Genomic DNA, 57,671 nt, shown 5'->3' with positions numbered 1-57,671 from the left:
TTCGGCTGCTAGCAGTGCAGTAAATTGAGCGTAAGTAGACAAAAAGGTTTGTCCCCAGCGAGGATGAGAAAGTGCACTCACCTGTTCGGCTTTCTTGAAGCGATCGGGCAATTCGACTTTCGGCATTACCATTTTTGCACTAGCATTGCTGTCGAGCATTACCTCAACTGCTTTAGCATCAGCACCTGCAGCGGCGATGGCTGCTGCTTTGACTTCTTCTCGATCGACTCCGGCATCTTCAACGATATCCGCCAGAGATTTACTTCCATCAACGCCCATATCAGCTAGGCGTTTTTTAGTGATAAATTCCTGAAATTCAGCCAACTGTTTATTCAGGTGATATCCCGATAGCGTCAATTCCTCACTGCCAAAAAATTCGGTAAAATCTTCATGGTACTTTTCTACTGACTGCCAAGCTTGCTCTAACAATTCCGGGGCATCGCTGTATAGGTTATTTTTGTGATTTTGCTTGAAATTACCGATCGCCACCGCCAACTTCGGCTTACCCAATTTCCCCTTCGGGATGGGAGAGCTCGAAAGTATCCACCAGTCATCGGTAAGGGGAGAAATCCGAGCCAGCAAGATTTCTCCTAACTTAAAGCGAGACATTTCTGCAAGAAAATTAGGACTGTTGGGCTTGACAACGTAGTGCTTAGCCGTCAGCCAGTTCATCAGTTCAAACCTGTCGGGGGAAAGTTGAGTGATTTCAAATAAGCCAGTGAAGCTTCTGTGCTCCCAACTTTCGAGCAAGCTACGATCGCTCTCGGTTAAATCCGGCTGACTTTCGACAAATAAGTCGATCGGCGTTTTCTCTCCGACTTTACCTTCGATAGTAAAACTGTCAATCACTTGATTTTGCTGAGCAATATCGTAGCGCTCGCCGGTCGATCGAGCTGCTGCATAAGCTTCCAAAGCTACCGCCAACTCTCCCTCAGCATCCAGCACAAAGTCAATTAAATTTTGCTTGAGTGTCCAAGCTCTTTCCAACATTTCATCCACAAGTAATACCAATTTTGAATGAGAGGATTTAGGTTAACAATTATCGGAATTGAAGCCACCGACGCTTTACGATCCGGCTGCGATTGAAGAAAGCGCATCGCGAACAATGACAGAAATATGCAATCGATGCCTCAGTCCTGAATAAGTTTAATTTTAAGGCTAATAGTCAAAAAAAAATGTTAATCTCAAACGGAAGCATCCCGATTTTGTAAAAAGCATTTTTTAGGAGTGCTAAACTCACGCACAGCAAAGGCTCTACGTCTATAGCGAGTTCTCACAGCGAACAGCCCTGTGAAAGAAAAATCGTCCTGAAAAATGCAATTTTAAGGGAGCATAAAAATACCCTCTCCGATGTAGAGAGGGGCTGAAAATCCCCAAAAACTTCGCTAAACTCGCGTTAAAAACTGTGTTACCTATCAACAACAGTCCAAAACGCAGCCGGGTTTTTTTATCAAACACTTCCCTCGATTCCGGTACCCGGCTAAAAATCACCGGAATGCTTGAGTTTGTGTGTCTCCAAGACTGAGAAATACTTGGCGTAAGCCCTTAGCGGCCGTCTTTGTCAATATCGCCAGGAACAGCCCGTTCCACCCGATCCCAAGCGTCGCGCGTGGCGTGCTTAGCTTTTTCCCAAGTCACATTAGACTTACCGCGATTTGTTTCGTAGTCGCGCTGCAAATCCGGTTCGATCTCGTCGTATTTCTTACCAGTAGCGCCATAGCGGGTGTATCCCTCATAACCCGTGCGGTATGCAGGCTGATAGTCTTCGTAAGTCGCGCTCGTGTCCACGTAAGGACGGGAACTGTAGTTGCTTTGCCAGTAAGCATCTTCTACCGTGGGGTCGATCGCCTCGCCCACACCTTTGCCCGCCAAACCGCCGCCAAAGGCACCCACAACAGCGCCGACAACTGCTCCTACAGGCCCGCCGATGGCACCGCCGATCGCAGCACCCGCAGCACCGGCACTCGCCGCACCAATACCCGTTGCGACTGGATGAGCCCCGGTTTCCCCCGAAAGCGGATCTAGGTTAGCATCAGGTTCATGTACCGTTTTTTTGTCATCGCTCATGATATTTTTTCCTTTTATCTAACTGTAACTATGATTAAATTTACCTTTTAAATTCATATCTATTCATCTGCCTTAAGGATGAAGCTGCTAGCTTCAAAAGGAAGGAAACGATCAAATACTTCTCGACTCAAAAACGAGTTTTACACGCTACTCTCAAGGGATAAGGTGCGCCTCGGCGCACCCTAGATCGTGATGTTCAAGTGAGTTCTAAACTCGGCTCCCTTGTTTATTCACTGAAGCTGTTTATTTACCAGCAACTTGAGTTAGATATAAATCTCTTGATTTATTAGTTGCCAGTTACCTTTTCGATCAACTCTTCAGCTTTTTGAACTATGCCTTCTTGCGGGTGTTCTCCCTTGTACTCCTTTAAGCTTTCGTCGTAAGCTTTCTCGACCGTTGCAGGATTTTGAGAGGTTTTGACTATTTCTTCGTAAGCTGCTTGGGGATTGAGATCCTCGAAACTTTCTGCGGGGTCAGTAATTTTAGCTTCTGGCTGCGCCTGAGTTCTGTCTTGACCTGCGTAAGCAGCCTGACTGGGTACGATCGCTAGACTTAGCAGACCAATGAACGCCAGGGTACATACCAGCAAAATGCTTTGGCTCAATGTTTGTCCTAGAGCTTTTAAAACCCGCTTCATATCAACTTCTCCTCGTATTTTTCCGCAAAAATTATGGTGTTTGTCGCCCCTTCACTGCGATCGCACATTGACAACCTTGGTTCAATCGCAATCTGTGTCGCAGCTACCGCATCTAGAGCGAGCCAAAAGGGATGTTTCCCGTGACATCCCATATCTTAAGCGCCTGCTTGTTATTATTACTTCTACCAAAAGATAGATTAGTTATACAAGCGGAACTCATCTCCTATCAGGGGCGATCGCAATTCCTGCGAGGAACCCTATCTAGGGGTTTTCCCATCAATTAAGAAGCCCCTGACTCTTCTTTTTAGGCGCGTCTTTCGCGTCTTCGCAGTTCTGGCAAAAATCCTATTTTCCAAGATTTTAAATTGCTATAAATAACCTAACTAACTACAAAACAACCTGCTCTATGTCTAGTTTTCTGTTCTGCATAGCTCGTTCAAATAGCTCAGTAGAAAGAGCTTGTTCGACCGACCAAACGCCCGGTTTTTCCAGTTTTCCTTCTAACATTAATTGAGCTATGCTGCCAGTACCGAGGCCCGTAGCGACTGCTGCACTAGGGTGTATCGCTGTCGAGCAAACTTTAGCGGGTTGACCGTTTTTGAGACCGGTCACTTGCGATCGCACGGCCACACCAACCCCACTAAAACTATTACTAACACTGGTCATCCCATAACTGACGTAGGAGAGAAATTCAATCACAGAGTTATTTTTGAGCCAGCTAGCGGGCCAATACTTGGCAACAAACCAGGTAAGGTGATTGTAAAGGTCGGGAGACGTACCGAATTTAGTCACAACTGATTTGACGGGGAAAGTTTCGGGCAAAGTGATTGCTTCCGGCATATCGAACCAGTAAACGCCTGTGTTGCCGTAGGGTGCGGGAAATTCAATTGTTTCGCGATCGCTGTAGGGTTTTACTTGCTGCCACTTGCGATCGGCCCAAACGTCAAAAGGAGTTTGCAAACCTAAAAAAGTGGTTCTCATGACGGTAACGCCAGCACCGCCAGAACCTCCGACAACATAACTCAAATGGATGTTTTCTGCTTCATCTAATTGCTCCACATCTCGCCGCACCATGCTATTAGACACACCGGGAAAAATCCCCGTGTTAATAATAGCAGTAATTCCAGCATTTTTAGCTGTTTCGCGCAAGTCTAAAGCTCTGCGAGTAAAACTGCGGCTGTCGCTGACATCAGTATAATTAACACCTGCTTCTATGCAAGTTTTCAGTACACTAGCGTCTCGGTAGTGAAAAGGCCCCGCACAGTGAACCACAAGATTAGACTCTGAAACAGCTTTTTGCAGGGCTGCACTGTCCGCTAAATCAAAAGTTTGGTACTGCACCCGATCCGGCGGCAATCCCGGCCCAATAGAGGCTTCAGAGTTGCGTCCGGTAACGGTAATTTCTGCGTCGGTATGGGTAACAAGGTCTTGGGCAACACTGCTGCCAATTCGTCCTCGGCCGCCGACAATCAAAACTCGGTTTGCCATCGCTAAAAAAAGGGTAACGCCACTTCTCAGTCTCTCAACTTGGGGCCGGCGTTTTCATCCGCATAAAGTATGAATTGAGGAGAATGCGAGATGGTGGGGATCGGTGGCTATCGCCCTGATATGCCGATGGGGAGCGACTTCTACCAGGGACTTGCCTGTTCTGCTTTCATTAGAGGTTTGGCTGCGACACTAAGTTTAAAAATGCCTTCCGCGTTAACTTGTTCTTCTAATATTGAGAATTGAGAATTTTATCAATGGAATATGCTCTCGGATGCAAAAATATTTTAACAGATTAGAGGGAACGTGAACCACCGCCAGCGCTCGCGAAAGATGCACCAGATTTAAAAAGGGTAGTCCTGGACGCAGGGGTGGTCAGAAACCGGGTTTTTGCGAAAATACTGTATCCAGACCTTTAAAACTGGTAAAAACCCGGTTTCTTTGGTATTTATGCGTCCAGGACTAAATGGTATTAATAGCGCTCGCAAATCGTTTTCCCTTCACAGGGAATCAACCAGAAAAAATTATCGCACTTGCCAACAGATAAATCAATACAAACAAACAAACGCAGATGTGATTCATCTGCGTCTATCTGCCCTCATCTGCGGTTGCTAAAAATCTTACTTCTCATTACTCCGAAATACCGACTTCCCCTTCGCTTTCAGAGTATTAGCCGCATCTGCTAAAGTCTGCGCGAAAGGCTGCTGCGAGTGCATGAAAACGCGAGCGGTATTGCGTCCCGGCATCCCCGAAATTGAGCCACCCGGATGCGTTCCCGCCCCCGTGAGGAACAAACCGTCGATCGGCGTTTTGTAATTCGCCAACTCCGGCAAAGGACGGAAAAATATCATCTGATCTAGCGTCATATCAACGTGATAATAATTCCCTTTCAAAGCCCCCAAACGCTCTCCCAATTCTGCCGGACTTTCCACGTGGCGCCCTATAATTGAATTTTTGATATTTGGCGCGTATTCTGCTAATTTATCGATGCAGCGATCGGCAACTTTGTTTTTGAGCTCATCCGTCCAACCCGTACCGTGCTGGCCGGTTCCTTCAGCATTTTCGATCTGGTAAGGAGCAAAAAATTCAATCCAAGCCGTATGATGTCCGGGGGGAGCCATTGACGGGTCTAGTACCGTCGGAAACACTACATACATCGATGGATCAGAGTCGGGAATTCTGCCGATTGAAGGCTCGCTGTGAGCAATTTCAACGTGTTTTACCGAGTCTGCAATTAAAACCGAACCAATTAAATATTCGTCCCGATGATTCCAGCGATCGAACTTGGGCATTTCATTGAGAGCTAAGTCTATTTTGAGAATAGTCTCGTTGTTGTTAACAATTTTGCGCTCCAATCTTTCCCGCAAATCCGGGTCGGCACTGTCAACATCGCTGGAGTCCATTAAGTGCAGAAACAAGCGCTTAGCATCAATATTAGAAATGACACCTTTTGTCGCACGGTATTCCGTGCCGTTGGCAACTCGAACTCCCACAGCGCGACCATCATCAACTAATATTTTCTCGACGTGCTGGTCGGTAAGTACCACACCGGAATAACTTTTCACTAAATTGAGCAGCGCTTGCACTAATGCACCCGTCCCACCGCGCGGTCTTGCCATGCCGGGATTGTGTCTCATTGCCAGCATAATTGCGCCTACAGCAAGGGTTTTTTGCGAAGGAGGCGCGCCTAGTTCTGCGGCGAATCTTGCTAGGGGTGCTTTGATAAATTCCTCGTCAAACCACTCGTTGAGAAGGTCTTCAGCGCTGGTGAGCATCGTGCGAACAAAGTCCAGCGTTTTGTCGGGTGAACCGATGACTGACAATAAATCTTTGATTTTTGAAATATCGTAGTTTCCCAGAATATCTACGATCGATTTTGGTGGCGCATTAAACATCGGAACCATTGCCCCTAAAGCCCGCTGCCAAAAGTCTGTATATTCGGCATATTTTTTAGCGTCGCGCTCGTTGTAGCGGGCAATTTCAGCACAAGTTTTTTCAACGGATTTGTGCGCTAAGAAATATTTACCGTCGGGATGCGGACAAAAAGCCACTGGATCGCAGAAAAGATATTCTAAACCGTATTTTTCCAGTTCTAATTCTTCTACAACTGGCCCTAAATGGATAAACTCGTGGTCGATCGCGCACATATTGAATTTAAAATCCGGTAATTCGGGAATGGCCGCTTCAGTAGTTGCTGCGCCCCCGGGAACCGAACGTTTTTCTAACAACAGGACGGTATATCCAGCTTTCAGCAGATAAGATGCACAGACGAGTCCGTTGTGACCTGCGCCTATGATAATGACATCATACGTTTGCATAGATGAAGTTCTAGGGAGAGGATATTTTGCTTATTTTACAAATGTTAACAAGTTGGCTGTCTCTACCAATAGAAATAGATTCATTGTCAGTAAGCCCTTTTAGCATATTACAAAAGAGGGAGCTTTGACAAAATCCTGTTGTGCGATCGCCCTGATTTCTGCTTAAACTTACCGAGCACTCACCCTTCTCCAATTGCGCCAATATTGTACTATATTTAGGCAAATTTATCTGCGTTAAATTAAACAATTTACGCAAAGGAAGTAAGAAGGAAGAAGGAAGAGGAAAGGGGGCATTGGGAATAGGGAAGAGAAACAGTTTTGAGATTGCTTTTTTCCTTGCAAGACGGGGAGTGGAAGGAGTTAAGCCCTAGGAAAAATACTTACTCCACACTCAAAACTGCTAGCCAATTACCTATTAGTACATTGAGACATATTACTTTAGTTGCTGGAGCGCAGCCTCAGCTTTTTGTACACCATCATTGTTGCCTTGCTGGCGGTAAGTGTCGAGGGCTTGTTTAAAAGCTTCAATTGCTTCGGATTTGCGAGCGCGCGCTTTGAGTGCCGTACCCATATTGTAATAAGCTTCTGCCCGGTTTGGATCGAGTCCAATCACTCGCCTAAAAGTGGTAATTGCTCCTAAAAAATCTTGTTTTTTCAGTTGAATTTCCCCGATTCCTGCGTGTGCTTCCACTAAATTCGGTCGTACCGCAATAGCCCGCTGATAAGCTATAAGCGCTCCGTCGAAGTCGTTTTGATCCTGGAGAAGTTCGCCAATTTCTAGCTGCACTTCTGGATTCCGGGGCTCCAATTTTGCAGCTTCTTCAAAAGCTGCTAGCCCTTCGGAAGTATAGCCTGCCCGCAGCAAAGCAGTGCCTAATTTTAACTGGACACCTGCTTGTTTGGGAGCGAGTTCGGCTGCTTGTTGGAGCACGGTGACAGCACTGGCAAAACTTCCCTGCTGGATCAATACTAAACCCATTGAAGAATAAGCTTGCCAACTTTTTGGATCGAGGGCGATCGCCTCTTGGTATGCTTTAAAAGAACCGCTGTAATCTTTTTGCTGAAAGAGTACCACTCCCAGACCGATGCGGGCATTGACATTTTTGCGATCGAGCGCAGCGGCGCGGCGATAAGCTGTGGCGGCTGCGGGGTAGTTTTGTAAATTCGCCATAGCATATCCTAATGCGTATTGGAAGTCCGCATTGTTCGGTTCCAGACCGATCGCTTGTTGGTAAAATTCTACTGAGGCTTCATAGTTGCCTTGACGCGCTTCTAAATAGCCAATACCAGAAAAAATGCGCGGGTTTTCCGTATCTAAACGCGCAGCTTCCTGATAAATGGCGATCGCGCTACTGTAGTCTCCTACATCTACAAACTCGCGCCCTTGTCGCAGCAGAGCATCTAAATTTGAATCATTTTGAGGGTTGACTTGAACGACTGTTTCTGCTGAGAGCGCTATTTGCGGCGCTGTGACAGCGAATCCTGCTATTAGCAACGTAGTGAATACCAAGAGACTTTGTTTGTGCACGGCCATGTGTTTCAAAGAGTATGTGGAATGGAAGAGCGAGTTGCTGTCAGCTTGACAAGCTGACAACTGATGATTTACCAGGAATGTTTGAGTGGCGAGATGTAGTAAATCTACAGAACAAGACCCACTCAAAATTTTCGCGATTGAGGCCAACTGATGATTGTAACAACAACTGATATCATCCAAGGAGCAGAAATTCAATCTTACCTGGGAATTGTAACTGCTGAGGTTGTCTACGGCACCAATGCCCTGCGAGACTTCTTCGCGGGCATTCGCGACATCATCGGCGGGCGCACCGGCAGTTACGAGGAAGTGTTTCTCAAAGGACAGCGAGATGCCCTCGCGGAACTGGAAAAACGGGCCCAGCGCCTCGGCGCCAATGCCGTAATCGGGGTGGAAGTTGACACCGGCACGATTAATGTAGACTCCAGCGGGGCTTTGCTGCTGATTACTGCCGTTGGAACGGCTGTAAGATTGCGTTAAGCTGTATTTTCTGTATACGTCCGCATTTCCTGTATACATCCGGGAACTTTTCCAACGGGATAAAATAGTTATCACTCATGAGTCATCAGTCATCAGTCATTCGCTAATAGCGGGTGGCTGGGGGCGGATGACTTTTTCGTTTCTTTCTTCAGACATAGATACTGGTTATTTCCCCAGGCAGATATAGTTTTTATCAATCTCAGCCACAATCAATGCTTAAGTGAAAGATTGTTAAAAATTAAAGCAACTCTAAGAGGAAAGAAAAACCTATGTCATACGTAAATAGACCTGTAGATAACGTTGGTACCGAACCCGTGGTGGTAAATTCAGTGATGGAATACCACGATCGAGTACGTTGGGGCCCGATTTTTTCGGGTTTGGTAATTGCGATCGCCACACAACTGGTGTTAAGTGCATTGGGCGCTGCGATCGGCTTGAGCAGCATTGCTGGTTCAGGAGCTCCGCGCACTATTTCAGGAGACGTGGGTACCGGCGTCGGAATTTGGTCAATTATCAGTTTGTTAATTAGCTTGGCCGTTGGCGGTTGGGTAACTGCTCGTGCTTGCGGCCCGATGAACCGCAACACAGCGCTTTTGAACGGAGCAATTTTGTGGGCAACCACCTTAACAATCGGCTCTTGGCTGTTAGCAAATGGCGTGGCCGGCACTTTTGGCGTCATAGCTGCGAATGCGGGAGAAGCAATTAATCAAGCGCAGCAAAGCGGCGTCGATTTGCCGAACCAAGCGCCTAACGTAACTGCTCAGGATACTCGCAATATCGCTGGTAATGCTGCGAAAGCTGGTTGGTCATTTTTGTTCGGCTCGCTATTGGGTTTAGTTGCTTCGATGGTAGGAGCATCTGCAGGTGCACGCACTCCCCGGAATTACTCGTAAATGTTTCGTCAGACACGGAAAGTTCATATTCAGGAAAGCACTTTTTTTAAGGTGCTTTTTTGTTATTTTAATTTGGTTTCTCGTTCCCAGGTTGTACCGGGGAACGAGTATAAAAACGAGGAAAACGAGAGAAAGGTGCTGCTAGCGCACCCTATAAATTAAGCGCTGAAGTATTTGGCTGCTGGGTGATAGGTGATAATTGCGGTTGTTGATTGTTCGGGATAAAGTTGTTCGCTTTCATCCATGTACAGGTTGATACGATCGCACTTTAACAATTCCAGTTGCTTATACTGATCCGCCATATTCGGACAAGCAGGATAGCCGAAACTGTACCGCGAACCGCGATATCTTTGCGCCAGCATATCGCGAATGTTGTCCGGTTCCTCGCTACCAAATCCCAATTCCCGCCGAATTCGCGCGTGAGTCCATTCTGCTATTGCTTCCGCTGTCTGTACCGCTAATCCGTGAAAGTAGAGATAGTCGGTATATTGATTGTTAGCAAATAGCTTTTGCGCGTACTCTGTAGCAATTTCTCCCACTGTCGCTACTTGCATCGGAAATACATCGATTTTACCCGATTCTTTGGGCGCAAAGAAGTCGGCAATGCACAGCCGGCGCGCCGATTTTTGGCGGGGAAATGTGAATGTTGCAGCCACAGGCAAGATGCCTGTGCCACTCTCTGTTGCAGCCACAGGCATCTTGCCTGTGCCACTTTCTGTTGCAGCCACAGGCAAGATGCCTGTGCCACTTTCTTTTGTGGGGTGGGCATCTTGCCCGCCACTGATTATTGTTTGCCCGCCACTGATTATTGTTTGCCCGCCACTGATTATTGTTTGCCCGCCACTGATTATTGTTTGCCCGCCATTCATAATTTCCGGATCGTACAAATGCAAAGAATTACCTTCAGCTTGACAGGGAAAATACCCGTAAATTGCTTGCGGCTGCAGTAACTTTTCGGTGATAATTTTGTGTTTCCACTCTTCCAAGATGGGATAAACTTTCTCAGCTAAGAAAGCGTCGTATTCTTCCCGCGATTGGTCTTTGGGCTTGCGGAACTGCCACTGACCCGCAACTAAAGCTTGCAAATCTAAGTGCCAGAAAATCTCCTCAAATGGGATGTCTTCTCCCTGCAACAGTTTCGTTCCCCAGAAAGGAGGAGTCGGGCAATCGATATCTGCAGCAACTGCTTCGGATCGCCTAGTATCTATCACCACAGGAGTGTCTGCTTTCTTAGCCTCTTCTACAGAAATTTCTGGCGCCGCTTTAGCTTCTTTAACCGCCCCATTATCCTGCCCGATCTCATCTAAAAATCCTTGCAAATCTTCCCATTTTCCAGCAGATTTTGCTGGCATGAGTTTGTCCATAAAGTGCAAGTCAGAAAACGCATCTTTGCCATAAATTACTTTACCTTTATAAGTATTTTGGCAGTCTTCATGTACAAACTTGGGAGTCAAAGCCGCGCCGCCCAAAATTACCGGAACCGTGATTCCTTTCTGGTTGAACACTTCCAGATTTTCTTTCATAAATGCGGTGGATTTTACCAGCAAGCCACTCATGGCTATACAGTCGGCTTTGTGCTTTTCGTAGGCTTCGATGATATTATCAACCGACTGTTTAATTCCCAAGTTGATCACTCGGTAGCCGTTGTTTGATAGGATAATATCAACCAAGTTTTTGCCGATATCGTGAACGTCGCCTTTGACAGTAGCGATGATGAATGTGCCTTTGGCGTTGTCCCCGGATTCGGACTTTTCCATGTGCGGTTCTAGATAGGCAACTGCCGCTTTCATTGTTTCTGCTGACTGCAATACAAATGGCAGTTGCATTTGTCCCGAACCGAACAATTCTCCGACTACTTTCATCCCGTCTAGCAAGAAGGTATTGATAATGTGGAGGGGCGGATAGGTTTCTAATGCTTTGGCGAGTTGGATGTCGAGCCCAATGCGTTCGCCGTCGATGATGTGCTGCTTGAGGCGTTCTTCTACCGGGAGGCTTGCGTCTTCTGTACGATCGCGCTTGGTAGTTTTGCCCGCAAACACCGTTGTCAGGTCGCCCAAGGGGTCATAAACGCAAATTTCGCCGTCAAACTCCCGTTCGTCGTAAATCAGTTTACGGCAGATTTCTTGGTGTTTGGGGTCGATTTTCGCCAGGGGCAAAATCTTATTGGCGCTGACAATTGCCGAGTCCATCCCCGCTTGCATTGCTTCGTGCAAAAACATGGAATTCAAAACTTGCCGCGCCGCCGGATTCAAGCCGAAGGAGATGTTAGAAACTCCTAAAATTACGTGACAGCCTGGTAATTCTTGGCGAATGCGGCGGATGGATTCGATGGTGGCTTTGCCGTTTTTTCTGTCTTCTTCAATCCCGGTGGAAATGGGCAATGCTAGGGTGTCAAAAAAGATTTCTTGGGGGGGAATTCCGTAGGCGACGGCGGCGTTATAGGCGCGTTGGGCAATCGCAAATTTTTTGTCTGCGGTTCTCGCCATTCCGTCTTCATCAATCGTCCCGATAACTATGCCCGCGCCGTATTTTTTCGCCAACTCCAAAACTTGATAAAAACGCGGTTCTCCGTCTTCATAGTTAGTGGAATTCAGCAAACATTTGCCGCCCGCAACTTTTAAGCCTGCTTCCATCTTTTCCCATTCTGTGGAATCCAGCATTAAAGGGAGAGTTGCATTTGTCACAACGCGGGAGACTAATTCTTTCATGTCTCGCACGCCGTCGCGGCCGACATAATCCACGTTGACATCGAGAATGTGCGCGCCTTCTCGCACTTGTTCCCTAGCCATTGCTACTAAACCATCCCAGTCTTCGGCGTTTAGCAAATCGCGGCATTTTTTGGAACCGCTGGCGTTGAGTCTTTCGCCGACAATTAAGAAGGAATTCTCTTGTTCGTAGGGTTGGGCGGTGTAAATTGAAGCGGCGGAAGGTTCCCAAGTAATTTCGCGAATTTTGGGTTTAAGAGTTTTGCCAATTTCTGATAGTTCGCGAATGTGATCGTAGCGAGTGCCGCAGCAGCCACCGATGACTTGCACGCCTAAGTCTTCGACAAAGCGCATCAAGGCCATTTTTAATTCTATGGGCGTGAGTTTGTAGTGCGCGTGGCCGCCGATGTTTTCGGGTAAACCGGCGTTGGGAACGCAGGAAACGACGAAGGGTGAATGTTCGGAAAGGTATTTGACGTGTTCGGCCATGCGATCGGGCCCGGTGGCACAATTTAATCCTAAGATATCTATGGGGTACGGCTGCAAAATGGCTAGGGCGGCGCTGATGTCGGAACCGACTAACATTGTGCCGGTGGCTTCCATTGTGACTGATACCATTAACGGAATTCGCGCACCTTTTTTCTTAAATACTTCTTCAATGGCATTTAATGCTGATTTAATTTGCAGCACATCTTGACAAGTTTCGACAATAAATAAGTCAACGCCACCGTCATAAAGTCCTTCTGCTTGTTCGGCAAAAGCGGCGGTGAGTGTGTCGAAATCAATGTGTCCTAATGTTGGCAATTTGGTGCCTGGCCCGATCGATCCTGCGACAAATCTCGGTTTTTCTGCTGTGGAAAATTCGGCGGCGATACCCTTGGCGAGTTCGGCGGCAGTTTTGTTGAGATAATATGCTTTGTCTGCTAAATCATATTCGGCGAGAACGATGGAAGCCCCGCCAAAGGTGTCTGTTTCGATGACATCGGCCCCTGCTTCGAGGAATCCCCGGTGCACGTTGGCGACGGCTTCGGGTTTGGTGTGGACGAGATATTCGTTGCAGCCTTCGTATTCTTTGCCGCCAAAGTCTTCTGCGGTGAGGTTTTGGACTTGCAGGTTGGTTCCCATCGCGCCGTCGAAGACGATGACGGGGCGTGAGGGGTGGTGGAGTCGATCGAGGAATCTGCTATTCATAAGCGGTAAAAAAACGCAGGTGCTATATATTTACAATTTTATCTATTGTGCAATATTGTCAACATTTATGTGACTGTTGGCAAATGGTTAATTAGTGAAGGATTTAATGCGGCTGACAATAGTTCGTAGGCCGGGGCCGGGGCGTAGCCATCGTACCTGTTATTTTACCGATCGCCCTGGATTATTGTCAAAATGCTGTTGTGGGTGAGGCTGCGGCGGGAAAATCGGCGAGTTGCAAGGGATTTTTTCGCTTAACTGCTGACGATTTTTGCGAAAATGCGATCGCCACAATTCAATGAGTTATATAGCAATCCTAAATGCCTCGTAAATTCTTACCCACCCCAACCCTCTCCGAACCCGCTGGGACTCCGTAATAAATTGACAAATGATGCGAGAATTGCTATATAACTAAAGCATTAAGATTTCTTTCTCATCCTTTTGTGAGACGCTATTTTAGGCAGTCGCTTAATTTCACTTTCGCCTCCTGGAACTTCTAGTTGTTTGATATTTTCTTCTACTTCTTCTATAATTTCTAAATCAACAGTCTCAACCTTGCCCCTGCTGATTTCTTTCTCTTCCTCAATCTCCTCCGCATTCAGTTGATTTGGGATTAACTGCACGTCTAGCCCAGAAGCTTGAACCGACAATTCTTCTATTTTTTCATTAATTTCAACTTCTCCAATCTCTTGCTCAATTTTCGCCGCCACTAAATCTTCCTCGCAAGCAGGAAAATCATCAATTTTTTGACTAATTTCAGTTTCTCTGATTTCCTTATCTACTAGCTGCATGGATAACTGCTGCTTTTCCCTTGACAATTCATCAACCTTAGTTCCAAGCATTCTAATCTGTTCGTTAAGAACGCGAATTTCTCGGTTTTGCTGCTGAATCATTTCTTCGGCATCAGCAATAGTTCGATTTCTCTCTAATATAACCTCATTTTTAGTTTCTAATTCCAAAGCGCTCATAGCCGCTTTAATTACATTATAAAAATGTGGCTTAGATACATCAACTTGTTTAGCATTATGACGACTTTTTCCCAAAAGTCCAATCTTTTGTCCTTGCTTAACAGCCAAAACAAAACCTTGATGATTTTTTATTTTTAATTCTTTGACAAAATCCACTTGAACTAAACTGCAAATATATTTGTGACAGTCAAAATAAAATTCTGCTTTCATCAAAAAGCACCCCTTTCTGCTACAGTCCCGCAGAATTATAGCATGAACAGAGTTTTTGCGGGAAATAAAAAGAAATAAATAATCGATCGCCCATTTGGGTCAAAACTAAATTTCATCATCAACAACATCTTCCGGCAACTCTACCACACCCGCAATCAACTTCCAACAAGGGTCATCTCCCTCCCAATCATCGGGCCGCCAAGGCATACTCAAACTCACTGTTACCAAACAAGCTTTTTGCGGTACATACCCCAATTCTAACTTTCTAATAAACACCGGATCTGTAATTGTTGCAGTCAATCTTTGACCATGCTGCGTGACAATAGATCCTTCCCATTTATTACCACCTTCAAATCTTTGACTTAGCTTTTTTACCGTAAATCTTACTGCTTTGACTAATTGCAAAGTTAGGCGATCGCACCTTGGCAAAGACTGCATATATGCCACCGTAACATATCGCAAATCGTTGTGCAAAATATATTCTTGACTCTGGCAATATTTCAGCAAATATGCTGGCGGAACTTTCCCTACTTGCCGCCATTTTCCCGGTAAAACAGAAAGATTTTCACACTCAAAGCCAAAGTCCGGCCCCGTCTTGGCCAGAGGAATTTCTAGAACATCTAACAACGCGGGTTCAAGTCTATTTATCTGCCGCATTTCTTTAGGAATTTTGCCCTCTGGTAAGTCGGAAACAGGACGCACCCACTTACCTTGAAGTTCATTAATTCCGGCGATGCACCTGTCGCCGCGTTTCCAGGAATTAGCGAGACAAATTATCCGAGTCATTCGATTTTAGATTGTAGATTTTAGATTTTAGATTCATCCCACCATTATCTAATCTTTTCACTAAATCAAAGATGATTAATTGTGACATTTTTCCACTTCTCGCTGAGATATTCAGCAACTAAGCGGCGGTGACAATTATGAGGTTTTGGTTCGCTACAAAGCAGACACCCGCAGTCTAAAATATCCGATGAAACCTTGTGTTCAATTTGTCGATCGCCCATCAACTCCAAAAACTTCTGTTCATAAACATCCCAATCTCCCTTTTTCTTTTTATAATCATCCAAAATATCTTGAGTTGGCGCTAAATCCAGAATGTGAACGTACTCAATATTGCCAATGGTTCGCAAAAAATACTCTAAATCTTTCCGCTTAGCAAAACCCGCCAACTGCGACACATTATTCAGCCGCGTATCTATCACCCTGCGGACTCCCGCTTGCATCAAAATCCCAAAAAACTCCTCCGCACTTTTTTGAGTGAAACCAATTGTAAATAAATTAATTGCTTTCTTTTGTGACATAAGCGATGTCCAACCCGTGACGATAATAAGCTGTTTCTAAATCTACTATTTCCTCTTTAACTTGAGGCTCTAATTCAAACAAGCTTAGCTGAATTGGCTCATTATTTTTTTTGCCTTTGTTAAACTTGCTCAAAAGTCTTTCTTCTAAATGCTGGTGCGATTCTAAATTGCCATCGGAAAGAATGTGATGAATTTGTAAATTAAATTCTCTGAGTTTCTGGCAAACTAAAATAGTCCTATGACAAGTAATCGGGTCTTTTTCCGCACACATTAAACTGATTTTATAATTGGCTGCGCCTTGGATCAACCGCTGAATTCCTTCGGAAAATAGAGGAGTTGCTGCTATGCGATCGTATAAAGCTTTACCGCTAGTATCATAACAGCTTAAATCCTCTGGTCTCGCGCCCAACTCTTTGCCTAAAAAAACATATTGAATGCCAACACTTGACAGAGAAACTTTAATTTCGGATTTATTAAAATGAGGTAAATAGCGGCTAAAAGGATGCGATCGCACGTCCGCAACCGCCGTAATTCCGTGTTGTTGCAGCAGCAAAACAAACGCTTCAATACTCAGATTGGAGTGCCCGATCGTAAATAATTCCATTGCTTCGATCTTACTATTCCGTCTTTGCCTTGCGGATGAAAGTTTGTGTAGCCAAATTCTGGCAACTGGTAGACTTCAAGCTGTAGGTTTCTTTAGCAACTTTTGAATCACAAGTTGCACAGCCAGCAGCATCAAACCCAAAGATGCAAAAGCAAAAACACCCGCACCCAAAGCCACAATCCCCATAACTAAAGTTCTCACAGCCGCGCCAATATTAATCGCAGTCACATTGTCAGAATGAATCGGGGAATTTGCAAAAGTTTGGACGATCGACAAAGTTAGCGCGTACAAAGCAGCCGCAAACCCGCCCGCGATCAGCGAACCCATCACGCACCGCAAAATCGTCGGCGGCGTGGAAGATGCAGAGGTTGCATCTTCAGCCGAACTCAGAGGTTTAGAAGTAGAATTTGGATTAGTTAAATCAGTCATGGCGATTTTAGATTTTAGATTTTAGATTTTAGATTTCTGGTTAATTCACCAAAACTAAAATCGGTGTTGCATGACATATTATCAGTTCTTCGATCTCAATAGACTCTGCGAAAAGTTAGATTAATCTTTACCCTCGCCTGTTAGACAGGTTTAACGGGCGATGGCGATCGCACCCTCTTCGAGTTACACCCTCGAAATCGGCGGTTTCGTCTCGTTTCCCTGCGAAAAAATCTGAATTCCAGTATTGCTAAACGGTGCTACCCAAAAATCCAAATCTGGAGAAGCGATCGCACTTTTAACCCGTTCCACAACCTGCTGAGCCTGCTCTGAAGACTCCGCCAGCGCAAACACCGTCGGCCCGGAACCCGACATCATCGTTCCCAAAACCCCCGCCGACTCAAAAGCCTCCCGCAACTGCAACACCTGCGGGTACACAGGTAAAGCAACTTTTTCTAAATCGTTGTGCAGCAATTGACCAATTTTCGATCGATCTTTTTGGGCGATCGCCCCCACCATCGGGCCCGAATGCAGCCGTTGCCGACGGCACTCCAAATCTTCCGCTGCACAATAGGAACTACTGAACTGCTGGCGATAAGTTTGATACGCCCATGCCGTAGAAATACTGAGATTCCGGTACTTGGCCAACACCACAGAAAAGCCACCCAAATCAGGCAGCGGCGACAGTTTATCCCCGCGACCAGTTGCCAAAGCCGTACCTCCCGCAATGCAAAAAGGCACATCCGAACCCAAAGTTCCCCCCAACTCTTGCAACTCCGACTGAGTAAGTCCCAATTGCCACAGCAAATCCATCCCGACTAAAACCGCAGCCGCATTAGCCGAACCGCCGGCAAGCCCCGCCGCCACTGGAATCTGCTTGTGAATGGCAATCTCGACTCCGCCGTATTTCGCCAAAGCATCGGGGAATTGCTTCGCCAACAAATCGGCCGCCCGGTAGGCCAGGTTATTCTTATCAGGAGGGACTTGCGGGTGATCGCAGCGCACGCGAATCGTGTCCGTACCGATCGCGCGCAAGTCAATTCGATCGGCTAAATCTATGCTTTGAAGTACCATCGCCAGTTCGTGGAATCCGTCGGGGCGATCGCCTATGATTTCCAGATACAGATTGATTTTTGCTGAAGCTAGCAGAGAATATGAACGCATAGGTGATTAAGCCGCAGGTGAAAGAAACCCCTGGTTGAAATTAATTGACACCAGTCAGAGTCCATTTTCTCACAACTCAAAGGAAATATTATGCAGGAAATGTGGAAAACTTTTTTTACTTCCGGGCCATTTATTCCTCACGGCCACTGCTATCTCTGGCATACCCCGTTAGTCTGGCTTCACCTTACCTCAGATTCAATCATTGCACTCGCGTATTTTTCGATTCCAATTACATTGGTTTATTTTATTTCCAAACGCGAAGATTTGCCATTTAATTGGATCTTTGCCCTGTTTGGAGCCTTTATCGTCGCCTGTGGCATCACTCACATATTTGAACTCTGGACACTTTGGCATCCCAACTATTGGCTTTCAGGAACAATGAAAGCAATTACTGCCCTTATTTCCTTTGCTACAGCCATACTTTTGGTAGACTTAATGCCTCAAGCCCTAGCACTTCCCAGTCCCGCACAGTTAGAATCCGCCAACAGACTCCTAGAAGCTGAAATTGTCGATCGCCAATTAGCCGAAGCTGCACTAAAAATAGCTAAAGAAGAATTAGAAATTCGAGTTGAGGAACGCACCGCAGAGTTAAAGACTCAAGCTCAACATTTAGCCTTGGCCAACCGACTCCTAGAAGCTGAAATTGTCGATCGCCAATTAGCCGAAGCTGCACTAAAAAAAGCTAAAGAAGAATTAGAAATTCGAGTTCAGGAACGCACCGCAGAGTTAAAGTCTCAAACTCAACAGCTCGAACAAGCCTTGTCTGAATTGAAGCAGGCTCAATCAAAGCTAATTCCTAGCGAAAAAATGTCATCTTTAGGGCAATTGGTCGCTGGGGTTGCTCATGAAATCAACAATCCGATTAACTTTATTTACGCGAATGTTACTCACGCTCGCGAGTATGCCGATAGTTTGCTAGAATTGGTGAATATCTATCAAAAACAGTATCCGAATCCCTTACCCACACTTAAAGAAAAACTCCAGTCTGTAGATTTAGATTTTATTATCTATGATCTACCAAAAATATTAATTTCTATGAAAAACGGGGCCGAGCGCATTCTCGGTATTGTCAAGTCGCTGCGAGTTTTTTCGCGCCATGACGAAGCCGATATGAAATTAGCCGATGTTCACGAAGGAATTGACAGCACACTGATGATTTTGCAAAGCAGATTGAATGCTAAGCCCGGTTTGGCGAATATTCAAGTTATCAAACAATATGGCAATTTACCCCGAATCGAGTGCTACCCCGGACAGCTAAATCAAGTGTTTATGAATATCCTGGCTAATGCTATTGATGCTTTAGAAGAGGACAGCCACAGCGAGTCGATTGCAGCCAATGAAGCTGATAGCCGCCTCATCAAAATTTCTACCCAACTTTCAGACAGTGAATTGGTAGAAATCCGAATTAGCAACAACGGGCCAGAAATAATCGAATCGGTGAAAAACCAGTTATTCAATCCATTTTTTACCACTAAACCAGTAGGCAAAGGCACGGGATTAGGATTATCTATTGGCTATCAAATTATCACAATAAGGCATAAAGGCGAATTGCAGTGTATTTCTGCACCGGGGAAAGGTGCAGAATTTATTATTCAAATTCCGATTAGCCTACAATAAGCCTTTAAAAATTTCCATAAAACCTAAATTCAACTATTAGTATTCAGACCAAAAAATACTTAAGAAATACCCCGATATCCGAATTATTTAAGCATTCGGGTATCTAACACAATCCTGAACTTCAAACCTCGCACATAAGATTATTGCTCAACTTTACCCATTGCTCCACGCTTAAATCTTCAGCGCGAGATTGAGGATTTATCTGTAACTCTTCTAGCAATTGAACGAGTTTATCTAAATCCACAGCCCCTTTCAAATTATTTCGCAGCATCTTGCGCTTGCTACCAAATCCCAACTTAACTAAATTCTCCAAATAGCGCGGATTAACCGCCGGAGTTTCTATCTGTCTGGGAAGCAGCCGCACCACGGCAGAATCGACTTTTGGCGGCGGAAAAAAGTCTTTAGACGGCACATCGCAAATTAACTCGCATTCTGCTAAATACTGCACCCGCACCGACAGCGCGCCAAAAGCTGTCGAACCCGGTTTAGCGTAAAGCCTTTGGGCCACTTCTTTCTGCACTAACAGCACGATCGCATCGAAGGGTTTAGCAGCAGGAACAGAGATTGTTCCCAGCAGTTTTTGCAGAATCGGGCCGGTAATATTATAAGGGATATTGGCAACAACTTTATTGGGATTTTGGAATTTGGGAAAGGCTGTTAGTTCAGCCTCTAAGTCCATTTCCAGGATGTCGCCTTGCAGCAATAAAAAATTGTCGGTTTTGCCGAGTTGTTTGGCTAGCTTGAGACACAAATCTCGATCGATCTCCACAGCAACAACAGACTCAGCCGCAGGCAGCAAACGCCGAGTCAAAATCCCCGTGCCCGGCCCAATTTCCAGGACGCGATCGCCATCCAAAGAAGCCGCTTTCACAATCTTATCTAAGGCTTTCTCGCTTTTGAGCCAATGTTGAGCAAACTGTTTCCGGGGTCTGGTCGATCGCATTTTTTGAATTTTTGGAGAAATCTTAGCCTGTCATTCTATCACAGGTCTATATCTTTTCCTAACCTACGGTCATGTTTATTTTTGTTAACAGGGGTTGAATTAACCAAAAAACTTGGGCACTATAATAAGGACAAACGATAAAAAATAAATTTATTTCTTCCCAATTACCAACAGCACAACACGTAAGTCACGGAGACACGGATAGCTGTTTTTCCAAATAACCAATAACAAATATAGCAATTTTTGCAGGAGTCGTAATTTTTTTACCCCACCCCAACCCTCCCCTTATCAAGGGGAGGGAGTAAGAAATTTACAAATGATTTAGGATTGCTATAACCAATAACAAATAACCAACAACCAATTACCACTTCCCCAAAAATGAAATTCCAACGAGTATTTGGTACATTACCCAAAACCACAGCCAGCGCCCCCGGCAGAGTAAACCTGCTGGGCGAACACACAGACTACAACGATGGATTTGTACTTCCAACAGCGATTCCCCAGCGCACCACAGTACAAATCGGCTTCAGCAGCGACGATCGCCACCATTTTTATTCAGCAGAATATGACGAACTGATAAATTATTCAGACGACGATACCATACCGCAAAAATTTGTCACTTATATCTGTGGCTGCCTCAGACTTTTAGAAAAAGAAGGATACAAAATACCGCCAATAAATCTCTACATTACCTCGACTGTGCCGATCGGAGCCGGTTTGTCCAGCAGCGCCGCTTTAGAAATAGCAACCCTCAGAGGAGTGCGCGCCCTGCTGAACCTCCCCATAGACGACGTGCGCCTAGCTCAAATCGGACAGCTAGCCGAAATCCGATATGCCGGCTTGAACTGTGGGATCATGGATCAAATGGCGTCGAGTTTAGCAGACACCAACACCATGCTATTAATCGACACCCGCAGCCTCGAATGCCGCCCGATACCTTTTCCCGCAAACACAGAAATTTTAATAATTGACAGTGGCGAAAGCCACCAACTAGCAGCCGGAAGCGGCTACAACCAGCGGCGCGCCGAGTGTGAGGAATCCGCCCGGATATTGGGAGTTAAAGCTCTTAGGGATATAACCGATCCCCAAGCTGTCGAAGTATTACCGGAACCTCTGAGAAGACGAGCGCGCCACGTCGTTACCGAAAACAACCGCGTGCTAGAAGCAGTAAAATCTTTGTCAGCCAAACGTTTTGGCGAGTTAATGAATGCTTCCCACGCCAGTCAGCGCGACGACTACGAAGTTTCGGTGCCGGCAGTAGACACGCTGGCGGCCATCTTGCAGTCAATCCCCGGAGTCTTCGGCGCAAGGCTGACGGGCGGAGGTTTTGGCGGTGCTTGCGTAGCCTTGGTGGAGAGTGGGAAAGCGGGTGTTATTGCATCCGAGGCGATCGATCGCTACCAGCGCGCGGGTTATAGCGGCCGCGTTTTGGTTCCCGAAATTCCAGTTAATTCTTAACTCCAGAACTATCTCCCGGTAGGGAAGGCCACCGCACAGTCACGATTACCGAATCCTCCTCCGCAGACCAATAATGAGGCACTCCCGGCCGCCAGAGAGCATAATCTCCTTCGCGAGACAGCAAGATTTCTTGCTCTGGAAATTGCAGGCGAAACCGGCCTTTTACCAGGATAGAAAGCGTCGTGGCTTGTGCATTTACCGCCCACTGAGTCCTACAATCTCCGGCGGGGTGAGTGCCCCATTTTACCTCTAATACAGAAGTCGATCGCGGGTCATCTTCCGGCGTCATAAAGTGACCCGCAAACCAACCGCCCCGACTTGCCCCTTCAGCGCCCGCATTTCCGAAAACCACTTGAGATGACATCAGCTAATCCGGTAAACAACAAATAGCTTGAGAGCACCAACTCTACGTTTTGTACTCAAGGACATCCCGCACGATCGCTCGTGTCGTAGGGACACTCCAAGAGTCCAGAGGTGTCAACTTAACGTACAACCGATAGTCCCACAGTCCGACAGGGGTTGAAACCCCTGCCTCAAAGCTAAAGTCGTCTGAAGACGACTAATGAGTTTTTCAGTCCTCTTTGAGAGGACTTTCGCTATGAGACAGGGAATTCATTCCCTGGCGGACTAACTCCAACAGTCCATAGGTGTCAACTTAACGTACAACCGATAGTCCGACAGGGGTTGAAACCCCTGCCTCAAAGCTAAAGTCGTCTCAAAGAGGACTAATGAGTTTTTCAGTCCTCTTTGAGAGGACTTTCGCTATGAGACAGGGAATTCATTCCCTGGCGGACTAAGGTGTGGGCGGGAGGACTGGTGGACAAAAAGCTTAAGTTGAACACCTATGGGCTTGTCCTAAGTCCCTACAGTCGCCGTGTTCCTACAAGGGCTTACCACCAAAAGTGCGATACTTACTTGCGGCCCGAAGGTTGACCTTCCGTAGTCGCTATTTCCCCAGCTTCCATCAACTGCTTAAAGCGACGTAAATCATCTGCAATTTGCTGTTCGGGAGCTTCGCCAAATAGTTTAGCAGCACCAGCACCAATTGCACCGCCCGGAGGGTTGTATTCGATGACAACTTTTACCTCAGTACCGCGTCCCGCTGGTGCCGCTTGAAAGCGCACAAAACCCGAATTGTCAACATCAGCCCCTTCCACAGACGCCCAAGCAATTAAGCGATTTTCTTCTTCGCGGACAATCTCTGCATCCCATTCCACACTATTGCCCATCGGCGCGCTAGCAATCCAGTGAGAACGTGTTTCATCGATTACCGTAACGTGTTTGAGATGCTTCATAAACCGAGGCAAGTTTTCAAAATTGCGCCATAAACGGTACAATTCATCCGCCGGTTTGTCGATCGTCACCGTCTTTTCAACTTTAATGCTTTGATTCGGATCTGCGGCCGACTGCAAACCCTCCACAACCCCCAGACCGCGCGCCGCTAAACCACCACCCGCAACCGCCAGCAAAGCACCTCTCAAAGAACGCTGCGACAAACCAAAAAGCACCAGCGCCCCGCCACCAATTAAAGATGCCCAGCGTTCGGTATCGCCGCTGCTACTTTGGTTTTGTTTGTCAGAATTTGTCATTGAAGTAGATTCCATTGGTTTAAACCTCGTGAATTAATAGCGAAAAATAGCAGCTAAAGGTGCCTCGTCCGGCACTTGTTCCGGCGGCATCGCGTAAACAGTTCCGCCGTTGAGAATAGTTTGAATTGCTGCGGCATTCAACAAATCTTCGTCGCCCAATTCTGCATCTGGGTGGATTTGCACCGCGTTCGTATCGGGATTAAAAGTACCCCACTGATGAACGCCAAGAGCCACAAATAGTCGATCGACCCGTCCAAAATAAGCAGCCGAAACAGCTTCTTTCAAATCAGCAGAAATTTTATCGCTGCTTCTGCTCGGACTGGCTCTAGCAATCCCACCGCTTCTTTCTTGTCAAATCCGTACTCTACTATTTTTTGTTCAGCCTCTCTGATTAAATTTTTGAACCGAATCGGATTTTGTTGAGTTTCTGTTCCTTGAGCGACTGGCATATAAATTGATACGCACAATCCCGGAGATTGTTGTACCAGTGCTTTGAGTTCCTCTGCAGATATTAAGTTCACCGCTGAAACTCTTTTTCTAATAAGGGGTTGTGTAATGAAAACAACAGATTCTTTAAAATGTATCTTTCCTGGCGGGGCTCCTGCGTCTGCCTAAAGTAATGATCGCCTGCTGTAGAGCATTTCATCTCCGAACTAAAACGGGGGTTTAAAGCTCTTGTCGCTTTTACTGCCCGCGTCCTGGTTTGCAATCTACGAAACCTAATGCTTCTGTGTCGAGAAAACTGGCGATCGCCATTTCGATCAGCGCTTCGATCGGATATTCAATTTCCGCAGCACGCGCGATTAGAGCTGCTTTAATTCGTTCTGGCAAACGTCCCAAAATAACTTCGGCATCAGCAGGAGAAAGTTGTTCTTGAAGTTTGGCTTGCATGGCATTCACCTTTGGGTTGGAATTTGAACGTTGTTAGGTTGCGTGTGCTATCAGATCGTGACGTTTGAATAGGTTGACCAGAAAATGCTCTACTATTATTTCCGCTTCACTTTCGTTATTAAGTTCATAACCTCCAAATCGATACACTTCATAACCACATAGCTTTAGCCGTCTATCTTCAGCAACCATTTCAGAATATAGCCTTGGACTGGCTGTATCTTCTTCAGCATAATGCTGCTTCCCGTCAATTTCTATTACTATCCTTATTCGATCTGATAGCAGAAACAAAAAATCCATTCTTTGGCGCACCAAGCGACGCCGAGCTTGCAACTGCTTAAGTGTATACGGGTCATAGTGCAAATAAACTTGTGGGACTAGAGCCGGAAGTTTCTCGTTGAATGACTCATAAAACTTCTTAAAATAACTTCTCCAAAATAACTTCTCCGGCTGAGAACTAAATGATTTATCCAAACGAGAATATAGTTTTCGGCCGACCTCTCTATCTGATTCGTTATTTAGTTGTTCTCTCTCCCTCCACCAATCAACAAGCTCCTTCCAAAGAAGACCGTGTGACTTGATTGGACGATCGTATATGAGACAATAATCCGCATTTTTGACTATCTCAATATCGTTGCTGACTGAATCAGAGAAGATGATTTCTGGCTTTGGTCCAGTCGCTGCAAAAATCAAATTCTTAACGTTGTTACCTACCCCCAGATTGGCAGGGTAAACTCTATAACCATTCTTGTCTACTGTAAAACCGTGCTTTTCACAAAGCAAGCGTAATTCTTGTTTCCTCTCCTCACTAATCCAACTTATAAGTAATGTGTTTTCTAAAACTTTCACAAACTTTCGGATCGACTCCATACTTTCCCAATTTAGGGAAGCATAATAATCTTCAACAAGTGATCTACGAGTTCCACTTGAATTCTTCTCGGATTTTCCCTGTGCAATTCCAGCAGCAGTAAAAATATCATTGATGTTACGTACCACCAAATTATCTACACAGAATTCACGGAACTCTGTTTTCAAAATTTCAACATTTGGTGTCATCATAAAATAGTCTCATTAGGACAATCTCATCGCTTGCTTACTGCAATAAATTTAACAATTATTTTGAAACCTTTGTCTCTAGCTTACTTCATTTATCGCCCAAAACTCACACCGCGATATAATTCTGCGATCGCCATTTACGGTAGCGGGGGGTTGACGAATTCGATCGCCTTAAACTACATCCGTTTCAGCAATTCATCGTACTCGTCGTGTACACCAATCCAGTACCAGTAAATACGATCGGCTTCCAATAAACCTAAAACACGATAATTGATACTGATACGAGCAGAATAAATCGGTTGCTTCTGACTGACTCGCTTGAACTGAAGACTTGGATGATAAGGATCATCCTGCCAAAGGGCATAAGCTTTATCGGCTTGTTCCTGAACTGATGCAGGAAGACTCTCTAGCCGCGTGCGAAATGACTTTGTAACACTTGATTTCATTTTTGTGTTGGGAAAACCTCATCAAGTGGAACCGTTTCTCCTCCCGCAATTTCTTGACGTACCATTGCAGCCATCTGATCCCATTGATCGTCTGTCGTGTCAGCAAAACGAGTTTCCCATTTTTGCTCGTCCTGCAACTCTGCCAAAAACCGAGCCGCGATCGCATCTTGCCGATCGGGTGGGAGTTTTTGGATTTGGGCGATCGCCTGTTGAAGGAGTTCAGTCATGATTTTGTTTGAAACCTGTATCTCTAGCTTACTTCATTTATCGATCGAAATTCACACCGCGATATAATTCTGCGATCGCTATGCTGTAATAGAGATCAGTCCCTTCAAACTTCCATAGTTTATGACCACAGCAGTATCTATTGACATTGGTACGCTCATTACACGCACTCCCGAACTGCACGGTGGATGTCCCCACATCCTCGGTAAAGGTGTTACCGTTCGCCGGATTGTAACCTGGTACAAGCGAGGATTGAATGCTGAAGAGATTTGCGATCGCATTTCTCATCTCACCCTCGCCGAAGTCTACGCCGCATTAACTTACTATCATGCCAACACCGCAGAAATTGAAACTGATTTGCTCCATCAAGCAGCAGAAGCCAAGCGTCTTGAAGCTTTGTACAGCAACTTTGGTAAAGAAGCATGAGTGAGATAGTAGGTGAAGAAACATCATGCTTTGTAAACATCTTTCCGATGTTTGCATTGTAATAGGAGAATGATTAGTTCTTCATCGCCGATTTCATAACGAACGCGATAATCACCGATCCGAATACGGTACTCATTGTCAGCACCTTTGAGCTTGACCACCCCATCTGGGCGCGGGTTTTCGGCAAGTTGCAAAATCTTGACAGCGATACGATCGTAGACATCATTGGGCAGGGCATCTAGCTGCTTTTGTACAGCTTTAGGGGTAAGGATAGTTTAAGTCATGTCGATTTATTTGCCCGCCCGGCCATATATCGATCGAAAGTTGTGTAATCTCCAGCTTTGTAATCAGCACGGGCCGCTTCAATTTCGGCAATATCTTCTGGATAATCGTCCTCATCCGGGAATAATTCAGCTTCCAAAAATTCCCATATCTTGTATCTTTCAGCAATTCCCAGTGACGAAATAGCTTCCAGCAGTGATTGAAATGAGATGTCTACTTTCACAGTATTCTCAGCCATCAGAACTTTCCTCCTACTTTAATTTTACACTTAGTATATTTATTCAAGATGCTCAAAGTAGCTGGAATGTGATTTTATATTTAGCTAAATGGTTTCTGTCATGTTCTTTCGCTCTTTTTTTTACCGCAGATTAAAGCAGATTTACGCACATTTACGCAGATGGAAGAATGACTATTGCTATTTTACCATAAACAAAACCCGCAAGATGCGGGCTTCATTTTAATCATGGCAATTTAACTAATTACTACATCACAACTGCACTCATCAAAGTTTGCACATTTTGTACAAGAGCAGTAGTCAAATTATGAGTCACAGGCAAACTGTCAACGACTATTCCAGCGCACAATAGCATCAGGTACAGAATAGAGTATTTGAAGAGCGATCGCGCAACAATCTTATCCTCTGGAGTCTGCAACAGCAACCAAGCTTTTTGGGCAAAAATAGCACCGAGGAAAATAGCTGTTCCCGCATACACCGCGCCGGCTAAATTCAGGGGATAAACTAGCAGCAAAGTTGCAGGAATCATCAATAGCGTGTAAATCCAAATTTGGCGGGCTGTCTCTTCGTCGCCCTCAATTACAGGTAACATGGGCACGCCTACTTCCTTGTATTCATCGCGAATCATCATTGCTAATGCCCAAAAATGCGGCGGTGTCCACAGGAATATTATCCCAAACAGCAGCCACGCACCCCAACTCAAATCTCCTGTCACCGCAGCCCACCCAACTAGCGGCGGAATCGCCCCTGCTGCACCGCCGATGACGATGTTTTGCACGCTGTGACGCTTCAGCCAGTGGGTGTAAATTAGGACATAGAAAAGGATGCCTGACATTGCTAGCAATGCGGCTAATAAGTTGGCAACAACTGTGAGCAATGTAAAGGATATTGTAGCTAGGGCGATCGCAAATATCAAAGCATCCCGCTTCTTGACACGCCCCGAAGGAATCGGCCGCCACCGGGTGCGCTCCATAATATAATCGATGTCGCTGTCGTAAACACAATTAATCGTATTCGCCGACGCAGAAGCTAAAGCGCCTCCAGTAATAGTTGATACCAGTAATAGCGGGTCTACTTCTCCTTTTGCCGCCATCCACATTCCTGCTGATGTCGTGATTAGCAGCAGTAAAATAATTCTGGGTTTTGTTAGTTGATAGTAACTTTTCACGACTTGCGAAAAGTTTTCGTGGAGACGGGGGCTATTGTTTGTAAGAACTTCTTGCATCGGTTATTAGTTGTTAGTTTTCAGTTGTCAGTTAGTTGTCATTGGTTCGTAGGGGCGGGTTTTACGAGAGATATCTGCCGTAGCTAAAAGGATTAATAAACCCGCCCCCACCGACGAGAGATAAATCAGCCCTCTCTTACTCAAGGAATAGATAAATCTGCGTTTTAGAGAGTGTCCGGTTGATTGGTGCTTGTCTGGGCGGGGCGGGTTTAGGAAACTGTTGGCTTTTATCGAGAATGATGGTGAACCCGCCCCTACAAGACCTTGGATTATAATAATAACGATGCTACCGGACATAATATTACTCTCAAGCTGATAAAACTCGATCGCGCCAAGCTAAAACACTAAAAGCTATCAGGGTTCCCAGCAAAGCAGCACCGACTGCTTGGTGGGCGACTGTCAGCGGTTCTACCTGAAGGTGCAGCCGGAATGTTGCTAATCCCAGAACTAATTGAGCCATTAGGCAAACACTCGCCCAGTTAGCCAGTTTTCGCAAATTTGGACTCAGTGCAGGCTGCCGCCAAGCCATGACTGCTACTGCTAAAGTCGCTGCTGTAGCTGGTACGATACCGGCGATGTGGCTGTTCATTACCGAGCACAATTCTGAGGAGTCCAAACATTGGTGCAGTGCCCATCTAGAGCCTACTAATGCTCCTAGCAAACTTTGCAGGTAAACTAACAATGCTGCGATCGAACTTACCCAAGCTAATTTGCCGACATTTCCTGTAGCTTGGTAGGGAGTCAGCATGAAACCGATGACTAGCAGGGCGCCAAAAAATAGTAAAGCTGTTCCCAAGTGAGCGGTAACGATGTCAAATCTCAGCAGTTGTGTTACTGTCAAGCCGCCCAATACGCCTTGAAAAACGATTAAAAATAGTGCTCCGGCGCTCGCCCAAGGCAGCCATTTTGGCAGGCGGCTGCGGTAAAACAAAGATAGTCCTAAAAGTGCGATCGCGCTCAGGCCAATCGCTGCTGCGTCCAATCGGTGAAACCATTCCAGAAATACCTGCAAATTCATTTGCGCTGCAGGTATTAATTGACCGTAGCACAGCGGCCAGTCGGGGCAAGCGAGCCCCGCATTCATGACTCGCGTGGCGCTGCCTACTGCCATTAACAGCCAGGTTGCGATCGCAATTTTCCACACTAAGCCGCGGATAATATCTTTTGGCTGCCACTGCACTCCTGCTGCTTTTGGCTGATTTAAAACTGAGTTTGCCATGAACTTTACCTTAGCCTTTGTTATCGATCGAACTTAATGAAATAGCGAGCTTTTACTTTTGCTGAGCTTAGCTGAGCTTAACACTCTTTTTCGGTGACAAACCGTCATATATACTACCTTAGCGACATCGCAATCCAATTAGTTTGTCTTTAGATATTTTTCAACTTTCCTCTTTACATTACAAAGTATTGCAGCTATTTTTATAAATTTCAACAAACTTTAATTATTTTACCCAACCCTTTGCTGTTACAGCCTCCCTCCCACTGCCACTCGCGGAGAAAAATAAAGATATCATTAAGAAAAGCTTTTTTTTAAAGGTTTATGATATATACCCAACTTTAACGTAAAAATTTGTAACTAAATACAGGAATGAAGAGTTACCCCCTAGGTGTTATTCAAGGTAGTTCTCAGGTTTACTCACCTTAGATTGTATAATTCAGTTCCAACACTCAGCGTTTTATCTAATCCACCAGTTATCATTTCTTGCCTGCTTAACTAAATTGGGAATGGAGGAAGTGGCGCTCTTGCAGGGTAGGGTTCACTAATCTTTGAATCGGTAACTTATAAAAATTCCTGCACTTTTCTGGTGGAACCACCTTGAAGGCATTCAGACTAAACAGTGCGAGCGCTATTTTTACTAGGCCAATGTTACTGAATTATATCATGTCCGGGCGATCGCATATAATAAGGGAGTAGTGACTACTGGATTTTAGGCTTGCATGGTGCCTCAGCTCCGAAAGCATCAATTGATAGATAAAATTACCCTATCTGACGCACCATACATCAATTCGGGATCGCCAAGTTAAAATCACTTTTTCTCCTCGATCAAGGTTTTTTACTTGCTCCTAATAACTAATGACAATGACTAATGACTTCGTTATTTCAAAAATCTAAAAATGTAAAATTATGTCACAAAAAAATGAAACTGCTGTTCTCATCTTATCCCTCCTAATTACGATCGGACTAGCCGGTGCAGGTATTTGGTGGCTGACAAGCCGAGGCGGCATCAATGTCGGGGGTTTATCACCCCAAAATCCGACATTTCCCAAGCCTCCGACTAATTCGTCGCAGTCAGATCAGGCAATTGAGCAGCGTCTGAGTGCCGGACAAAAAGTGTTAATTCCAGAGCAAGCCACAACAACTAAACAAGCAGCAGTACAGGCGATCGCATCTGGCAACTATAACGCAGCTATTTCCGACTTACAAGCTTCGCTGAAAACCAATCGCAACGATCCCGAAGCCTTAATTTACCTCAACAACGCCCGCATCGGCGATCGGAAATCCTACACAATTGCCGCCGCAGTTCCCATTGGAGGCGATATCAATGCGGCTCTAGAAATTCTGCGGGGCGTAGCTCAAGCTCAAAATGAAATCAACCAAAGAGGCGGCGTTAGCGGGACTCCATTAAAAGTGCTAATTGCTAAGGATGACAACAACCAAGAAATGGCTGCCCAAATTGCTACTGCTTTAGCAAATAATTCGGAGATTATAGGAGTAATTGGGCATTTTGGTTCAGATACAACGCTAGCAGCTAGCAAGATTTACCAGCAAAAACAATTAGTAGCAATTTCTCCAACAAGTACGTCAGTGCAGCTCTCAGGATCTGCCAAAAATACATTTCGGACTGTGCCGAGCGATCGGTTTGCGGCTAATGCTCTTTCGCGCTATATGGTGGGAAAATTGCAAAAGCAAAAAGCTGCTGTATTTTTTAATTCTGCCAGCAGTTACAGCAAATCTTTAAAAGATGAATTCACTACTGCAGTTTACGGAGATGGCGGACAAATAGTATCAGAATTTGACTTTGCTAAGGGCAATTTTAATGCCGCTGATAGTGTTAAAAGTGCGATCGCCCAAGGAGCAGAAGTGATTCTGTTAGCATCCGATTCAACCACGATCGACCAAGCTTTGCAAGTAGTGCAAGTAAACGCCAAACGGCTGCCATTACTAGCGGGAGACGGTGCTTATACTGCTAAAACACTGCAAATAGGTGGCGCAGGAGCAACAGATATGGTGCTGGCTGTTCCTTGGCACATTCTCGCAGATCCGCAGTCCAACTTTCCCCAAACATCCAAACAACTTTGGAATGCTGAAGTAAGTTGGCGCACAGCTTTAGCCTACGATGCGACGATCGCGTTAATTGCCGGTTTAGAGCGCAATCCGACTCGTACAGGCATTCAACAAGCGTTATCGGCGTCAGATTTTTCGGCAAATGGAGCATCCGGCCCGATTCGGTTTTTACCTTCGGGCGATCGTAATCGCGCAGTTCAATTAGTAACTGTTAAACCCGGAAATCGCACCAGTTACGGTTACGAATTTGTGCCGATTAATTAAAAAACAAGTTCTGGTCATTTGTCTATGTATAAGCTGTTCTCCATTTAAATTGTGTGTCAAAAATCACTCAAATTATTGTGGGATGGGCACGCGAGCCCGTCCCGAATATGCAATTTAAACGCGCAACAGCTTAGCAGAAGGAAGAAGGAAGAAGCAATAAAATCAATCGTGTCAGCCATTAAGGATCGCGAATTAAATAATTTACACAAGTTTGTGAGTTGGGCGTCCCGCCCGCCCTTTCTGGACGGGCGGGACGCCCATCCCACAAGAACCATCAAAATTCTAAGTTATTTAATTCTCATTCCTAACAAGTCCTAACCGTCTTGGCGGTTGCTATAAAATCTACCATTCTTCCTTGGCGGGGGCAGCTTGATGGGATTTTTTGTTAGCGCGATAAAGGTTTGGTGCAAGCCGCGCGGGATGGAAACTCGATCTAAAGTTGCGAAACTGCGATCGCCCTAACTGCCCTATTCCTCTCAAAAACAGCCCTCGGTTTCAAAGCAATTCTCAACAACAGCCACAACGATCGCCATTCTCCGGGAGTTTCCTGGCGCTGCCACTGGCCCGGGCGACAGTACAGCATTTCGATCAAACAGCGGTGCTGGCTAATGTTCAGGCGATCGAACGCAATTCGCACAGTGGGAAATTCCGCAAAACAGCACTTTTTTTCATCCCGAAAACTCGACTCCCACTGAGATTTATCGCTCACCAACTCAATCTTAGCCACCGGAATAAAACAGTTCTCTTCCATAATTTCCAAAGTCGCCGAATCGCAATCAATCAAACCTTTTGCCAAAGGACGCTCAGTGCCAAACTCAACAACAGACGGCCCTACATATCTCCTTGCTTTGACTGTCGCACTGCGAGGGAGCGCTTTTATTTTACCCTGGGATAAAGTTGTCGGAACGGCATATTTTGGCAAAATGTCTGCTGCTGTAAAACTCTCTTTACTGCCTTTATTTTTCACCGCAAAACTTGGCCACTGTGTCAAAGCAACTTCCGCGCCACTTTCCGAAATTACAGTGGTTACACCCCAAAAACTTTGACCGCCAATATTCAGTTGTACAACCCTGCGTAAATTGAACCATTCGTAAATGTCCGGCTTAGGAATATCCACCAAAATCAGCAAGGCAATCCCCAGCATCAGCAGGTTGTACGCGCTCCAAATCCATCCCCAACCCAGGCTTTTTGACAAATCTGCACTTTCTGATATTGACTGTACGGTGCCAACATTTTTAACTAAATTAATGTTGAAATTGTGCCACAAACTGACTGCTGTAGCTGCGAACAAGACAATCAAAGGCCATCCCAAATTCCAATTAAAACGAAAGCGATCGCTCGCCATTCCTTTTGGCGTCACCTGAAACCCTTTCCCAAACGGATTCAGCATGGAACTCACCACCGTCACCGCTAAAGGAATACACTGGACGAACGAATAAATATCCGAAAGCAAAGCCGATCCCGATCTGCGGTTCAGCCAAGAAAACACAGTCAGTTGCACCAAATAGTAAGGCAGGAAAAAGTACAGCAATTCCCGCGCACTTGCCCGCAAAGGAATTATGCCAAAAAATGAATAAGCTAAAGGTATCAACAGATATAAAACCTTGGTTAAACTGGTAAACCAGTGCAACAATCCTTCCAAATGAGACAGCCTTTGTACGAATCTGAGACCGCGAATTGTTAAAGGATTGGAATCAATAAAAAATGCCTGAAGCGTGCCTCGCGCCCAGCGTAGCCTTTGATTTAGATGAGCCTCTATACTTTCAGCCGCCAAACCAGCACTCAATTTTTCATCTAAATAAACTAAGCGATATCCGGTTGCTGACAGCCGAATTCCGGTAAAATAATCTTCGCAGATTGAATCTGTGACCAAGCCTCCCGCTGCTTCTAAAGCACTTCGCCTCACAACAAAAGATGTACCGCAACAAACTACGCTGTCGGCGCTGTCTTTGATGATTTCAATTTGCCGATAAAAGATTTCTTCTTCCGGCGCGAGCACATTTTCTAAACCTAAATTCCGGGAGATGGGGTCGTGATTGTAAAAGCTTTGCGGTGTTTGAACGAGGGCGATCTCGGGATTTTGAAAAAATCCAACTGTGCGAGTTAAAAAGTTTTTAGTGGGAATAAAATCTGCATCGAAAACTACAATTAGTTCTCCATTTGTTAGGGCTGTGGCATGATTGATGTTTCCAGCTTTGGCGTGAATATTATCGGGTCTGGTTATATACTCGCATCCCAGTTCTTTTGCCAGCAACTTGATTTCAGGCCGCTTGGTATCGTCGAGCAAATATACTTTTTTGTTGGGATAATCTAAGGCTTGACAGCCGATTACACTGCGCCGTAAAATGAAAGCCGGTTCGTTGTAAGTTGGGATAAAAATATCTACGGGCGGGGTGAAGTTTCCAGCTTCCACTGCAACTGCCATGCGATCGGCTTCTCGACGCCGGTCTTTCATTCTCAGCATTAAATACAATTGAATACTGCTGTTAAAAACCAGTAACATTTCTAGGAAAAACAGCCCCAAACTAAAGATACCGTTGAGGGGATCGGTTAAATTTAGAGTAGCGAGCGATCGCCATAAAACGTAGCGAATCGTTAAAGCCAGAACTATTGCAACTACCACAGCGCGCGACCATTTCTGCGGTTGAGGCGAAATTTTAATTGCAGCTAAAGCGGTCGAAACCAGCATAAAAGTCGGCAGTAACAAATACATCTTGCTCGTAGCAGGCACTTGCAGCCACACAGGCGGGTTTTGCTGCCAAATGTTAATTGTGGCAAAAATACCGCTGACTGTACCTTCACTGCCAAACCAGGCTGCGGCGATCGCACCTGCGAAAGCAACCACCCCCAACACGACTAGCGTTGCCGTCTGCACCCGCGAAATCCGCCCAAAGCGGCGTTTCAAGTCTTGAAAATCAAATCTTGAAGTTGTCATAAAATAATTTTAAAGTCCCGATCGTGCATGCCACAGTAAGGGTTTCCTGCTGTCCACTTTTTACTTCAGTTGAAAATTCCGACACTCCCCAATTACTATTTTTACATTTTTTAACATTCTGACCCTTGTATGATAATTCATCTTGCTTGCTGTTGCCAAACTGCTAAGCGAGTCCAAACCTGGCCAAATATAGCAGAAGGAAGAAGGAAGAAGGCTTTAGTTACCGAGGAGAGAAGTCAATCGATTTTAGATTTTAGATTTTAGATTAAAGAATTGAAGCATTGACCCCCCGGATAAATTGGGGGGCTTGTATCCTGGATGCTTTCGGTCAGAAGCAATATTCGGCAAGGATTTCAGCAATGTCCGTAACAGGCTTTCCGGCCTGTTCCATAATAAAAAATATTTCTTGGGGGCCGTTTCTGCGACGCCGCCCATAAAAATCTTACTAAAAATTCTGCCACATCTCAGTCATAAACGTCGGGCGCGCTTGCTATAGTTCAAAAAAAATTACACCAGTTCTCAATCTTGGTGAGGTATGCCCACGGAGGCCTATGCCCACGGAGGCCTATGCCCGCTTATCAAGCGTGCACCTCATGTTACAGAGAAAGGCTATATCTTGTCTAATTACTAGAAACGCCTTTATTGGAGTAAAGCGGAGTTGATTGACGCATATTGATAGCCATCTTGTTTGTGCAAGAATTTGACGTTGCTCATATCTTTTGTACTTAGTCTAAAATTACCGATCTTAATCTCAACACCTTTATCTGTTGGAGTCTTGACCCGTCCAACGTAAAGTCCTGATTGGAATCGCTTGCGGTCTTCTAGAAGCTGAATGGCAACAATATCACCAGTCCTACAATGAGTAAAAGACTGTCTAGGCTTGGCACAAGGAAAACCGTATTTATCGTTTCTAGTGGACTGTCGATTCCCTTGTCCTGTTGATTTAATCAGCAAGGGCTGTAAGGCGAGCATCTCCAAGGAATCAATCTGACCCACACAAGCCGCATCTAACCAGTGAGTTTTAGGCAGGCTTAATCGAGTGCGGTTGTATTTGGTCAGACCACCCGAACCTGTGGAGACAGGAATACCCGCTTCTTTGAGTCGGTTGAACAATGCCCATCGGGTTGAGTTGACAGCCGCCGCGTCTTTTAATGGGCGTTTTGCTTGAGCTAGAACCGATCGCAGAACATCTGGCTTTTTGGCTAAGAAAACGCTAATATCCTGAGTCCCTTTTTTGAGATTGCATTTCTCGCAAGCCAGGCACAGATTGGAGATCCGATTTGTGCCACCTTTTGCTTTGGGCTGGATGTGTTCGACTTGCAATGGTGTGTCAGTCACGTCGCAGTAAGCGCATTTCCTGTTCCATTTATTCAATAAATACTCGCGGATTTCGTACCCACATAAAATGCCTTGCTGATACTGAATGCCTGAGATTTCTGGGTTTTCAAGTTGTTGTAAATCAAATCTGACAAGCTCCTGAACGATCTCACTGATGGGTGCAAATTTGATTAATTTATTCACCCATGTCAAAGTAGTTTCTACGCGATGCTGCAAACTTGGAGGCAACCAACCTGAAGGGCGGGTGCGATTGAGAAACCGTGCTTGCCGATAGCGAGTGTGACGATAACGCCTCCCCCGACGTAGAGAACGACGGGATTCTAAAGATGCTTTGATGGCTTGACCGCGATGAGTCAACTCAGCACCAAAGATTACTTTGTCGTTTTGAACAAGAGCAATCCCTGTGGTTTTAGAACCGGGGTCTAGTTTAATTGTGACGGGTTTAGGAATATCTGCAACCTCTTTTTTGAGAATGATGCTGAACGGATATCTTCTAAAAACAGACGCTCTACCCATCGATAATAAACGTCTCGCCATAGAAGGCTTACATGGTGTCAGCGGTTTCTTGTTGGCATCAATTACAAAAACGAAATTGGGTTTCAACATTTTGGCGTTGCTTCCTAAAAGTAAAGTTTGCTTCAACCCTGTTATCTTCTCGGTACTATGCAGATTGCACTTCCTCTAACCAATCTCGGATGTTTAACAATCTACTTACAGAGCTTGGAACTAGCGAATCCCAAGGTGTGAACTTAAACGCTTAGAGATAACGATTACTCGCTTTGAGTGGTCTGGAGTAGCTGCAATACCTCGGATTACGCCGAAATACTACGGATTGGTGCTACTCTACAAATCAAATAGGATTGCTATATCAAACTATAGCAATCCCTAGGATTTAACAATTAGCCGAATTTGACATCTAACTAAAGGTAGATTAATTTTATATTAATTTAAAAAAATTACCGCGATCGCAGCACAAAAATTTAGCCATCCAAAAACTAATCAGCAATTTCTAATTGCGAGATTGCATAGCGGGCGACAGCCAAACTAACTCTGGCTTGTTCTATTTCCGACAATTGGGCCCAAGGTCTTTTAGTAGCCATCACTAATTCTCCCCCTTCCGAATCCACATCTCGCATGGCATAAGCCAAAGGACGTGCCAACACCTGCAAATCTTCCTCAGCCCACTGAGGCAAAATATCTAAGACGCACTCTACCATTTGGTCAGCTAAAGATTGATACTTAACAGTGGCGTTTTGCACGCTTTGAGCGATGCTGGCCAGAAAATCTTGAGGAACGCGAGCAAATTTCTCGCGCAAAGACTTTTGCAGAGAAGTCGTCAGCCAAACTTGTTCTAATTGCGAGAATAAAACTTGGGACTTCAGGGCAATATCGCTGTCGCTGAATGAATCAGATAGCGCAAATTCCTGCTCTAGGGCAGTTAAATAAGATTCCGATTCAAGCTGTGCAGGATTCCAGGGGTAAGCAACATCAGTCTGAACAATTGTGGCGAGAAGTTCCATCTGGGCCTGAGTTTGAGAATCGCGAAAATATTCAGAATCAGTAGATTGGGTAGCCATGATGTAATACCTAAGTGGGAAAAGGAAAAGACAGAGGGGGGACTGTGCCAAGAGCTAGTGCCGAGCTATCAGTGGTGAGTAACTCTCTTAAATTCAGACTGGAGACTTAACGCCTAGAACTTTGCTGTGCTACTCGCCGCTTGTCTTCATTAGCTACACCCGCACCTTAATTCGTTCCGCAATCAGTCTCACTGTAGCCCGAAGTTTTAGGAACCTCAATAGTGAACTCAAAAATCTGACCTTGAGAACTGCCAAATTTTAGCTGAGTCCCGCTGCGTAGCAGCAATTCTTGGTGGTGAACTCTCTGCCATCCCTCAGAGCCCAAAACTAGAGTCCCGTAGCGAGAAAAATCGCGCAGGAAGTAGCTAGGTTCTTCCCGGCTATCTCCGATCGTGTTTCGGCAGAAAATCTCGGCGTGTTTTTGAGAAACCCACTGTTCTCGAATCACTACGTCGTTTTCTTCCCAGCGTCCGACTCGAACCATACCTGCGCGAATGGGCCAAACCTGATTGCTCGAGTCGGTGGATTTGCCATTGGGTCGATCGCGCCCCCGCAAATAAGCACAAGACGGCAACCGTCCCAGCCAAGTAGAAGAATTTAAAGGCAACTCAGTTTTCAGGTCATCTACCGGCTCAGTTAGCTGACCGTCAAACTCAGGGTGCATATACAGCACAGGCAGCGTCCAAGCCGGTTGATTGAACTTGTAGAGCGTCAGTAACTGCTGTCTGGCGACGGCGACTGCCCGATCGATCGACATCCGTCCGGCCAAAGCTTGGGCAAAAGTTTGGATAAAACTCAGGGCCTCGCGATCGGCGATCGAGTCCCGCATCCCCAACACCGCAGGCACCCCGTGATGGATCAGTACCTCAGCCAAACTGCTGCGGGCGATCGCCTGTTGCTGGCCGTTAGTTGAGTGCCACCTCTCCACCGCCGGCTGAGCTCCCCAGCAGGCATTAAACACCGCCAGAGTCACGCGGCACCGAACTAATACTTGAGCCAGTTCAGTGCCATTAATCGCCGTTTCCGGCCCCAAAAACAGCAAACCGCCGTCGGGGCCCGGTATCCCGTGGCCGGCGTAAAACAGAATGTTGTAAGTTTGCGTTTCCAGCCGAGAAATGAGTTCCGCCGCAGTAGGTTCGATCAGAGTATCGACGCGAGTCGGAACGCTGATGTCAAAATATTTGCCGCTGTCGTCGGTTTGAAAAGCACTTTCCAGAATGCCAGCTAGGGCGAGTGCTTCTTCTCCCAACTGCAAATGACCGTTATTACTGTTGGAAAATTGAGAATTAGCACCGCCGCCTGGTTCTGCTTGTCCCAAAACTAGCAAAATGTTGAGCGACTCCGCAGGATGCAGGGGTGGCAAAGGTTCAACATTGCTGGTAGTGCGGCTAAAAAGCAATTGCTGCGACAGAGAAATTGCTGGTTGACCAGCTTGAGGCTGCATAATTTCCCAAGGTAAAGCAATTAAATACGGTTCGCGCAAGTCTACGCGCACTCGCAGGGGTAGATTTTGCCCGATCGCGATACCTTTACTTTCCTGCAGACTACCCTGAATCGGCCCTTCAAACAGCCACTGCCAAAGATTAATCCCCAAATGCTGCATCAGGCGACTGCTGTAGCTTGCCGGTGGCCGAGGCGGATGCTGATCCCCCTTGTCGCCCCACCCCCCTTGACCGAGGTGGAGGGGCACAGAGGGCGTCGGTATTCGTTGTTCAGTTTCTGCCAGTATATTCTGGTTGTTTTCTGGCGAGACCAAACTGCCATCAGGATTTAGGGGCAATTCGTGAATTGTCCCGGAGGGCGAAAACATTTCCTGCCAAGCTTTCCAAGATTGGGAGAGGGTATCGGGCCACATACAGTCGTGGTGAACGTACCCGCTGGGATAAGGAGCTTGTAGAACCCAAGTGGCAAAATGGTTTGCCCCAGCGGTTCTCAGGCGAGCGATCGCTATACTGAGGCAAGGACTTTCAGGGCGCGCCATTCACAAAAAAGCTCGGTAAGTGGGAAGCTCAGAGACTTTAGTCCTGAGAGGAAAACGACCCGGCGATTTCAATCGCTTTGAATCCCCTTGCGGGGTAGAGGGGTATGGTTGCCCCTCTGGTGAGGTATGGTTGCCTCGATCTCCCTTGCGGGGTAATGTTAGCTTCGCCAATGTTATAGAGGCTTGCGCCGGCTGGCAGCACTGCCTCAGTGACTTTAAGGCTGTTTAACTACTAGCGACAGAGCAAGGGACTAGCTTCGCATCAAGCGGGTGTCGTGACCTAAATAACGTAGCCAGTTAAGGCGATAGCTGGTCAGTACAGCTTGCTCGATCGCTCTTACAAGCGAGCGTGGCTTTAGCCCGCTCGTTACTGACAACTACCGACTCTTGATATAGGGTGGGATTGAGTTTCTCTATTTGTAGTTTATCGGGTTTGGGGTGCGATCGAGTGCGAGAGATTGCTTTGGGAGTTTTTACTTAGTGCCCAAAAATTTATCAATACTCGGTAAATCTACCCAAGTCCCCGTAGCATTCGACTCCTGGGTCAAATCCATCAACAACTGCGAGTAAACCCCTTCTCTGAGGGACGGTATCAAGGATTTACCTGCATCTATTGCTTCAACCCACCTATCTACTACTCGAATAAACGGTGCAATTCTCCCGTCTGGATAAACTTGAGGAAACTCCAATCTTTGAGGAATTTTGATTTCAGCTAAAGGTTCTCCACCTTGGGAACCCCACAAGCGAAATCCGTGGACGTAATCTTGCTGGTTGTCGCTTCCCAACACCAACGTACCCTTACTCCCGTATATTTCCACCCAGTGTCCCCGCCCTTGATACGTAACAGAACTCAAACAAACTTGGCAAGGCGTTCCCCCAGCTAATTCCAACATCAACGTGCAAGAATCATCTGCATCAACTAATTTTAATTTTCCCGAATCATTCGGATCTGGCCGCCGCGAAATTCCTGTAATCAATTGCCCAGAAAGCCTCTGTGGCGGGCCGAACAGCCAGCTAATATAATCAAAAACGTGAGAACCAGTCGCGCCCAAAACTCCGCCGCCTCGCTCTTTTTGCGCGTACCAATTCCAGGGGCGACTCGCATCAGCGCGGCTCGATACCAGCCAATCAATCTTAATTAAACGCTTTTCTCCCACATATTCTGCTGCCAATAGTTCTGCTAGCATTTGCCATGCGGGGATGAAGCGAAACTCAAAGTCCATTGTGGCAATTGCTCTCGAACCACCATTTTTAAAATCGGTTTGAGATTCGTTGTTTGCCAATCGGTAAAGTTCCCTGGCTTCATTTGCTGTCAGGGCTGTGGGTTTTTCTAATAATAAATGCTTGCCTGCTTCCAAGACGGTTTTTGCCATTTCATAATGCAAAAAGGGCGGTGTGGAAATGCTGACTCCCGCCACTTCTGGGATGGCTACTATATCGGCGATCGAGTCGCAAGCGTAGGGGATATTGTGGGTAGAGGCGAGATCCTTTGCTTTGTCTAAATTCCGGTGATAAACAGCCACAACCTCTGTCCGGTGATGGGCCTGGAATCCGGGAATGTGTACTTTTTGACCAAAACCGGTACCGACTACTGCAACGCCAATTTTTGACATAATTTAATAATTGGGAATTGGGAATTGGGAACTTGTGCTGCCCTGCGACTTCGTTCATGAACCGCGTAACCGAAGTATTAGGTATTGGTAGCAACTAACTAATAACTAATAACTTCAAAATCAGAAGGAACGCTCGATAATTAATCCGTGTATCCGTGTCCTAATCCGTGTCGTGCTTTCCTTCTTCCTTCTCCACCCATTCAATTACTTGTTTCCCCAAATTAACGCCCTCAAACAAGTCAATTTCTCTGATCCCTGTAGGGCTGGTGACATTAACTTCTGTGAGATAACCGCCAATGATATCAATGCCGACAAAGTACAGTCCGTCCCGTTGCAGCACTGGTTCTAACTGAGTGCAAATTTCCAGTTCGCGATCGGTAATTTCGGTTTTTGCGACTCGGCCGCCGACGGCCATGTTGCCGCGAAATTCATTGCCCGTGGGAATGCGGTTGATAGCACCGATCGGCTTGCCGTTTAACAATATAATCCGCTTGTCTCCCTCTTTGGCTTCCGGCAGATAAGTCTGAACCATCACTGGAATTTGCCCTTGTTGAGTGCTAATTTCGACCAGGGAGTTAAGATTGCGATCGTCCGCTTCCAAAAACAAAATCCCCTCGCCAGCTTTGCCGCCCAAGGGTTTAAGAACTGCTGCTCCTTTTTTCTCAACAAATTGCCGAATTACCTGCTTGTTTTGAGAAACAATTGTCTCAGGAATCGCTCCCTCAAATTGCAAAGCATACATCTTTTCATTCGCCGCCCGCAATCCTTTGGGACTGTTAACTACCAAAGTTTTAGCCGGATCGATGCCATCTAGAAGGTAAGTAGCGTAAAGGTAAGGAATGTTGACTGGGGGATCTGTCCGCATAAATACAGCGTCCATTGCTTCCAGAGGCTGCAAAGTAGGATGTTCTACCTGGTACCAAGCCTCAGCCGCCTCCCAGCGTCCCTCTACCACTTTTACTGGGGTGAGGGCTACCCGACTGAGCATTGCCCAGGTTTTGCCGCCGATGACGCTTAATTCGTTGGCTTGAGTCGCCCAGACTTCGTGACCCAACTCTTGAGCTGCCTCCATCAGCGCTACGCTGGTATCGTGTCCTGGAATTAGTCGCGCGAGGGGATCGATGATGAATGCAAATTTCATTGTCAGTTAAAATTAAGAATTGGTCGCCTAAAAATTTGGGCTAATTGAAAATTCCACAGGGAATGCCTCATTTTGCTGCTAGCAGCGGATCTAGCAGGCCTTGAGTATCGAGTTGGTGGATGTCGTCGCAGCCGCCTATGTGTTGGTCGTTAATAAATATCTGGGGCAGGGTGCGACCTCCGTGGGCTCGATCGCTCATTTGATCCCGTGCCGCTTCATCTCCGTCGATCGCGTACTCTGTGAAATCAACCCCTTTTCGTTTCAGCAGTGCTTTGGCACGAATGCAAAACGGGCAGGTTCTCCAAGTGTAAATTTCTACTTTAGGGGTCATGGGACGCTCAAACAATAACAATATTTTTTAATTTTAATCTTAACCCTAGTGCGGACTTTTTTTACTTCCTAGGCTGAAACCCTCGATTTTTCGTTGGTAGCAAACTTGCCTAGGAGCCTTGAAACCCTTATTATACGGTGGGTTCTCAAAAACTGTGCGAAGCATTGATCTTAACCAATCTTATTTTAATTTTTATATTTTAATTTTTATTATATATAGCAACCTTATCTGTTGCACCGGAGGTTATTCATTGCTAAAACCCTTGCAGGGAAGTGCATTTGCCTTCTTCCTTTTTTTTACCCTGATTGAAGTCGCTATCGCTTTCTTCCTTCAACATCCGGCTTTATTTGCAGCGCACAAGCTAGGTGTCAAGTTATTTTTTATACAACTTTTTATTTTTTATATAAATTTAAGTAAACAAATATCCTCGCTTAAAAAAAACGGAGACATTTTAAAGGCAAACAGGTTGGTCATCAGCCTGCCTAGCGCTGCGGACCAACCTGATTGTTTCGCTTTCTGCAGGAACATATCATACCTGCACCTGTCAGTAGGACTGCGATCGCAGTACCCGGTTCCGGAATAGAAGTTGCATTTCTCGAAGGTGTAGTTCTGTATATTTGGGATAAACGGGGCTGGGTCGCCAATGGGCTCTCCGATGCCGTTGGGGTGGGTGCCGGCGGGGGGGCACAGGCAGTAGAATAATTTCCCGGACCGCAGACATCTACTGCAGCTGCCGGAGGGGCGGCAGCTAGATAGTAAAACGCTGTTGCCATTGTGGCAGAGAGTCCAATTGCTAGTTTTGCCAGTGGCGTACACATAACTATTTAGTTAAACAGTGGTAAAATCGAAAAATAGAAATAGTCCTAGAGATTAGCGCTGTACGACGGGCAAGGATTTTAGAGTTCTTACAATCAATCTTACAATCAATTTACAATCAATAAGATGTATTCTCTCGCGGATGTCTGTAAAAGATAGTATAGCGCTTGAGGTAAGTGCCCAAACACTTTAATAAAATTATTCTCTTTTACCTTGACATCCCGTACCGTGGTTTGCACAGAGGTTTGCACAGACAGGTAGTTTGCACAGAGTTAACCAACAGTTAAGCAACAGTTAAGCAACATCTTTTTGCTACCTCTGAACCAACAGCCCTTACAGCCATTAACAAAGAGTCTTTTTACCTTGACCGCGGCCTCCGGGAATTAATTATTTAACCGCTCGCCAAATAGAGCTGCTGTATTGTACTTTGCCATGCACAATCTGACTACTCTTTTATCATCTCATATTTCGACTAAATCTGTCCTCAGTATATGTACGTATATTCCCCCATGTCAACTATTCAAAAGGAATATTTAAGTATTTACCGAGGGTAGAGGGCGTATTGAATGAGCTGAGCTAGTCTGTCGCGGAGAGTTTCCATCCCCAAACCTTTGGCGGCCGAAATAAATACTGCTTGAGGAAATTCTTCTCGGGCGAGGGCGAGAGTCTCTCCATCTACGGCATCTATTTTGTTAAAGACTACAAGGGCTGGGCCCGGAGTTACGGGCATATCTGTCAAAATATTCATGACCGATCGAATTTGGCTCTGCCACGCGGGATGGGAGAGATCGACGAGGTGCAGCAAAGCATCGGCGTCAGTGACTTCTTCGAGGGTAGCCCGGAAAGCGTCGATCAAGGCGGGAGGCAGTTCGCGAATAAAGCCCACTGTATCTGTGAGGACGATCGATAGCGGTTCCCTAGTGACAGTGCCAGGAATGGTCAACCGTCGAGTTGTGGGGTCGAGGGTGGCAAATAACTGGTCGGCGGCATAGACTTCGGAATTTGTGAGCAGGTTGAGCAGAGTAGATTTACCGGCGTTAGTGTAGCCAACGATCGCCACTGAGGGTACATCGTGATGATGGCGGTTCTGCCGCAGCCGGAAGCGGTGCGCCAGCAGTTGATTTACTTCTTGTTGCAATCGAGAAATGCGTTTGGCGATCGTCCGCCGTTCTGTTTCTAGCTTGGTTTCCCCTGGGCCTCTGGTACCGATGCCACCACCCTGTCTCGACATTGCCTGACCGCGACCTCTGAGCCGGGGCAGGGCATACTCTAGCTGAGCGAGTTCGACTTGTAGTTTACCCTCGCTCGATCGAGCTCTTTGGGCAAAGATGTCGAGAATTACCTCTGTTCGATCGACAACGCGAAGACCTATCTGAGTTTCCAAGTTACGTATTTGTGCGGGTGCCAGGTCGCGATCGAATACCACGAGGTTAGCGCTAATCGTCTGAGCGGTGAGGGAAATTTCCTGAACTTTGCCTTCGCCGACCACTGTCTGCGGATGGGGGCGCGATCGTTTTTGGCGCACTGTTTGCAGAACCTGACCGCCGGCGCTTTCAACCAGCCGCGTGATTTCTGCCAGCCCGTCCTCAAACTCCAACTGAGTCATGTGCTGAGTCATTACACCTACCAACAGCACTTTGTCTTGGTCTGCATCGACCTCCCCCGCGACAAACTCTGCTTCAAACTCTGCTTCGAGTCCTTCCACCAAATCCAGAAAGTCTTGGTCAGCGAGTTCTTCCAAATTCAGAGGTTCTGATATTTTCCAGGGAAAGTGTGGAGTTTGAATGAGTGACTTGGGAATTGAAGGCTCTTCTATTTCATCAGTTGAATCTGGTTCTAACTGAGCGCTCAAAACAGAGAACTCAAAATTGGGCTGATCTCCCTGGGGTACCAGGTGAGCGAGATAAGTTTCTTGGATGTAACCAGTCGCACCACCGCCCCGGCGCTGAAATCCTCCCCCCGTCAGTGTCAGCCAAACGAGGGCGTCCAGGCGCTGAATAGCCATTGCTGTGAGGGCTGCTTCGCTTGGGCTTTCTGGCTTTAGGTGGGTAGCGATGCAGCGAATGCCGCTGAGGCGACCTCCCCCATACCGGGGTAATTCTAAGGGTGCAATCTGGGTTTGGCGGGGTGAACCGACGCCGACGCGAATTACTTGTCCGCGGCGGTTGATGTAGGTGCAGATTGGTTTGTCTATTTCCGTGCTGATGGCGGCGACGCGCTGGGCGAATTCTGCAGTGGTGATGCGATCGCCCGGTAGTCGCTGGTGGTACAGCTTTTCGAGTTGCTTGAGCTGGCTGGACTTTAAACCTTGAAGATGGCCGTAGATGGTTTCGATAACTGTTTCTCCCGATCGATCTGTTTATCTCCTATTTTAATTAACTCCCGCGCTATGTGTTCGGCTTTTGAGTTTAAATTTACTAAATTTTCTTGCTTCTAGGATTTCGCGGATTCAGTCTGAGCGAGCTCAAAAACGGATACTTGCTTTCCGACAACAGTCGTGAGTCTGCCAAAATTTTAGAGCTTCCAGATTCATCTGTAGAGTAAATCTCAAATCTCAAATCTACTGACGAGTCAAAAGCGCCGTTGTTTGTCGCGGCAGCGTGATCGGGCTTGTCACAGCAGCAATCTCAACTTGCACTTGTATTTAGTATCTACAGATACAGGCGATCGCTGAAAAATCTCGCGAAACAAAACTTAACATTTTTTTTTCCGTTTCCAAATCCTCCTTTAGACTTGTGTGTATCTTGGGCCTAGAGACAGATAGCAAAGCAGAAATTAGGCCGCTACCATGAGAAGCGAAACATTGTTAAGGAATGTAAAAACATGGAAACTCGTCCTACTAACCTGCCTCCTACAGCTAATGCTTACAACGGCAAAGATCGGAATGCCTTCTTGTTTGGCTTCAACCCACAAGCAGAACTTTGGAACGGTCGCTTAGCGATGATCGGTTTCTTAGCTTATTTGCTCTGGGATGCTGCTGGATTTAGCGTTCTGCGCGACATTCTCCACTTTCTGCCTACCTACATTGCTCAGTAATGAGTAGGTGTGTTTCCTGTCTGGCAGCGTGAGTAAATGCCGCCACTGCCAGACAGGCTAAAAGTTACAAATGGCAGCGAGTATGGTTTTGTCCCTTTGTATCTTTCGTTACTTTTGAATGGCATTAAAAGACTTCTTGCTGTGATTCGACGATTACGGGTGGGGGCGCTGTAGCTGGCGCGGTGAATATTAATAGCAACAGATATTTATGGCGTAAAGGCGATCGCCCCTGCTGTATTTTTGGCAAGAAATCTCATCAAGCATTTCTGATAATTTATGAAAAATAGGAGCATCAACGATGATTAACTCAAATTTACTGGCAGTAGTAGAATCGACACTGGCTGACACAGCATCAGGAAATTGGCAAAAGCCTCTAGTGATGTTTGTTTGCAATATCTTAGCATTGCTAGTTCTCAGTCGCCGAATTTGGTATCCCCACGTCGGGCCGAAAATGCCTTTACCCTTCCCCTCTTTGTTCAACAATGTTAGCGTACCGGCATTTCTGGCTTGCATGAGCGCAGGTCATTTGCTCGGAGCATTTATGATTTTGACCCTCAACATCGACAAATATTTCTAGCATAAATGGCGTCGCTTTTGTGGTGATTTATTGCTAGATTTTTTAGTAAGTTAAAAAGCGCCAAAAAAATGGTAGGGGTAAGTGAAAAGCACTTACCCCTAATTTTAATTTTATATATGGAGTGGCGCAGAAATCGTTTTTTTACCATCCACATTATTAGATCAGCTTACTATGCTTAAAGCCTTCAAATTCGACTGCAAAGCCTTCACCTTGGGGAGCCGCACACATTAACCCAACTTGAACGATTGGTGACTCAGTTAGATATGCCAGTCGCATCATTGAATAGTCTGACCCATTCAACGAGTATTGCACTTCCACCGTTTCAGCTCGGCGCTTTACCCGCAGCCACAGGGAAACAGGCGGCACTTCCAGCGGCATAACACACCAATCGGAATAGTCTCGTGTCACAACCGCACTCACGTTTTGCACTCCCTCAACAAACTCAATGCCGCACTTTAGCCAGATATTTTCGCTCTCTCGAATCATCAATCCTGCTTGATCGTAGAGCGATCGATAGCAACCAGTAATTTTGACTTCGGCTGTAAAGTCGCCTGACACTTGACGGTAGTAAAAGTTGCCGTTATCGCGAATAAATCCGTAATGAGTTTGGCGCCAAAAGTCAGTCTTGGCGCCTGCGGTAACGTGGATAACATCGTTATCCTCATGCCATTGTAAAGGTTCGTTATACCATTGCATTGTTTCCATCTCCTGCTAACTTCCTCCAATTCCGTGCAGTACCAAATCCGCCAAAAAATGAGATAACATAGCGTATTCTAATCCCCAACGCCAGTAAAGAAAACCAAAGGGAATCCCTAAGAGGGCATTGAGTGTAATGGTGCGGAGAATGACGATCGGGGTTAATGCCCAGACATTGGCAGCCGCAGGCAAATGACCCACACCAAACAGAATCGCCGCCGCCACAATTGCCAGCCAAAAAATCCATGTAGAGGGTTGCGGTTTGTCTCGCTCAAAAATCTTCCAAAGTAGCCACGCCATCAATGTCATACCGAACAGTCGCAGCAAGAGTTCTTCGGTGATGCCTCCGTAGAAGGAAGCTAATATGCGTTTCCAGAGAGCAATTTCTAGCGTTGTTGGAGTTGCCATTGGCGGCATCCAAGGTTGGAAAGCTAAACTCAATCCAATCAGGACGATGCCACCGATGCAGCCTACAATTAGCGCTGTGTTAAGGGCAGATTTAGATATTGGCGCGAAAGGCTGTCGATACACCAAAGCACGAGCTATGGGGGTATCAAGTCCGATCGAGTTACCGAGGCGAAGCCCAATCCAATTCAGGAGAATCAAAAGAAGTCCAGTCTGAAGGGCGGAAGCAATAGCTATAACAGGTAAGGGTGTAGGCAGTTGCGCGACTGCTGGATTCAGAGACAGCGCATAAGGAAATAATGCCAACGCTGCCAGAGTGCCCAGTAAGGCCCAAAACAGCGCCAATCGCAGGTGATGTTTGTTGGAAGTATCTGTAGTCATAATTTTTGATTGCAGATAGAAATACCCAATTAATAAGGATCGCGAATTAAATAACTTACAATTTTAATTGTTATTGTGGGATGGGCTCTTATAGCCCGTCCAAAAAGGACGGGCGGGACGCCCATCCCACTTTCAAGAGTGGAAGTTATTTAGTTCTCATTCCTAAGTCAGGAATTACGCACTTCCACCAAAGAAACCGGGTTTTTTATCGAATCTGGGGGTGGCCACGAAATATTATCGTAAAAAACCCGGTTTCTGGGCCCCCATGCGTAAGCCCTATATAAGATTAATTTGACTGAATTTGCGAATTCAAAACCTTAGAAATTCGATCGCGCGTTTCCTCCAAATGAGCCCGCGTATAAGCATCCGCATTCCGATCCAAATTCCGAATACTCTTGCTCAAACCCTCCCGCAACTGCCGCAACTCGTACCAAGCCAAACTCCGCGCATCCTCTGGAACATTCGTTTTTCGCAGTACCATTCCGATCAAAATTGCTAAATGTTCCCGCTGCAAAGAACGCCGAAAAGTTGAAATTTGCATCTTCTTTTCCGGCTGCAAAACCTCTTGCCAGATATCCTTTTGCACAGTGTTCAACACTTCCGGCAACCTCAAAGCAGTTTCCGGGGCGGATTTTAACTCGGCATCCCGCAGTCTCGCCAAACGCATCGGAGATAGCAAAACCCGCAACACAAACCGCTGCAAAAAAGTAATTCGATCGCCGATCGGGTAATCTAGAGGAAACACCAAAGCCGGACTTCCCCAGTGCTCCCAGCGCGAAGGCGCCAATTTATTCAGCAATTCCGGCGCAAAACTAAACGCATCCGGCGCAAAAACGTACTTTTCAAGGGTTGCTAATGCTTCTCGCTGCACAGAAAGTTCGATCGGCACAAACGGCAACTTCGCATTAGTATCTCCAGGGCGAATCCGACTAAACGACTGTCCCCCCACATACAAAGTAGCATTCATCACCTGCTGAACATAATACCCGAACACCGAATCAAACATCACCCGCAGTTCGTTATAACCATCTCCCCCAACCGGAATTCGCTTTTCCAAACGCTTCCACATCGCCCTAGCATTATCCAATTGCCATTGCGAATACCTCAGCATATTGGCGCTGAGATCAAAGGTATTTGCAGCCGGATCGAGAATATCAAAAGAATCCTCATCCGGCGCGTAAGATAATTGGGGTTCCGCAGCGCGGCTGGCAATTTGTTGCAGCGTGGGTAAGTCGCTGTTCGGGTCCCGGCCGCCAATCACCTTGTAACCATACTCGATCGCCCAATCGTCGTAAGGCCCTACAATCGTTGGAAAATAGTCGCCCTGCACAGTTCCCGGAGGTGCCAAATTAATCGGCACATAATCCATCACCGACGCTACCAAACCTTGCGTGCGAGTTACCTGAGTATTGTGCAAATCCTCCGGTTGCAGCATCGTACTTCCGTGAAAATTGTGCCTCAAACCGAGAGTATGACCGACTTCGTGGGCTGTCAAAAATCGGATATATTCATTCACATAATTGTCAATCGTCCCACTGCTAGGCGCTGCATTTTCCAACAAATCGATCGACATTGCCCCCATCGCAAACTGGCGGTTCGATTCCAACCCAAAACACATATCCGAACTCGACATCAACCGCGATAAAGACGATCGCTTTTGCTCTTGGTATCTTTCTACCAAAGTCGGCAAATCATCAGCAATTCCACCTTGAGCATTTTCCCTGCTGCTTTTTCCTAAATCCCCATTTTCTAGCACATTCAAATAGCGAGAATACATCCCAAACTGACAGGGATTAGTATTAGAACCGTTTCGCCCTTGAAAACTCTTAGAAAGCGATCGATTTTGTTCCACCAAAGACCGATAGCCCTGTTTGATTTCCCGGACAACATTAGCATCCAACAGAATGTCAGCATCCAAAATTTCCCCAGTCAGCGGGTTAGTGCGAGACGGCCCGATGCCGGCAAACTGAGGCTCAAAAGAACTCGACCAGCGGATAGTATTGTAGCGAACATCAGCCGGGTCCCATTTAGCATTGTCCGGCATTTGTTTGACCTGAATTGCCTCAGTAAAACCTGCTTTTTCAAAAGCTTTGTTCCACACCAAAACGCCCTCGCGGATTGCGTTTCGGTATTCGGTAGGCACATTATTTTCAATCCAAAAGACGATCGGCTGAACCGGAGGCGACATCGGCGCTGTCGGGATTTGCTTTTGCAAATGCCAGCGATTGATATAGCGCACAAAAGGCTCCCGGCTATTCTTGTCAGAAAAGTCCTTATATGCTGTGAGGAAATAGCCCACTCGCTCGTCTGCAAGTCTGGGGCGATAGCCGTTATTTAGCGGCACTTCCGAGAAACTATAGTGAATGCGGAGGTTAAAAGCCCGACTGTCAGGAACCGAAGGTAAATAGTTAACTTCACTGTCATTATCGCTAGAAAAACCATAGACAGAAGCAATCTCCACATTCAGCGGAAACGCTTTAACATCTTTAAAAGAAGACTTGTCTGCATCGATCGAGTAAGAAGCGCCCAAAAGCATCGGCAAAATCGCTTTTACCCCTGGCAAATCGCGTTTGTCGCTCATCAGCAAATCGCCTAAATCGATTAGCAGAGTTTGTCTTTGCGGATGAATGCTTTTGAGAGGCAAAGAATAGAGAATCGAGTCGCTAAATCCCCGTGCTACCGAACCTGCTTGCGGGTCGCCCGGACTGGTGCGAAAATTTATATTTGGTATCACAAACTGCACGTTATTTTGGACGCGCCGCAGTTGAAACAAGAAATCGCCGATCGGCATTCCGCTCAAAATGCCCGCTTCCCCCAAACCCGATGCCAATGTCACAAAGCACAGAAACTTTTTGTTAAATTGTTCCGGTTTAATTTCCAGATATACTTTATCAGTTGCTTGATTGCGGTAAAGGGTAAATAATCCCTCTAACTTTTGCGTGTCTTTGATAACCTCTTCAAAGGGTGCGAGAGTTTGCTGTTCGCTACTTTGTTCGTTGCTGGGCGGCCCAGAGGATAAAGCTACAGGTAAAAAGAAACCTTTATACAAACTGAAACAGAAAAATGCTAAAGATAATATAAAAAATATCAAAGGCAGATTTTTTCTAGGATTTTTTATCTGTGTATTTTTGCTATTTTCAGGAAATATCAATCTTTTCATTTTCAGTATTTAGCCGCAGGAAAGAATAGTTTTGAGATAGTCGAGCCGCACTCGCAATGTTGGGAGCATCTCACATCTTGCACCATTCTCAATTATATCAAGTTCGGTTAATTGCTTATAAGAACCGACCGGGCGGGTTTATGAGATTGTCAATTTTAGGCAATTATTATTGGTGAACCCGCCCCTACAGGAATTATATCTATTTAACCGAACCTGATATTACTTGTTTAGGAACAGGCTTTCCGGCCTGTTCCACAAGAAGAAAACTCACTCTTTGTGGAACGGGTCGAAGAGCCGGTTCTTGACAATGGTGCAACATCTAAGGAGCATTTAACATCTAAAATAACTCAAAGCTCAAAAATTAGAACTATTGTTGCGCTGGCCAGGGAATCATGGGATCTTGAGCCAACCGCTTAGAAACTGCAACAGCACCGTAACGGTTGAGGTGGCTGGGGTCGGAAAAAGATTCCCGCGCCTGGGGCCACAATAAACTCTTATCTAGGAAAATTAGTCCGCTTTGAGCTGCTAATTCTTGCATATATTGCCGGAATTCTTGTTCGTAGCCTGTCCGCACCGGGTCTAAATAATCTTCAGTCAGAGGCATATTAACAAACACCAGATTAATGTTGCGAACTTTGGTAAATTCGATCAGATTTTTGAGTGCTAGAGCTTGTTCGCCTACCAATTTAAAATTTTGATAGTCGGAGTCGTAATAACCAGATACTTTCGGGTGTTTCTGAAAGTAAGTTTCGGGATTGAAGCGTATATCGATCGGCAAAAAGCCATTTGGTTGATACTCGCTGACTGGTTTACTCGCAGCAGTGGGCTGAACGTTTTCAGTTGTTTGTTCACCCAGGGCTGCGGTTTGGGGGCTGTCGGTTGCAACAGGGGCTGAGGGATTAACGATCGATCGCAAAAACCCTTTAAGTCGATCGCGCTTTTTGTAAGTTGCAGAACCCTCCACCAACTTTTGACTCACCAATTGCTGAACATTAGCTTGAGCTTCTCCCAAATTCTGCACCAATTCAGTCGCAGTCGCCACCGGATTGTTGGCGCTTTCCTTCGATGTTTCGGATTCTAATTGATTGGTGCGGATCAGAAAACTACCCCGGCTCAATTGCCTGTAACCTTCCGAAGAAGCGATCGCACTAAAAGTCAAATCCGGCCGCCCGCTGTTGAGAGCCCTCGCCCCGTCAGCCAACACCAACAATTTCGGCAGTTGTTGCGGCGGCAAAATCCGGCGGACGATCGAATCTACAACCTGGAGAGTAGCTCCATTAACCCCAAAATTGTAAGCCCTCAGCCCCGGATAGCCCGAAGCTGCCAAAGCGGTTTCCAAAACCGCCGGATCGATGCCCCGCAGCGCCCTCGAACTACCGACAATTAAAATATCCGGCGGTTTCTTGTGCAGGTGGATGTACTCTTGATAGCGCGCTATCTGCTCGTCAAGCTGCTCGCTCCTCAAAGTTGGGAACACCGGAGGAGCAGAAACATCAGCTACAGGAACGCTAGTATTTCCCGGTTTCGTAAACCCAGAGCCATTGAAAGCCTCTTGCTGGTTGGCGGACGGCGACGGCTGCAACGGAATTCGAGGCAAATTAACCTCCTCAGCAGGGGGAACGGGGTTCGCGGTTTCCTTCGGAAGTCGGGCTGTAACGTCGCCAGAAGCCTTGGGAGCTGAATTTTGACAATTTGGGCCGCTGCAAACTTCGGAGGCACTAGGAGCTTGACTGACCGTCGCAGATTGCAGAAATTGACCGAGGATCCAATCGGTATTGAAAGTCAGCAGACAGCCGGCGATCGCCCAAATCACAGCCATTCCCGCCGCGCGATCGGCTCTCACGCCACCGGGCGCAGCAGCATTCGTGGATAAACCATCGTTGGGAACAAACAAACCCGAAGCGACAAGCGGTTGCACCGCAGCTTGAACTAACTGCTCGCCCAGATTGTATCCGGGGAGTCTGATTTTGAAGCGGGGCCGCCAGGAGTTGGGCGTCGGAGCATCGAACACCAAATTGTCGCCCAAACCCGAAAAACTCCCATCCTCCGCCGGCGCAAACTCCGGCACCGGTTCCTTTTCCAAGACAGCCCCTTGGGAGGGAGCCTGTGCGGGTGCCGTCGCTGATTCTTCGTCAACAGCGGTTCTGAGGTCGATTGCGTAGCGCCACAGGGGCAGCTTCTGGCCCGCGCGCCGTCCGTAGACTCGCACCCCTGCCACTCCCGGAATTTGTAACTGTCGCAAAAATTTCGCCACCGGCGGGCCTATCTTCGACTGAGAAGGGCAAGTCAGAGCTTCTGTCATGACGTGCAGCACGTTGGCTTTTTGCAGCACGACAGCCCGAATCCCTCCTGTTTCCAGCTTGCGTCTGAGATTGGGGTTGAGCAACCTGTTCAATAAAAAAGTCAGAGCCAATTGGTCGCCCTCAACTGCCAGCGTTCTAGCGTTCGCAGCCAAGTCGGGGTGGTGGGCGGCAGGCAAGTCTACCCAGTCTATCCACACCGGCGACTCCGGCGCCGCCTGAGAGTCCTTGGCCGGTTCTACGCCGTAGATTGTAGCTGCGCGGATGCCTTGGGGTGCAAAGGAGGCTAACAAAGGGGCGATCGCCTCGGTGGTTTGCTGCTTATCGGGGTATTCTTGCCGTTTAGGCTTTTGTCCTTTTTTGGCAGTTTTGCTGCAAAACAGGTGGAGGGTTGCTTCTTTGAGGGTAGCCCGCACTTCGACTCTCGATGCAGCCAAGTGTTGATTTAGCAGTTTGGCGATCGACTGTACGTCTCCCCACCGGGCCCATTCCTTAAGAATTTTGTCGGGCGAAGTCAAATCCACTCGCAGCAGCCAGTCTGGCTTCGCTTCGCCGCTGACTTGGCTGGCGATCGCAGCTTCCCGGAAATCCTCTAGTTGCAGTTTCCGCAGCCTGCCGGCGATGGGTTCGGCCAGCAATGAGGGGTCTGGGCTGTAAGCTGACTCGCACAGCACTAGCAGTCGGCGTTCCTTGGGCTTGATATTTTCCGGCGCATTCACCGGCAGGGTTTCTCGGCTGCTTTTGAGTTCTTTTTCGCGAATGCTGACTTTCACCGAAACTCCCATCGGGCCGAGGATTTCGCTGAGATAGCTGGCGATCGCATCTGGATAGCCCCGGCGCGCCAAGGTTTCCGGCGAAACCGTCAATGTTCCATCTCGATCGCCCTCGCCTGAGTCAGCTTGGGGGGATTGAATCAAAGCCACTGCGCCACGGTTCGCTTTCTGCTGCGGGGGAACGGCGGAACCGAGGGCTTCCCGCGTCGCAGCAGCCGAAGTGTCGATCGTCACGGGGGAAGTTTCAAAAGCTTCTGGGTATTCAATGCGGGAGGCGACGGGCAGACTGTCGGCGTCAAAATCCAGTTCTTCCCGTACTTGTGGCGGTTGCGCGACTGTTTCTACGGGTTTTGGTGTCTGTTTGAGTTTCTGGTTGTCATTCTTAAATCTGCCGAAAAATCCGCCTCTTTTAGGGCTTGCTGGCGGTTCGTCGGGGGCACTCGCTGGCGGAGGCACTTCGGCAACTTTTGGTTGCTGTGGCTGTTGCTGTTGCTGTCGCTTGGGACTGCTGCAATCGAGCCGGACTGTCCAGTCATTTTGTCGGGAACCGATTTTGCGCCCACACAGAAACAACTGGTAAATTTTAGGTCGATCGGGCAGCAGTTGCGTTAAATCAGTTTGTTCGAGGGCGTTGGTAAATCGCGCCGTCACCAATTCTTGAGACGGACACTGCGCTGCTTCGCACAAAATGTGCAGGTGATTTCCCCGCAAACGCGCTTGTACTTGAACTTCGGGAAGCCCTAAAGCTTCTTGCGCCCACTGCGACGCGGCCGATCGATTATCTGTCAAGATGCTCCCGTTCGCATTCAACATGGGACTTTAAATTTCGTCAAGGCTGCTTTCGTCTTCTACTGATAGCACATTTCGTCCGTATTTTGGCATATATTAGGCTTCACTTAGGCGAAGTCATCACTCATTGGTCGTTAGTAATTATTAGAAATCGCACCGCACTACATATAGTGTGTCTGCGTCCAAGACTGTACAACCTAGTTTCCCAAGCCTTTACTGTTGCGATCGGGTTTTGCGTAATTTTGCAAAAAAATAAGTTACTTTTTATACAGTAAACAGGGAAATTAGTTGGGCGATCGCCAGTCCAAAGTTGTCAAAAGCCGAAAATTCCTAGTGTGACGCTTCAAATACGGAAGTAAGTTAAAGCTGTGATGAAGTTTACTTCCTGATGGCGAACACCGCTTGCGATCGATAAAAGTTACTGATATTCTCAAATCAATCTGTTAACAACAGCAATAAAAAAATCAACCTAATCCCCTCACATCAAATTTTGGTCAGCCTCGCTGGCAGGTTTTCACCTGTCGATATCGCAGCTTGCATCATCAATAAAAAAAAACAAATTCCAGCATCGTCTGGACTCGCTTTGCTTGCGATTTTTTCAAGATTAACATCCTCATTATTTGCATAACTTTAGTCACTTTCATCATCAAAAAACCAAACTGTAAATCATGTCACCAATCGAAGCATCTACCCCAAAACTAACTGCCAATATTTCCCTCATCCCCGACATTACAGAAGAATTGCAACTAACTACTTCTACCAAGAATTACTCTGACCCTCCGAAAAATCCCCTAACAACAAACGAAACATCCTCCACAAACTCCAGCATCGAACTATCATCATCAAACAACCAAATCCTCGACAAAAACCCAGAAAACTCTCCCCAACCAGACACAGACGCCTTCATCCTCAACAAAAATCCCACACCAACAACCAACAAAATCCCCCAAGAACCGCAAACATCCACCACTAAAACCGACCCAATAACAGGCGATACAGCCAAACCAGCAACTCAAAATAACATTTCTTTCGACTCCGGCATTTTCCAAGCAGACGAAACAGGTAAAATAGTGTTCGATTACCTATCAGACGGAGGCTGGTATCAAGGAGAACTAGCAATTATCAGCCTCACAGGAATGCCAGAATTTGTTCCCGATTCCCAAGCATTTATACTAGAAGCAGCCAGACGCGCTTTAAGCAACTCCTCACTCGGTTACATCGCCATTTCTGACAGTACAGAAGCAGCTTCATTCTCTAGTTTAGAGGGAGAAAACAACTTCAATATCGGAGAATACCGAGGAATCAAAACCTTCGCAATGACACCAGGAGACGAACTTGGCATCATCCTAGTTCCCAACGGCACAATACAGCAAGTATACGACAACCCAGGCATTGGCGGAGACAAAAAACCCTTATTTTCAATGGCAACAGCTAATTCCAGCGACGCTTTTCAACGGGGACAAATAGCCAGTGTTGCGAATGGCGGCAGTATATTTGTCATGGAAGATATGGGAATAGGCGAAGGCAGCGATGCTGACTACAATGATATCATATTTTCCCTCAAAGGCGCAACCCCTAAAGTCATTTCAATCGATGATGTAATGGCCAAAAACTCCGATTGGCGTACATCAGAAAAAGGCAAAGAATTGATAGGTGACGCTGCGCCAAAAACAGAGACTATAGAAGACAAAAAAGCAGATACTACTTCTGCAACAAATCCTGTTGAAACAAAACCCGAAAATTCTCCAGCGACAGAAACCAAAAACCCGACTGTTTCTGAAAATCGCAATTCAGATCCGAATTCTGCCGATCCAAAAACAGATTATCCCGCAGGAGAAACTGAAAATCCGACAATTTCCGAAACTCCCAATTCCGATCCAAATCCTGCCGATCCAAAAACAG

General features: G+C 46.4%; 48 protein-coding genes (1 of these 48 running past the window's edge). 10 read left to right on the top strand and 38 right to left on the bottom strand.

Annotation, left to right across the window (positions count from 1 at the left end; translation table 11 throughout):
* The 6 genes from QUA88_RS06370 to QUA88_RS06345 form a co-directional block, all read right to left on the bottom strand.
* On the bottom strand, positions 1-999 hold the 5' portion of the coding sequence (locus tag QUA88_RS06370; protein WP_333056743.1) for a hypothetical protein. It extends 336 nt beyond the left edge of the window; 999 of the gene's 1,335 nt are visible here — the first part of the coding sequence; it begins with the start codon at positions 997-999; its stop codon lies off the left edge, out of view.
* A 546-nt stretch (positions 1,000-1,545) separates the two neighbouring features.
* Positions 1,546-2,067 (bottom strand): hypothetical protein, encoded by a 522-nt coding sequence (locus QUA88_RS06365; RefSeq protein WP_333056742.1) that lies wholly within the window; start codon positions 2,065-2,067, stop codon positions 1,546-1,548.
* 286 nt (positions 2,068-2,353) lie between these two features.
* Positions 2,354-2,704, bottom strand: coding sequence for a hypothetical protein (locus QUA88_RS06360; protein ID WP_333056741.1), 351 nt, complete (start codon positions 2,702-2,704; stop codon positions 2,354-2,356).
* 387 nt (positions 2,705-3,091) lie between these two features.
* Entirely contained in the window at positions 3,092-4,192 is a 1,101-nt protein-coding gene (locus QUA88_RS06355) for a saccharopine dehydrogenase NADP-binding domain-containing protein (protein ID WP_333056740.1), read from the bottom strand.
* A 617-nt stretch (positions 4,193-4,809) separates the two neighbouring features.
* Positions 4,810-6,507, bottom strand: a complete 1,698-nt coding sequence (crtO, locus tag QUA88_RS06350) for a beta-carotene ketolase CrtO (protein ID WP_333056737.1) — start codon at positions 6,505-6,507, stop codon at positions 4,810-4,812.
* Positions 6,508-6,940: 433 nt separating this feature from the next.
* Positions 6,941-8,167, bottom strand: a complete 1,227-nt coding sequence (locus QUA88_RS06345) for a tetratricopeptide repeat protein (protein WP_333056736.1) — start codon at positions 8,165-8,167, stop codon at positions 6,941-6,943.
* Positions 8,168-8,191: 24 nt separating this feature from the next.
* On the opposite strand from QUA88_RS06345, the gene QUA88_RS06340 reads away from it, so the two are divergent.
* Positions 8,192-8,518 carry a YbjQ family protein gene (locus QUA88_RS06340; RefSeq protein ID WP_172184303.1) on the top strand — a complete coding sequence of 109 codons (327 nt, stop codon included), beginning with the start codon at positions 8,192-8,194 and terminating at the stop codon, positions 8,516-8,518.
* A gap of 269 nt (positions 8,519-8,787) precedes the next feature.
* Positions 8,788-9,411, top strand: a complete 624-nt coding sequence (locus QUA88_RS06335; protein ID WP_333056735.1) for a hypothetical protein — start codon at positions 8,788-8,790, stop codon at positions 9,409-9,411.
* 158 nt (positions 9,412-9,569) lie between these two features.
* Here QUA88_RS06335 and metH read toward each other — a convergent pair whose 3' ends face one another.
* The 7 genes from metH to ispE form a co-directional block, all read right to left on the bottom strand.
* Positions 9,570-13,307 (bottom strand): methionine synthase, encoded by a 3,738-nt coding sequence (metH, locus tag QUA88_RS06330; RefSeq protein WP_333270846.1) that lies wholly within the window; start codon positions 13,305-13,307, stop codon positions 9,570-9,572.
* 416 nt (positions 13,308-13,723) lie between these two features.
* A complete protein-coding gene (locus QUA88_RS06325; RefSeq protein ID WP_333056732.1) occupies positions 13,724-14,482 on the bottom strand; it encodes a hypothetical protein in 759 nt (252 codons plus the stop codon).
* 105 nt (positions 14,483-14,587) lie between these two features.
* Positions 14,588-15,268, bottom strand: a complete 681-nt coding sequence (locus QUA88_RS06320; protein WP_333270843.1) for a dual OB domain-containing protein — start codon at positions 15,266-15,268, stop codon at positions 14,588-14,590.
* 65 nt (positions 15,269-15,333) lie between these two features.
* Positions 15,334-15,786, bottom strand: a complete 453-nt coding sequence (locus QUA88_RS06315) for a DUF488 domain-containing protein (protein ID WP_333056729.1) — start codon at positions 15,784-15,786, stop codon at positions 15,334-15,336.
* Positions 15,764-16,390, bottom strand: a complete 627-nt coding sequence (locus QUA88_RS06310) for a DUF488 domain-containing protein (RefSeq protein ID WP_333209794.1) — start codon at positions 16,388-16,390, stop codon at positions 15,764-15,766. The genes QUA88_RS06315 and QUA88_RS06310 overlap by 23 nt, the downstream gene beginning before the upstream one ends.
* A 75-nt stretch (positions 16,391-16,465) precedes the next feature.
* Positions 16,466-16,819: a DUF3082 domain-containing protein gene (locus QUA88_RS06305; protein ID WP_333056726.1), complete on the bottom strand. Its 354-nt coding sequence runs from the start codon at positions 16,817-16,819 to the stop codon at positions 16,466-16,468.
* Positions 16,820-17,002: 183 nt separating this feature from the next.
* On the bottom strand, positions 17,003-17,980 hold the full coding sequence (gene ispE / locus QUA88_RS06300) for a 4-(cytidine 5'-diphospho)-2-C-methyl-D-erythritol kinase (protein WP_333270841.1): 978 nt from the start codon (positions 17,978-17,980) through the stop codon (positions 17,003-17,005).
* Positions 17,981-18,070: 90 nt separating this feature from the next.
* Between ispE and QUA88_RS06295 the strand changes: the two genes are divergently transcribed.
* A complete protein-coding gene (locus tag QUA88_RS06295; RefSeq protein WP_333270839.1) occupies positions 18,071-19,597 on the top strand; it encodes an ATP-binding protein in 1,527 nt (508 codons plus the stop codon).
* Positions 19,598-19,718: 121 nt separating this feature from the next.
* Here QUA88_RS06295 and rsmA read toward each other — a convergent pair whose 3' ends face one another.
* Positions 19,719-20,540, bottom strand: a complete 822-nt coding sequence (rsmA, locus tag QUA88_RS06290) for a 16S rRNA (adenine(1518)-N(6)/adenine(1519)-N(6))-dimethyltransferase RsmA (protein ID WP_333209787.1) — start codon at positions 20,538-20,540, stop codon at positions 19,719-19,721.
* Between the two features lie 378 nt (positions 20,541-20,918).
* On the opposite strand from rsmA, the gene galK reads away from it, so the two are divergent.
* Positions 20,919-21,998 carry a galactokinase gene (gene galK / locus QUA88_RS06285; protein WP_333056721.1) on the top strand — a complete coding sequence of 360 codons (1,080 nt, stop codon included), beginning with the start codon at positions 20,919-20,921 and terminating at the stop codon, positions 21,996-21,998.
* Here the strand turns inward: galK and QUA88_RS06280 are convergent.
* The 8 genes from QUA88_RS06280 to QUA88_RS06245 form a co-directional block, all read right to left on the bottom strand.
* Positions 21,988-22,362: a signal peptidase I gene (locus tag QUA88_RS06280; protein WP_333209785.1), complete on the bottom strand. Its 375-nt coding sequence runs from the start codon at positions 22,360-22,362 to the stop codon at positions 21,988-21,990. The two genes, galK and QUA88_RS06280, sit on opposite strands and share 11 nt — an antisense overlap.
* 547 nt (positions 22,363-22,909) lie before the next feature.
* Positions 22,910-23,602 carry an SRPBCC family protein gene (locus QUA88_RS06275; RefSeq protein WP_333056719.1) on the bottom strand — a complete coding sequence of 231 codons (693 nt, stop codon included), beginning with the start codon at positions 23,600-23,602 and terminating at the stop codon, positions 22,910-22,912.
* An 18-nt stretch (positions 23,603-23,620) separates the two neighbouring features.
* Positions 23,621-23,872, bottom strand: a complete 252-nt coding sequence (locus QUA88_RS06270; protein WP_333231423.1) for a hypothetical protein — start codon at positions 23,870-23,872, stop codon at positions 23,621-23,623.
* The gene (locus QUA88_RS06265) at positions 23,869-24,108 is read right to left on the bottom strand and encodes a hypothetical protein (protein WP_333056717.1); all 240 of its coding nucleotides are present in this window, start codon (positions 24,106-24,108) and stop codon (positions 23,869-23,871) included. The genes QUA88_RS06270 and QUA88_RS06265 overlap by 4 nt, the downstream gene beginning before the upstream one ends.
* 163 nt (positions 24,109-24,271) lie before the next feature.
* Positions 24,272-24,478: a hypothetical protein gene (locus QUA88_RS06260; protein WP_333056716.1), complete on the bottom strand. Its 207-nt coding sequence runs from the start codon at positions 24,476-24,478 to the stop codon at positions 24,272-24,274.
* 33 nt (positions 24,479-24,511) lie between these two features.
* The gene (locus QUA88_RS06255; RefSeq protein ID WP_333056715.1) at positions 24,512-25,534 is read right to left on the bottom strand and encodes a DUF559 domain-containing protein; all 1,023 of its coding nucleotides are present in this window, start codon (positions 25,532-25,534) and stop codon (positions 24,512-24,514) included.
* 173 nt (positions 25,535-25,707) lie between these two features.
* Positions 25,708-25,977 carry a ParE family toxin-like protein gene (locus QUA88_RS06250; protein WP_333056714.1) on the bottom strand — a complete coding sequence of 90 codons (270 nt, stop codon included), beginning with the start codon at positions 25,975-25,977 and terminating at the stop codon, positions 25,708-25,710.
* Positions 25,974-26,204 (bottom strand): hypothetical protein, encoded by a 231-nt coding sequence (locus QUA88_RS06245; protein WP_293208071.1) that lies wholly within the window; start codon positions 26,202-26,204, stop codon positions 25,974-25,976. Before QUA88_RS06245 ends, QUA88_RS06250 begins: the two co-directional genes overlap by 4 nt.
* Positions 26,205-26,325: 121 nt before the next feature.
* On the opposite strand from QUA88_RS06245, the gene QUA88_RS06240 reads away from it, so the two are divergent.
* A complete protein-coding gene (locus tag QUA88_RS06240) occupies positions 26,326-26,628 on the top strand; it encodes a DUF433 domain-containing protein (protein WP_333056713.1) in 303 nt (100 codons plus the stop codon).
* A 23-nt stretch (positions 26,629-26,651) separates the two neighbouring features.
* On the opposite strand, the gene QUA88_RS06235 is transcribed toward QUA88_RS06240, so the two are convergent.
* The 4 genes from QUA88_RS06235 to QUA88_RS06220 form a co-directional block, all read right to left on the bottom strand.
* Positions 26,652-26,900: a type II toxin-antitoxin system RelE/ParE family toxin gene (locus QUA88_RS06235; protein ID WP_333209837.1), complete on the bottom strand. Its 249-nt coding sequence runs from the start codon at positions 26,898-26,900 to the stop codon at positions 26,652-26,654.
* An 8-nt stretch (positions 26,901-26,908) separates the two neighbouring features.
* Positions 26,909-27,148, bottom strand: coding sequence for a hypothetical protein (locus tag QUA88_RS06230; protein WP_333056710.1), 240 nt, complete (start codon positions 27,146-27,148; stop codon positions 26,909-26,911).
* 244 nt (positions 27,149-27,392) lie between these two features.
* A complete protein-coding gene (locus QUA88_RS06225; RefSeq protein WP_333270831.1) occupies positions 27,393-28,370 on the bottom strand; it encodes a heme o synthase in 978 nt (325 codons plus the stop codon).
* Positions 28,371-28,677: 307 nt separating this feature from the next.
* Positions 28,678-29,589, bottom strand: a complete 912-nt coding sequence (locus QUA88_RS06220; RefSeq protein ID WP_333056707.1) for a heme A synthase — start codon at positions 29,587-29,589, stop codon at positions 28,678-28,680.
* 906 nt (positions 29,590-30,495) lie between these two features.
* Here QUA88_RS06220 and QUA88_RS06215 point away from each other — a divergent pair.
* Positions 30,496-31,920 carry an ABC transporter substrate-binding protein gene (locus tag QUA88_RS06215; protein WP_333270828.1) on the top strand — a complete coding sequence of 475 codons (1,425 nt, stop codon included), beginning with the start codon at positions 30,496-30,498 and terminating at the stop codon, positions 31,918-31,920.
* Positions 31,921-32,353: 433 nt separating this feature from the next.
* On the opposite strand, the gene QUA88_RS06210 is transcribed toward QUA88_RS06215, so the two are convergent.
* The 8 genes from QUA88_RS06210 to hflX form a co-directional block, all read right to left on the bottom strand.
* Positions 32,354-34,855, bottom strand: a complete 2,502-nt coding sequence (locus QUA88_RS06210; RefSeq protein WP_333231417.1) for a glycosyltransferase family 2 protein — start codon at positions 34,853-34,855, stop codon at positions 32,354-32,356.
* 639 nt (positions 34,856-35,494) lie between these two features.
* The gene (iscB, locus tag QUA88_RS06205; RefSeq protein ID WP_333209835.1) at positions 35,495-36,799 is read right to left on the bottom strand and encodes an RNA-guided endonuclease IscB; all 1,305 of its coding nucleotides are present in this window, start codon (positions 36,797-36,799) and stop codon (positions 35,495-35,497) included.
* A gap of 389 nt (positions 36,800-37,188) precedes the next feature.
* Positions 37,189-37,770 (bottom strand): hypothetical protein, encoded by a 582-nt coding sequence (locus tag QUA88_RS06200; protein ID WP_333209775.1) that lies wholly within the window; start codon positions 37,768-37,770, stop codon positions 37,189-37,191.
* A 166-nt stretch (positions 37,771-37,936) separates the two neighbouring features.
* Complete coding sequence (locus QUA88_RS06195) at positions 37,937-39,751, bottom strand: CHAT domain-containing protein (protein WP_333209773.1); 1,815 nt, start codon at positions 39,749-39,751, stop codon at positions 37,937-37,939.
* Positions 39,752-40,224: 473 nt separating this feature from the next.
* Positions 40,225-41,364: a Gfo/Idh/MocA family oxidoreductase gene (locus QUA88_RS06190; protein ID WP_333056700.1), complete on the bottom strand. Its 1,140-nt coding sequence runs from the start codon at positions 41,362-41,364 to the stop codon at positions 40,225-40,227.
* A gap of 160 nt (positions 41,365-41,524) precedes the next feature.
* Positions 41,525-42,505 carry a glutathione synthase gene (gene gshB / locus QUA88_RS06185; protein ID WP_333056699.1) on the bottom strand — a complete coding sequence of 327 codons (981 nt, stop codon included), beginning with the start codon at positions 42,503-42,505 and terminating at the stop codon, positions 41,525-41,527.
* A 67-nt stretch (positions 42,506-42,572) separates the two neighbouring features.
* On the bottom strand, positions 42,573-42,836 hold the full coding sequence (gene grxC, locus QUA88_RS06180; RefSeq protein WP_333056698.1) for a glutaredoxin 3: 264 nt from the start codon (positions 42,834-42,836) through the stop codon (positions 42,573-42,575).
* Between the two features lie 1,357 nt (positions 42,837-44,193).
* A complete protein-coding gene (hflX, locus tag QUA88_RS06175) occupies positions 44,194-45,834 on the bottom strand; it encodes a GTPase HflX (protein ID WP_333056756.1) in 1,641 nt (546 codons plus the stop codon).
* 4 nt (positions 45,835-45,838) lie between these two features.
* On the opposite strand from hflX, the gene QUA88_RS06170 reads away from it, so the two are divergent.
* The 3 genes from QUA88_RS06170 to QUA88_RS06160 all read left to right on the top strand — a co-directional run bounded on the left by QUA88_RS06170 (position 45,839) and on the right by QUA88_RS06160 (position 47,265).
* A complete protein-coding gene (locus QUA88_RS06170) occupies positions 45,839-45,964 on the top strand; it encodes a hypothetical protein (protein WP_263053573.1) in 126 nt (41 codons plus the stop codon).
* A gap of 511 nt (positions 45,965-46,475) precedes the next feature.
* The gene (locus tag QUA88_RS06165; RefSeq protein ID WP_333056696.1) at positions 46,476-46,688 is read left to right on the top strand and encodes a chlorophyll a/b-binding protein; all 213 of its coding nucleotides are present in this window, start codon (positions 46,476-46,478) and stop codon (positions 46,686-46,688) included.
* A gap of 298 nt (positions 46,689-46,986) precedes the next feature.
* Positions 46,987-47,265, top strand: coding sequence for a Photosystem I reaction center subunit PsaK (locus tag QUA88_RS06160; protein ID WP_333209770.1), 279 nt, complete (start codon positions 46,987-46,989; stop codon positions 47,263-47,265).
* A gap of 156 nt (positions 47,266-47,421) precedes the next feature.
* Here QUA88_RS06160 and QUA88_RS06155 read toward each other — a convergent pair whose 3' ends face one another.
* From QUA88_RS06155 to QUA88_RS06140, 4 genes are all read right to left on the bottom strand, one after another.
* On the bottom strand, positions 47,422-47,961 hold the full coding sequence (locus QUA88_RS06155) for a DUF1349 domain-containing protein (RefSeq protein ID WP_333209769.1): 540 nt from the start codon (positions 47,959-47,961) through the stop codon (positions 47,422-47,424).
* 15 nt (positions 47,962-47,976) lie between these two features.
* The gene (locus QUA88_RS06150; protein WP_333270822.1) at positions 47,977-48,747 is read right to left on the bottom strand and encodes a CPBP family intramembrane glutamic endopeptidase; all 771 of its coding nucleotides are present in this window, start codon (positions 48,745-48,747) and stop codon (positions 47,977-47,979) included.
* 286 nt (positions 48,748-49,033) lie between these two features.
* On the bottom strand, positions 49,034-51,907 hold the full coding sequence (locus QUA88_RS06145; RefSeq protein WP_333270819.1) for a zinc-dependent metalloprotease: 2,874 nt from the start codon (positions 51,905-51,907) through the stop codon (positions 49,034-49,036).
* Between the two features lie 367 nt (positions 51,908-52,274).
* On the bottom strand, positions 52,275-55,793 hold the full coding sequence (locus QUA88_RS06140) for a hypothetical protein (RefSeq protein ID WP_333270816.1): 3,519 nt from the start codon (positions 55,791-55,793) through the stop codon (positions 52,275-52,277).
* Between the two features lie 644 nt (positions 55,794-56,437).
* Here QUA88_RS06140 and QUA88_RS06135 point away from each other — a divergent pair.
* The coding region (locus QUA88_RS06135) for a DUF4114 domain-containing protein (RefSeq protein WP_333270813.1) at positions 56,438-57,671 on the top strand (1,234 nt) is incomplete at its 3' end.

Origin of the sequence: Microcoleus sp. D3_18_C2, assembly GCF_036702395.1 — a bacterium.
Lineage (GTDB): Bacteria > Cyanobacteriota > Cyanobacteriia > Cyanobacteriales > Microcoleaceae > Microcoleus.
This window is presented reverse-complemented; position numbering and strand designations above follow the sequence as displayed.

What these genes read in the sequence shown, in the direction of transcription:
- QUA88_RS06255 (WP_333056715.1), bottom strand. Translation starts at nt 25,534, where the DNA reads ATGATGACACCAAATGTTGAAATTTTGAAAACAGAGTTCCGTGAATTC.
- QUA88_RS06200 (WP_333209775.1), bottom strand. Translation starts at nt 37,770, where the DNA reads ATGGCTACCCAATCTACTGATTCTGAATATTTTCGCGATTCTCAAACT.
- iscB (WP_333209835.1), bottom strand. Translation starts at nt 36,799, where the DNA reads ATGTTGAAACCCAATTTCGTTTTTGTAATTGATGCCAACAAGAAACCG.
- QUA88_RS06320 (WP_333270843.1), bottom strand. Translation starts at nt 15,268, where the DNA reads ATGACTCGGATAATTTGTCTCGCTAATTCCTGGAAACGCGGCGACAGG.
- QUA88_RS06260 (WP_333056716.1), bottom strand. Translation starts at nt 24,478, where the DNA reads ATGCAAGCCAAACTTCAAGAACAACTTTCTCCTGCTGATGCCGAAGTT.
- QUA88_RS06280 (WP_333209785.1), bottom strand. Translation starts at nt 22,362, where the DNA reads ATGTCATCTCAAGTGGTTTTCGGAAATGCGGGCGCTGAAGGGGCAAGT.
- QUA88_RS06215 (WP_333270828.1), top strand. Translation starts at nt 30,496, where the DNA reads ATGTCACAAAAAAATGAAACTGCTGTTCTCATCTTATCCCTCCTAATT.
- QUA88_RS06190 (WP_333056700.1), bottom strand. Translation starts at nt 41,364, where the DNA reads ATGTCAAAAATTGGCGTTGCAGTAGTCGGTACCGGTTTTGGTCAAAAA.
- QUA88_RS06360 (WP_333056741.1), bottom strand. Translation starts at nt 2,704, where the DNA reads ATGAAGCGGGTTTTAAAAGCTCTAGGACAAACATTGAGCCAAAGCATT.
- QUA88_RS06230 (WP_333056710.1), bottom strand. Translation starts at nt 27,148, where the DNA reads ATGGCTGAGAATACTGTGAAAGTAGACATCTCATTTCAATCACTGCTG.
- QUA88_RS06160 (WP_333209770.1), top strand. Translation starts at nt 46,987, where the DNA reads ATGATTAACTCAAATTTACTGGCAGTAGTAGAATCGACACTGGCTGAC.
- QUA88_RS06315 (WP_333056729.1), bottom strand. Translation starts at nt 15,786, where the DNA reads ATGTCACAAAAGAAAGCAATTAATTTATTTACAATTGGTTTCACTCAA.
- QUA88_RS06220 (WP_333056707.1), bottom strand. Translation starts at nt 29,589, where the DNA reads ATGGCAAACTCAGTTTTAAATCAGCCAAAAGCAGCAGGAGTGCAGTGG.
- QUA88_RS06310 (WP_333209794.1), bottom strand. Translation starts at nt 16,390, where the DNA reads ATGGAATTATTTACGATCGGGCACTCCAATCTGAGTATTGAAGCGTTT.
- QUA88_RS06145 (WP_333270819.1), bottom strand. Translation starts at nt 51,907, where the DNA reads ATGAAAAGATTGATATTTCCTGAAAATAGCAAAAATACACAGATAAAA.
- QUA88_RS06355 (WP_333056740.1), bottom strand. Translation starts at nt 4,192, where the DNA reads ATGGCAAACCGAGTTTTGATTGTCGGCGGCCGAGGACGAATTGGCAGC.
- metH (WP_333270846.1), bottom strand. Translation starts at nt 13,307, where the DNA reads ATGAATAGCAGATTCCTCGATCGACTCCACCACCCCTCACGCCCCGTC.
- QUA88_RS06240 (WP_333056713.1), top strand. Translation starts at nt 26,326, where the DNA reads ATGACCACAGCAGTATCTATTGACATTGGTACGCTCATTACACGCACT.
- QUA88_RS06155 (WP_333209769.1), bottom strand. Translation starts at nt 47,961, where the DNA reads ATGCAATGGTATAACGAACCTTTACAATGGCATGAGGATAACGATGTT.
- QUA88_RS06210 (WP_333231417.1), bottom strand. Translation starts at nt 34,855, where the DNA reads ATGACAACTTCAAGATTTGATTTTCAAGACTTGAAACGCCGCTTTGGG.
- QUA88_RS06365 (WP_333056742.1), bottom strand. Translation starts at nt 2,067, where the DNA reads ATGAGCGATGACAAAAAAACGGTACATGAACCTGATGCTAACCTAGAT.
- QUA88_RS06305 (WP_333056726.1), bottom strand. Translation starts at nt 16,819, where the DNA reads ATGACTGATTTAACTAATCCAAATTCTACTTCTAAACCTCTGAGTTCG.
- QUA88_RS06195 (WP_333209773.1), bottom strand. Translation starts at nt 39,751, where the DNA reads ATGGCGCGCCCTGAAAGTCCTTGCCTCAGTATAGCGATCGCTCGCCTG.
- QUA88_RS06250 (WP_333056714.1), bottom strand. Translation starts at nt 25,977, where the DNA reads ATGAAATCAAGTGTTACAAAGTCATTTCGCACGCGGCTAGAGAGTCTT.
- galK (WP_333056721.1), top strand. Translation starts at nt 20,919, where the DNA reads ATGAAATTCCAACGAGTATTTGGTACATTACCCAAAACCACAGCCAGC.
- QUA88_RS06325 (WP_333056732.1), bottom strand. Translation starts at nt 14,482, where the DNA reads ATGAAAGCAGAATTTTATTTTGACTGTCACAAATATATTTGCAGTTTA.
- rsmA (WP_333209787.1), bottom strand. Translation starts at nt 20,540, where the DNA reads ATGCGATCGACCAGACCCCGGAAACAGTTTGCTCAACATTGGCTCAAA.
- gshB (WP_333056699.1), bottom strand. Translation starts at nt 42,505, where the DNA reads ATGAAATTTGCATTCATCATCGATCCCCTCGCGCGACTAATTCCAGGA.
- QUA88_RS06295 (WP_333270839.1), top strand. Translation starts at nt 18,071, where the DNA reads ATGCAGGAAATGTGGAAAACTTTTTTTACTTCCGGGCCATTTATTCCT.
- QUA88_RS06245 (WP_293208071.1), bottom strand. Translation starts at nt 26,204, where the DNA reads ATGACTGAACTCCTTCAACAGGCGATCGCCCAAATCCAAAAACTCCCA.
- grxC (WP_333056698.1), bottom strand. Translation starts at nt 42,836, where the DNA reads ATGACCCCTAAAGTAGAAATTTACACTTGGAGAACCTGCCCGTTTTGC.
- QUA88_RS06165 (WP_333056696.1), top strand. Translation starts at nt 46,476, where the DNA reads ATGGAAACTCGTCCTACTAACCTGCCTCCTACAGCTAATGCTTACAAC.
- QUA88_RS06335 (WP_333056735.1), top strand. Translation starts at nt 8,788, where the DNA reads ATGTCATACGTAAATAGACCTGTAGATAACGTTGGTACCGAACCCGTG.
- QUA88_RS06225 (WP_333270831.1), bottom strand. Translation starts at nt 28,370, where the DNA reads ATGCAAGAAGTTCTTACAAACAATAGCCCCCGTCTCCACGAAAACTTT.
- QUA88_RS06150 (WP_333270822.1), bottom strand. Translation starts at nt 48,747, where the DNA reads ATGACTACAGATACTTCCAACAAACATCACCTGCGATTGGCGCTGTTT.
- QUA88_RS06340 (WP_172184303.1), top strand. Translation starts at nt 8,192, where the DNA reads ATGATTGTAACAACAACTGATATCATCCAAGGAGCAGAAATTCAATCT.
- QUA88_RS06275 (WP_333056719.1), bottom strand. Translation starts at nt 23,602, where the DNA reads ATGGAATCTACTTCAATGACAAATTCTGACAAACAAAACCAAAGTAGC.
- crtO (WP_333056737.1), bottom strand. Translation starts at nt 6,507, where the DNA reads ATGCAAACGTATGATGTCATTATCATAGGCGCAGGTCACAACGGACTC.
- QUA88_RS06140 (WP_333270816.1), bottom strand. Translation starts at nt 55,793, where the DNA reads ATGTTGAATGCGAACGGGAGCATCTTGACAGATAATCGATCGGCCGCG.
- ispE (WP_333270841.1), bottom strand. Translation starts at nt 17,980, where the DNA reads ATGCGTTCATATTCTCTGCTAGCTTCAGCAAAAATCAATCTGTATCTG.